This is a genomic window from Vibrio sp. B1FIG11, assembly GCF_905175335.1.
Taxonomy (GTDB): Bacteria; Pseudomonadota; Gammaproteobacteria; order Enterobacterales; family Vibrionaceae; genus Vibrio; species Vibrio campbellii.
In genome coordinates, this window is record NZ_HG992751.1 from 1 (window position 1) to 57,671 (window position 57,671).

The 57,671-nt window shown below is 47.2% G+C and carries 51 protein-coding genes, 4 tRNA genes, 3 rRNA genes and 1 pseudogene; 36 read left to right on the plus strand and 23 right to left on the minus strand.

Translation table 11 applies throughout. The features are described 5' to 3' along the window. The first annotated feature begins 468 nt into the window (after positions 1 to 468). The 14 genes and pseudogenes from mnmG (at position 469) to glmU (ending at position 13,345) form a co-directional block, all read left to right on the plus strand. Positions 469 to 2,364, plus strand: coding sequence for a tRNA uridine-5-carboxymethylaminomethyl(34) synthesis enzyme MnmG (mnmG, locus tag KHO06_RS00005; RefSeq protein ID WP_050920116.1), 1,896 nt, complete (start codon positions 469 to 471; stop codon positions 2,362 to 2,364). Continuing rightward, positions 2,364 to 2,999, plus strand: coding sequence for a 16S rRNA (guanine(527)-N(7))-methyltransferase RsmG (gene rsmG, locus KHO06_RS00010; RefSeq protein WP_038892419.1), 636 nt, complete (start codon positions 2,364 to 2,366; stop codon positions 2,997 to 2,999). The genes mnmG and rsmG overlap by 1 nt, the downstream gene beginning before the upstream one ends. A 10-nt stretch (positions 3,000 to 3,009) precedes the next feature. Then, positions 3,010 to 3,783 carry a ParA family protein gene (locus tag KHO06_RS00015; protein ID WP_005440815.1) on the plus strand — a complete coding sequence of 258 codons (774 nt, stop codon included), beginning with the start codon at positions 3,010 to 3,012 and terminating at the stop codon, positions 3,781 to 3,783. A 23-nt stretch (positions 3,784 to 3,806) separates the two neighbouring features. Further along, positions 3,807 to 4,688 (plus strand): ParB/RepB/Spo0J family partition protein, encoded by an 882-nt coding sequence (locus KHO06_RS00020; protein WP_012126658.1) that lies wholly within the window; start codon positions 3,807 to 3,809, stop codon positions 4,686 to 4,688. A gap of 189 nt (positions 4,689 to 4,877) precedes the next feature. Then, the gene (locus tag KHO06_RS00025) at positions 4,878 to 5,267 is read left to right on the plus strand and encodes a F0F1 ATP synthase subunit I (RefSeq protein WP_005532841.1); all 390 of its coding nucleotides are present in this window, start codon (positions 4,878 to 4,880) and stop codon (positions 5,265 to 5,267) included. Between the two features lie 8 nt (positions 5,268 to 5,275). Beyond that, positions 5,276 to 6,088, plus strand: a complete 813-nt coding sequence (atpB, locus tag KHO06_RS00030; RefSeq protein WP_005429781.1) for a F0F1 ATP synthase subunit A — start codon at positions 5,276 to 5,278, stop codon at positions 6,086 to 6,088. 56 nt (positions 6,089 to 6,144) lie between these two features. Further along, positions 6,145 to 6,399 (plus strand): F0F1 ATP synthase subunit C, encoded by a 255-nt coding sequence (atpE, locus tag KHO06_RS00035; RefSeq protein WP_002540812.1) that lies wholly within the window; start codon positions 6,145 to 6,147, stop codon positions 6,397 to 6,399. A 71-nt stretch (positions 6,400 to 6,470) separates the two neighbouring features. After that, entirely contained in the window at positions 6,471 to 6,941 is a 471-nt protein-coding gene (atpF, locus tag KHO06_RS00040; protein WP_005429802.1) for a F0F1 ATP synthase subunit B, read from the plus strand. Positions 6,942 to 6,955: 14 nt separating this feature from the next. Further along, a complete protein-coding gene (gene atpH, locus KHO06_RS00045) occupies positions 6,956 to 7,489 on the plus strand; it encodes a F0F1 ATP synthase subunit delta (RefSeq protein WP_005429777.1) in 534 nt (177 codons plus the stop codon). Positions 7,490 to 7,502: 13 nt separating this feature from the next. Then, the gene (gene atpA / locus KHO06_RS00050) at positions 7,503 to 9,044 is read left to right on the plus strand and encodes a F0F1 ATP synthase subunit alpha (protein WP_005429813.1); all 1,542 of its coding nucleotides are present in this window, start codon (positions 7,503 to 7,505) and stop codon (positions 9,042 to 9,044) included. Positions 9,045 to 9,088: 44 nt separating this feature from the next. Further along, entirely contained in the window at positions 9,089 to 9,955 is an 867-nt protein-coding gene (atpG, locus tag KHO06_RS00055) for a F0F1 ATP synthase subunit gamma (RefSeq protein ID WP_038892413.1), read from the plus strand. A 35-nt stretch (positions 9,956 to 9,990) separates the two neighbouring features. Beyond that, complete coding sequence (gene atpD / locus KHO06_RS00060; RefSeq protein WP_005532839.1) at positions 9,991 to 11,394, plus strand: F0F1 ATP synthase subunit beta; 1,404 nt, start codon at positions 9,991 to 9,993, stop codon at positions 11,392 to 11,394. 18 nt (positions 11,395 to 11,412) lie between these two features. Then, entirely contained in the window at positions 11,413 to 11,835 is a 423-nt protein-coding gene (locus KHO06_RS00065; protein ID WP_005429758.1) for a F0F1 ATP synthase subunit epsilon, read from the plus strand. A 149-nt stretch (positions 11,836 to 11,984) separates the two neighbouring features. Beyond that, positions 11,985 to 13,345: pseudogene (gene glmU / locus KHO06_RS00070) on the plus strand (bifunctional UDP-N-acetylglucosamine diphosphorylase/glucosamine-1-phosphate N-acetyltransferase GlmU). Between the two features lie 83 nt (positions 13,346 to 13,428). Here glmU and KHO06_RS00075 read toward each other — a convergent pair. After that, the gene (locus KHO06_RS00075) at positions 13,429 to 14,169 is read right to left on the minus strand and encodes an amino acid ABC transporter permease (RefSeq protein WP_212581903.1); all 741 of its coding nucleotides are present in this window, start codon (positions 14,167 to 14,169) and stop codon (positions 13,429 to 13,431) included. Between the two features lie 164 nt (positions 14,170 to 14,333). On the opposite strand from KHO06_RS00075, the gene KHO06_RS00080 reads away from it, so the two are divergent. Next, positions 14,334 to 15,068, plus strand: a complete 735-nt coding sequence (locus KHO06_RS00080) for a transporter substrate-binding domain-containing protein (protein WP_244858369.1) — start codon at positions 14,334 to 14,336, stop codon at positions 15,066 to 15,068. Positions 15,069 to 15,159: 91 nt separating this feature from the next. On the opposite strand, the gene punC is transcribed toward KHO06_RS00080, so the two are convergent. Next, positions 15,160 to 16,365 (minus strand): purine nucleoside transporter PunC, encoded by a 1,206-nt coding sequence (gene punC / locus KHO06_RS00085; protein WP_005429760.1) that lies wholly within the window; start codon positions 16,363 to 16,365, stop codon positions 15,160 to 15,162. A gap of 153 nt (positions 16,366 to 16,518) precedes the next feature. Between punC and punR the strand changes: the two genes are divergently transcribed. Then, the gene (gene punR / locus KHO06_RS00090) at positions 16,519 to 17,424 is read left to right on the plus strand and encodes a DNA-binding transcriptional activator PunR (RefSeq protein ID WP_045371927.1); all 906 of its coding nucleotides are present in this window, start codon (positions 16,519 to 16,521) and stop codon (positions 17,422 to 17,424) included. A gap of 88 nt (positions 17,425 to 17,512) precedes the next feature. After that, positions 17,513 to 19,192, plus strand: a complete 1,680-nt coding sequence (locus KHO06_RS00095; protein WP_045421089.1) for a sensor domain-containing diguanylate cyclase — start codon at positions 17,513 to 17,515, stop codon at positions 19,190 to 19,192. 48 nt (positions 19,193 to 19,240) lie between these two features. On the opposite strand, the gene ilvA is transcribed toward KHO06_RS00095, so the two are convergent. Genes ilvA through ilvG form a run of 5 tightly spaced genes read right to left on the minus strand, consistent with a single transcriptional unit; the run spans position 19,241 to position 25,541 of the window. Beyond that, positions 19,241 to 20,788 carry a threonine ammonia-lyase, biosynthetic gene (gene ilvA, locus KHO06_RS00100; RefSeq protein WP_012126650.1) on the minus strand — a complete coding sequence of 516 codons (1,548 nt, stop codon included), beginning with the start codon at positions 20,786 to 20,788 and terminating at the stop codon, positions 19,241 to 19,243. A 4-nt stretch (positions 20,789 to 20,792) separates the two neighbouring features. Next, positions 20,793 to 22,634, minus strand: a complete 1,842-nt coding sequence (ilvD, locus tag KHO06_RS00105) for a dihydroxy-acid dehydratase (RefSeq protein ID WP_045421087.1) — start codon at positions 22,632 to 22,634, stop codon at positions 20,793 to 20,795. Positions 22,635 to 22,647: 13 nt separating this feature from the next. Continuing rightward, entirely contained in the window at positions 22,648 to 23,586 is a 939-nt protein-coding gene (ilvE, locus tag KHO06_RS00110; RefSeq protein WP_005429790.1) for a branched-chain-amino-acid transaminase, read from the minus strand. A gap of 12 nt (positions 23,587 to 23,598) precedes the next feature. Then, positions 23,599 to 23,883 (minus strand): acetolactate synthase 2 small subunit, encoded by a 285-nt coding sequence (ilvM, locus tag KHO06_RS00115; protein WP_005429819.1) that lies wholly within the window; start codon positions 23,881 to 23,883, stop codon positions 23,599 to 23,601. Between the two features lie 11 nt (positions 23,884 to 23,894). Further along, positions 23,895 to 25,541 (minus strand): acetolactate synthase 2 catalytic subunit, encoded by a 1,647-nt coding sequence (ilvG, locus tag KHO06_RS00120; protein WP_045451523.1) that lies wholly within the window; start codon positions 25,539 to 25,541, stop codon positions 23,895 to 23,897. Positions 25,542 to 26,003: 462 nt separating this feature from the next. Between ilvG and KHO06_RS00125 the strand changes: the two genes are divergently transcribed. After that, positions 26,004 to 27,527 (plus strand): YifB family Mg chelatase-like AAA ATPase, encoded by a 1,524-nt coding sequence (locus KHO06_RS00125; protein ID WP_212581905.1) that lies wholly within the window; start codon positions 26,004 to 26,006, stop codon positions 27,525 to 27,527. A 12-nt stretch (positions 27,528 to 27,539) separates the two neighbouring features. On the opposite strand, the gene KHO06_RS00130 is transcribed toward KHO06_RS00125, so the two are convergent. Further along, positions 27,540 to 28,373, minus strand: a complete 834-nt coding sequence (locus tag KHO06_RS00130; RefSeq protein WP_212581906.1) for a GGDEF domain-containing protein — start codon at positions 28,371 to 28,373, stop codon at positions 27,540 to 27,542. Between the two features lie 145 nt (positions 28,374 to 28,518). Further along, on the minus strand, positions 28,519 to 29,475 hold the full coding sequence (locus KHO06_RS00135; protein WP_212581907.1) for a DUF2860 domain-containing protein: 957 nt from the start codon (positions 29,473 to 29,475) through the stop codon (positions 28,519 to 28,521). 169 nt (positions 29,476 to 29,644) lie between these two features. On the opposite strand from KHO06_RS00135, the gene KHO06_RS00140 reads away from it, so the two are divergent. Then, complete coding sequence (locus KHO06_RS00140; protein WP_005429796.1) at positions 29,645 to 30,523, plus strand: acyltransferase; 879 nt, start codon at positions 29,645 to 29,647, stop codon at positions 30,521 to 30,523. 68 nt (positions 30,524 to 30,591) lie between these two features. Here KHO06_RS00140 and KHO06_RS00145 read toward each other — a convergent pair whose 3' ends face one another. The 5 genes from KHO06_RS00145 to KHO06_RS00165 form a co-directional block, all read right to left on the minus strand. After that, a complete protein-coding gene (locus KHO06_RS00145) occupies positions 30,592 to 31,194 on the minus strand; it encodes a thiol:disulfide interchange protein DsbA/DsbL (RefSeq protein ID WP_005429765.1) in 603 nt (200 codons plus the stop codon). Positions 31,195 to 31,228: 34 nt separating this feature from the next. Further along, on the minus strand, positions 31,229 to 32,215 hold the full coding sequence (locus KHO06_RS00150; protein ID WP_045371983.1) for a serine/threonine protein kinase: 987 nt from the start codon (positions 32,213 to 32,215) through the stop codon (positions 31,229 to 31,231). Positions 32,216 to 32,263: 48 nt separating this feature from the next. After that, positions 32,264 to 33,685, minus strand: a complete 1,422-nt coding sequence (gene ccoG, locus KHO06_RS00155; RefSeq protein WP_005429824.1) for a cytochrome c oxidase accessory protein CcoG — start codon at positions 33,683 to 33,685, stop codon at positions 32,264 to 32,266. Between the two features lie 311 nt (positions 33,686 to 33,996). Beyond that, positions 33,997 to 34,263: a YihD family protein gene (locus KHO06_RS00160; RefSeq protein WP_005429763.1), complete on the minus strand. Its 267-nt coding sequence runs from the start codon at positions 34,261 to 34,263 to the stop codon at positions 33,997 to 33,999. A 123-nt stretch (positions 34,264 to 34,386) separates the two neighbouring features. After that, the gene (locus KHO06_RS00165) at positions 34,387 to 34,554 is read right to left on the minus strand and encodes a hypothetical protein (RefSeq protein ID WP_005536917.1); all 168 of its coding nucleotides are present in this window, start codon (positions 34,552 to 34,554) and stop codon (positions 34,387 to 34,389) included. A 295-nt stretch (positions 34,555 to 34,849) separates the two neighbouring features. On the opposite strand from KHO06_RS00165, the gene KHO06_RS00170 reads away from it, so the two are divergent. Both KHO06_RS00170 and KHO06_RS00175 read left to right on the plus strand, forming a co-directional pair. After that, positions 34,850 to 35,656 (plus strand): sporulation protein, encoded by an 807-nt coding sequence (locus tag KHO06_RS00170; RefSeq protein WP_212581908.1) that lies wholly within the window; start codon positions 34,850 to 34,852, stop codon positions 35,654 to 35,656. A gap of 72 nt (positions 35,657 to 35,728) precedes the next feature. Continuing rightward, entirely contained in the window at positions 35,729 to 36,382 is a 654-nt protein-coding gene (locus KHO06_RS00175; RefSeq protein ID WP_038892396.1) for a hemolysin III family protein, read from the plus strand. A 38-nt stretch (positions 36,383 to 36,420) separates the two neighbouring features. On the opposite strand, the gene KHO06_RS00180 is transcribed toward KHO06_RS00175, so the two are convergent. The 6 genes from KHO06_RS00180 to def form a co-directional block, all read right to left on the minus strand. Further along, positions 36,421 to 37,056, minus strand: a complete 636-nt coding sequence (locus KHO06_RS00180) for a DUF3157 family protein (protein ID WP_047482487.1) — start codon at positions 37,054 to 37,056, stop codon at positions 36,421 to 36,423. Positions 37,057 to 37,081: 25 nt separating this feature from the next. Further along, complete coding sequence (locus KHO06_RS00185; protein ID WP_212581909.1) at positions 37,082 to 38,527, minus strand: TrkH family potassium uptake protein; 1,446 nt, start codon at positions 38,525 to 38,527, stop codon at positions 37,082 to 37,084. Positions 38,528 to 38,536: 9 nt separating this feature from the next. After that, the gene (gene trkA / locus KHO06_RS00190) at positions 38,537 to 39,913 is read right to left on the minus strand and encodes a Trk system potassium transporter TrkA (protein WP_005429806.1); all 1,377 of its coding nucleotides are present in this window, start codon (positions 39,911 to 39,913) and stop codon (positions 38,537 to 38,539) included. A gap of 53 nt (positions 39,914 to 39,966) precedes the next feature. Further along, on the minus strand, positions 39,967 to 41,262 hold the full coding sequence (gene rsmB / locus KHO06_RS00195; RefSeq protein ID WP_212581910.1) for a 16S rRNA (cytosine(967)-C(5))-methyltransferase RsmB: 1,296 nt from the start codon (positions 41,260 to 41,262) through the stop codon (positions 39,967 to 39,969). 80 nt (positions 41,263 to 41,342) lie between these two features. Then, a complete protein-coding gene (gene fmt, locus KHO06_RS00200; protein WP_047482485.1) occupies positions 41,343 to 42,290 on the minus strand; it encodes a methionyl-tRNA formyltransferase in 948 nt (315 codons plus the stop codon). 33 nt (positions 42,291 to 42,323) lie between these two features. Then, positions 42,324 to 42,842, minus strand: coding sequence for a peptide deformylase (gene def / locus KHO06_RS00205; RefSeq protein WP_005450979.1), 519 nt, complete (start codon positions 42,840 to 42,842; stop codon positions 42,324 to 42,326). 138 nt (positions 42,843 to 42,980) lie between these two features. Here def and KHO06_RS00210 point away from each other — a divergent pair, with 138 nt between their 5' ends. From KHO06_RS00210 to KHO06_RS00225, 4 genes are read left to right on the plus strand one after another with little or no spacing between them, the layout of a single operon-like run. After that, a complete protein-coding gene (locus tag KHO06_RS00210; RefSeq protein WP_077262046.1) occupies positions 42,981 to 44,075 on the plus strand; it encodes a LysM peptidoglycan-binding domain-containing protein in 1,095 nt (364 codons plus the stop codon). Continuing rightward, a complete protein-coding gene (gene dprA / locus KHO06_RS00215) occupies positions 44,059 to 45,168 on the plus strand; it encodes a DNA-processing protein DprA (protein WP_077262045.1) in 1,110 nt (369 codons plus the stop codon). Before KHO06_RS00210 ends, dprA begins: the two co-directional genes overlap by 17 nt. Positions 45,169 to 45,170: 2 nt before the next feature. Further along, positions 45,171 to 45,650 carry a DUF494 family protein gene (locus tag KHO06_RS00220; RefSeq protein ID WP_005429833.1) on the plus strand — a complete coding sequence of 160 codons (480 nt, stop codon included), beginning with the start codon at positions 45,171 to 45,173 and terminating at the stop codon, positions 45,648 to 45,650. A 23-nt stretch (positions 45,651 to 45,673) separates the two neighbouring features. Next, entirely contained in the window at positions 45,674 to 46,243 is a 570-nt protein-coding gene (locus KHO06_RS00225; RefSeq protein ID WP_009708006.1) for a topoisomerase DNA-binding C4 zinc finger domain-containing protein, read from the plus strand. Between the two features lie 64 nt (positions 46,244 to 46,307). Here KHO06_RS00225 and KHO06_RS00230 read toward each other — a convergent pair whose 3' ends face one another. Together KHO06_RS00230 and purE are read right to left on the minus strand one after the other, a co-directional pair. After that, on the minus strand, positions 46,308 to 47,441 hold the full coding sequence (locus tag KHO06_RS00230) for a 5-(carboxyamino)imidazole ribonucleotide synthase (protein WP_012126633.1): 1,134 nt from the start codon (positions 47,439 to 47,441) through the stop codon (positions 46,308 to 46,310). Between the two features lie 4 nt (positions 47,442 to 47,445). Next, positions 47,446 to 47,931 carry a 5-(carboxyamino)imidazole ribonucleotide mutase gene (purE, locus tag KHO06_RS00235; RefSeq protein WP_045371955.1) on the minus strand — a complete coding sequence of 162 codons (486 nt, stop codon included), beginning with the start codon at positions 47,929 to 47,931 and terminating at the stop codon, positions 47,446 to 47,448. A gap of 200 nt (positions 47,932 to 48,131) precedes the next feature. Here purE and KHO06_RS00240 point away from each other — a divergent pair, with 200 nt between their 5' ends. The 4 genes from KHO06_RS00240 to KHO06_RS00255 all read left to right on the plus strand — a co-directional run bounded on the left by KHO06_RS00240 (position 48,132) and on the right by KHO06_RS00255 (position 50,840). After that, complete coding sequence (locus tag KHO06_RS00240; protein WP_045371958.1) at positions 48,132 to 48,689, plus strand: L-threonylcarbamoyladenylate synthase; 558 nt, start codon at positions 48,132 to 48,134, stop codon at positions 48,687 to 48,689. A 34-nt stretch (positions 48,690 to 48,723) separates the two neighbouring features. Beyond that, entirely contained in the window at positions 48,724 to 49,641 is a 918-nt protein-coding gene (hemF, locus tag KHO06_RS00245; protein WP_045371961.1) for an oxygen-dependent coproporphyrinogen oxidase, read from the plus strand. 98 nt (positions 49,642 to 49,739) lie between these two features. Further along, positions 49,740 to 50,573: a shikimate dehydrogenase gene (gene aroE, locus KHO06_RS00250; RefSeq protein ID WP_212581911.1), complete on the plus strand. Its 834-nt coding sequence runs from the start codon at positions 49,740 to 49,742 to the stop codon at positions 50,571 to 50,573. Positions 50,574 to 50,576: 3 nt separating this feature from the next. Further along, positions 50,577 to 50,840: a DUF1488 domain-containing protein gene (locus tag KHO06_RS00255; RefSeq protein ID WP_005429835.1), complete on the plus strand. Its 264-nt coding sequence runs from the start codon at positions 50,577 to 50,579 to the stop codon at positions 50,838 to 50,840. Between the two features lie 14 nt (positions 50,841 to 50,854). On the opposite strand, the gene KHO06_RS00260 is transcribed toward KHO06_RS00255, so the two are convergent. Then, positions 50,855 to 51,406 carry a gamma carbonic anhydrase family protein gene (locus tag KHO06_RS00260; protein ID WP_005535485.1) on the minus strand — a complete coding sequence of 184 codons (552 nt, stop codon included), beginning with the start codon at positions 51,404 to 51,406 and terminating at the stop codon, positions 50,855 to 50,857. 491 nt (positions 51,407 to 51,897) lie between these two features. Between KHO06_RS00260 and KHO06_RS00265 the strand changes: the two genes are divergently transcribed. The 7 genes from KHO06_RS00265 (at position 51,898) to KHO06_RS00295 (ending at position 57,341) form a co-directional block, all read left to right on the plus strand. Next, positions 51,898 to 53,453 (plus strand): 16S ribosomal RNA (locus KHO06_RS00265). Positions 53,454 to 53,543: 90 nt separating this feature from the next. Next, a tRNA-Glu gene (locus tag KHO06_RS00270) sits at positions 53,544 to 53,619 on the plus strand. 2 nt (positions 53,620 to 53,621) lie between these two features. Continuing rightward, positions 53,622 to 53,697, plus strand: a tRNA-Lys gene (locus KHO06_RS00275). A 30-nt stretch (positions 53,698 to 53,727) separates the two neighbouring features. Beyond that, positions 53,728 to 53,803 (plus strand) — tRNA-Val (locus KHO06_RS00280). Positions 53,804 to 54,138: 335 nt separating this feature from the next. Further along, positions 54,139 to 57,029 (plus strand): 23S ribosomal RNA (locus KHO06_RS00285). 87 nt (positions 57,030 to 57,116) lie between these two features. After that, a 5S ribosomal RNA gene (rrf, locus tag KHO06_RS00290) occupies positions 57,117 to 57,233 on the plus strand. Together the 16S, 23S and 5S rRNA genes with 4 tRNA genes alongside form the textbook arrangement of a ribosomal RNA operon. A gap of 31 nt (positions 57,234 to 57,264) precedes the next feature. Next, a tRNA-Asp gene (locus KHO06_RS00295) sits at positions 57,265 to 57,341 on the plus strand. Positions 57,342 to 57,671: the final 330 nt, after the last annotated feature.

The following is a 57,671-nucleotide window of genomic DNA, read 5'->3' on the forward strand; positions in this document are numbered from 1 at the left end:
TCCTCTATCACAGAGTCGCATTGCGGCTCTGTTTCTCCCCATTGTGAATAACTCCCCTCAAAAAATCTTATTCAATCGCTCAAAAAACACCCAAACCATCTGTGGATAAGTCAGGTAAGATCCAGTGATTTTCCTTTAGTTATCCAAAGAACAAGTTAGATCCTTTTTTACCCCTGTGCATAACCCCGCATTTTGATCTCAGGAAATCCTCGATCTGATCAAGCCATGATCACAAGATATGATCCAAAGAAGATCCATGATCTTGTTGATCATTTTCTAGTTATCCACAGAAACGTGCGATCCTAATAATAGATCCAATAAAAGATCATATATATAGATCTTATATATATAGTCTTAGGGACTAAAATTTGAAAAGCGAGAAAACGATTCTCTCTCACACAGAAAAAAGGTAAAATACCGCTCTTTTTTATCTGTTCATTAAATCCTTTGAATACCTGAGGTCAGTTCATGCTTTATCACGAAAACTTTGACGTCATTGTTGTCGGTGGCGGACACGCAGGAACGGAAGCCGCGCTCGCATCTGCACGCACAGGACAAAAAACACTCCTCCTTACCCATAACATCGATACATTAGGCCAGATGTCTTGTAATCCGGCGATTGGTGGTATCGGTAAAGGTCACTTAGTAAAAGAAGTGGATGCTATGGGCGGTCTGATGGCTGAAGCCATTGACCATGCAGGTATTCAATTCCGAACACTGAACGCCTCTAAAGGTCCAGCGGTTCGAGCAACACGTGCTCAAGCTGACCGTGCATTGTACAAAGCGTACGTACGCAACGCGCTAGAAAACGCACCAAACCTAACTCTGTTCCAACAATCGGTTGATGATCTGATTGTGGACCAAGATCGTGTTGTTGGCGTCGTAACGCAAATGGGCCTGAAATTCCAAGCGAAAGCGGTGGTATTAACCGTAGGTACTTTCCTTGGTGGAAAGATCCATATCGGTATGGAAAGCTCTTCAGGTGGTCGCGCTGGAGATCCACCATCGATCGCACTGGCGGATCGACTACGTGAATTGCCATTCCGTGTCGATCGTTTGAAAACAGGTACACCACCACGTATCGATGCACGCAGCGTGGATTTCTCAGTGTTGGAAGCACAACACGGTGATAACCCAACACCTGTATTCTCATTTATGGGCAAACGTGAACATCAACCGCGTCAAATCCCATGTTTTATTACTCACACCAATGAGCAAACTCATGATGTGATCCGCAACAACCTTGATCGTAGCCCAATGTACGCAGGCGTGATCGAAGGTATTGGCCCGCGTTACTGTCCTTCTATCGAAGACAAAGTGATGCGCTTTGCGGACAAGAACAGTCACCAAATCTTCATTGAGCCAGAAGGCCTAACCACGCACGAGTTATACCCTAACGGTATTTCCACCAGCTTGCCGTTTGACGTGCAAGTGCAAATCGTTCGTTCAATGAAAGGTTTTGAGAACGCACACATCGTTCGTCCAGGTTACGCGATCGAGTACGATTTCTTCGACCCACGTGATTTGAAGCAAACCTACGAGACCAAGTTCATCAGTGGTCTGTTCTTTGCTGGTCAAATCAACGGTACGACGGGCTACGAAGAAGCTGCAGCACAAGGTTTGATGGCAGGCTTGAACGCAAGTTTGCACAGTCAAGGCAAAGAAGGCTGGAGCCCACGCCGTGACCAAGCTTACATGGGTGTATTGATTGACGACTTGTCGACCATGGGTACCAAAGAACCGTACCGCATGTTCACATCTCGTGCGGAATACCGTTTGTTGCTGCGTGAAGATAACGCCGATCTACGTTTGACGGAAAAAGCGCGTGAACTTGGTTTGATTGATGATGTGCGTTGGGCACGTTTCAACGAGAAAATCGAGAACATGGAAACCGAGCGCCAACGTCTAAAGTCGACGTGGATGAATCCAAATTCTGCAGGCATTGATGAGCTGAACAAGCTCTTGAAAACACCAATGGCTCGTGAAGCAAGTGGTGAAGATCTTTTGCGTCGCCCTGAGATCTCATACTCAGATCTCACTCAGCTTGATGCATTTGCACCAGCTCTGGAAGATCAGCAAGCGTCAGAGCAAGTTGAGATTCAAGTGAAGTACGATGGCTACATCAAGCGCCAGCAAGAAGAGATCGAAAAATCGCTGCGTCATGAGCACACTAAGCTCCCTGCAGACTTGGATTACAAAGACGTGAAAGGTCTGTCTAACGAAGTCGTTGCTAAGCTGACAGAAGCCAAACCAGAAAGCATTGGTATTGCTTCTCGTATCTCAGGTATCACGCCGGCAGCGATCTCTATTCTGCTTGTTCACCTGAAGAAGCACGGTTTGCTGAAAAAAGGCGAGGAAGAGTAATGAGTGCTTTACGTACCAGATTAGACGAGCTGATCGCGCAAACCGATTTGGAAGTGTCTGAAAAACAACGTGAGCAGTTGGTCGGTTACGTCGAACTGCTCGACAAGTGGAACAAAGCTTACAACCTAACGTCGGTTCGTGACCCACTTGAGATGCTAGTGAAACATATCCTTGATAGCATCGTCGTTAGCACTCACTTACCAGGTGAGCGTTTTATCGATGTTGGCACAGGACCAGGTTTGCCAGGTATTCCATTGGCAATCATGAATCCAGAGAAAACCTTCTTCTTGCTCGATAGCCTTGGCAAACGCATCCGCTTTATCAAGCAAGTTGTGCACACGCTAGGGCTGAAAAATGTGACGGCAATTCAAAGTCGTGTCGAAGAATTCCAGCCAGAAGAAAAATTTGATGGCGTTTTGAGTCGAGCTTTTGCTTCAATGACGGACATGGTGGAATGGTGTCATCATCTGCCTAAACAAGATTCTGGGGTGTTCTTAGCTTTGAAAGGGCTTCACCCTAAAGATGAAATAGATCTGCTTCCTGAATGGTGTAGTGTGACAGAGATCATATCTTTAGCTGTTCCTGAGTTGGAAGGTGATCGTCATCTAGTAATCTTATCGCGCAAGGAAAATTAGCGAGGTAATCGTGGGTAAAATTGTAGCAATCGCCAACCAGAAAGGTGGGGTCGGCAAAACAACAACGTGCATTAACTTAGCAGCTTCGATGGCGGCAACAAAGCGCAAGGTTTTGGTGATCGATCTCGACCCTCAAGGCAACGCTACGATGGCCAGTGGCGTCGACAAATATATGGTCGACGCAACGGCGTATGATCTTCTGGTTGAAGATACCCCGTTTGATCAGGTGGTTTGTACCGAAACCACAGGGAAATACGATCTGATTGCAGCGAACGGAGACGTTACCGCTGCAGAAATCAAATTGATGGAAGTGTTCGCGCGTGAGGTGCGTCTGAAAAACGCCCTTGCGTCAGTTCGCGATAACTATGATTTCATCTTTATTGATTGTCCTCCTTCTCTAAACCTTCTTACAATCAATGCTATGGCCGCAGCCGACTCTGTGCTGGTGCCGATGCAATGTGAATACTTTGCGTTAGAAGGTTTAACTGCTCTTATGGATACAATCAGCAAGTTAGCGGCCGTGGTCAATGAGAACCTCAAAATCGAAGGTTTACTACGTACCATGTACGATCCACGTAACCGCCTGTCTAATGAAGTATCCGATCAACTTAAAAAACACTTTGGTAGTAAAGTTTACCGTACTGTGATCCCACGTAATGTGCGTTTGGCCGAAGCGCCGAGCCACGGTAAACCAGCCATGTACTATGACAAGTACTCTGCTGGCGCCAAAGCGTATCTTGCTTTAGCGGGCGAAATGCTCCGCCGCGAAGAAATCCCAGTTTAACTCTAACCTAAGGAATTCCTCCTATGTCTAAGCGTGGTCTAGGAAAAGGACTGGATGCGTTGTTGTCGACCAGTTCGTTAGCTCGTGAAAAACAGCACATTGCATCGCACAGCCAAGCATTGTCGGCTGACGGTGAACTGACGGATTTGGCGATTGGTCAATTGCAGCCGGGTGTTTACCAACCGCGTAAAGATATGGCGCCAGAAGCGCTAGAAGAGCTGGCAGCTTCGATTCAATCACAAGGCATCATTCAGCCGATCGTTGTTCGCCAAGTTGCGGGTGGTCAGTTTGAAATCATCGCTGGTGAACGCCGTTGGCGCGCTGCAAAACAGGCTGGTCTTAAACGTGTGCCTTGTTTAGTGAAAAAGGTCGAAGACCGCGCAGCGATAGCGATGGCACTGATCGAAAACATTCAACGTGAAGATTTGAATGTGATTGAAGAAGCGCAAGCGCTTGAGCGCCTGCAGGATGAATTCACGCTGACGCATCAGCAAGTGGCCGATGTGATTGGCAAATCAAGAACCACAGTAAGTAACCTATTACGTCTAAATCAGTTGGAAATTGATGTAAAGGGTCTGGTTGCAGATAAAAAATTAGAAATGGGTCATGCTCGAGCTCTATTAGCGCTAGAAGGCGAACAGCAAGTCGAAGTGGCTCAACAGGTGGCTAAGAAGCAAATGACAGTTCGACAAACCGAACAGTTAGTAAAAAAGTGCTTAGCCCCACAAAATGAGCAAAAAGCTCAACAAGAAGATACCGAAGCAGAGCAAATGTCGCATAAATTGAGTCAACTGCTTGATGCCAAGGTTTCTTTGGTCCGTTCTGCAAACGGCAAAGCGAAAGTGACGATAAGTCTTGATGAGCCTCACAAATTGAATCAACTGATTGCCAAGCTAGAGGCCTAGATGAGATAATTGATTTAGGTCAATTAATCAAAATAATCGAATTTTGTGTGAAAGTTGTCGGATTGTAAACAAAACTGTAAGTTTTTGATGCAATATAATTGCATTCAATTGTTCTCACCGTATAATTTTCGCCAATTTCCCTGCACAGAGAGTTTAGTGCAAAGTGGATATTACTAGAGGTACGAATACATGGTAGCTGCGTTAGCTAGACCAGGACGAGAGCTCGCAAAGCAATTGTTAATGATCCAGTCTGGCGCGGTTATTTTTGTGGCTGCAGGAATGGCGATGGCCGTGAATCCTGAATGGGGAATTTCAGCGCTGGTTGGTGGGGGCATTTTTGTTGTTGCCAATGCTGTCTTTGCGCTATGTGCTTTTATGTTTAGTGGGGCTCGTGCTGCCAAGCGCATCGCGGCGTCCTTCTACACAGGTGAAGTTCTGAAAATCCTCATCACGGTTGTGTTGTTCTACGTAGCCTACATGTATATGCAGGTGGAACTTGTTCCCCTCAAACTAACCTATTTGCTGGTACTAGGTATTAATATCTGTGCACCAGTGCTATTCATTAACAACAAAAAATAGGATGAGTTATGGCTGCGCCAGGTGAAGCGCTAACATCGTCCGGTTACATTGCCCACCACTTATCAAACCTATCTTTAGCTAAGTTAGGCTTGGTAGCGGATGAAGCAAGTTTCTGGAACGTACATATCGATAGCCTGTTTTTTTCTTGGTTTACTGGTTTAATCTTCCTCGGAATTTTTTACAAAGTAGCAAAGAGAACAACAGCGGGTGTACCGGGTAAGCTTCAGTGTGCTGTAGAAATGATCGTTGAATTTGTCGCGGAAAACGTCAAAGACACGTTCCATGGACGCAACCCACTGATCGCGCCTTTAGCACTGACTATCTTTTGTTGGGTATTTTTGATGAACGTGATGGACTTAGTTCCGATCGACTTCTTACCGTACCCAGCAGAGCATTGGCTAGGTATTCCTTATCTTAAGGTTGTACCGTCTGCTGATGTGAATATCACCATGGCTATGGCTCTAGGCGTTTTCGCATTGATGATCTACTACAGCATCAAAGTGAAAGGTCTAGGTGGATTCGCAAAAGAACTTGCACTACATCCATTCAATCACCCACTGATGATTCCGTTTAACCTACTGATTGAAGTGGTATCGCTACTAGCGAAGCCTCTATCACTTGGTATGCGTCTATTCGGTAACATGTTCGCGGGTGAGGTTGTATTCATTCTTTGTGCGGCAATGCTACCATGGTACTTGCAATGGATGGGTTCACTACCGTGGGCAATCTTCCATATCTTGGTTATTACGATTCAAGCCTTCGTATTCATGATGTTGACAATTGTTTACCTGTCAATGGCACACGAAGATTCTGATCATTAATTTTTTAAGCTTTTTATTTGGGCACATAAGCCAACAACTATAAATTGGAGATAGTAATGGAAACTTTACTGAGCTTTTCTGCAATCGCCGTAGGTATTATCGTCGGTCTTGCTTCTCTTGGTACAGCGATTGGTTTCGCACTACTAGGTGGTAAATTCCTAGAAGGTGCAGCACGTCAACCAGAAATGGCTCCTATGCTACAAGTTAAGATGTTCATCATCGCAGGTCTACTTGATGCGGTTCCAATGATCGGTATCGTAATCGCGCTACTATTCACATTCGCAAACCCATTCGTTGGTCAACTAGGTTAATCACCTTTAACTCGGGACGAGCTAAGGCTTGTCACTGATTAACACTAAGTCCAAATAGAGGGGTAGCTGTTGTGAACATAAACGCAACTCTGCTAGGTCAAGCAATCTCGTTCGCACTATTTGTGTGGTTCTGCATGAAGTATGTATGGCCACCGTTGATGCAAGCGATCGAAGAGCGTCAGAAGAAAATTGCTGATGGTCTTCAAGCAGCGGAACGTGCTGCAAAAGACTTGGATCTAGCACAAGCCAACGCTTCTGATCAGTTGAAAGAAGCGAAGCGCACAGCAACTGAGATCATCGATCAAGCGAACAAGCGTAAGTCTCAAATTATTGACGAAGCTCGCGAGGAAGCTCAGGCAGAACGCCAGAAAATCCTAGCGCAAGCAGAAGCAGAACTTGAAGCTGAACGCAATCGTGCACGCGATGAGCTGCGCAAACAAGTTGCTACTCTGGCTGTAGCTGGTGCTGAGAAAATCCTTGAGCGTTCTATCGATAAAGACGCTCAGAAAGATATTCTCGACAACATTACTGCAAAACTTTAAGTCTGGGGGCGCATATGTCTGATTTGACTACAATCGCACGCCCCTATGCTAAAGCAGCCTTCGACTTTGCTGTAGACAAAGACCAGTTGGACCAATGGGGCCAAATGTTGTCTTTTGCTGCTGAAGTCGCTAAAAACGAGCAAATGAGCGAACTTCTAACGGGTTCGGTTTCTGCTGACAAAATGGCAGAGATTTTTGTTGCAGTTTGCGGCGAACAAGTTGATACGCACGGCCAAAACCTGATTAAGGTAATGGCTGAGAATGGTCGTCTAACGGCCCTTCCTGATGTTTGTGAACAATTCTTCCTATTGAAGAAAGAGCATGAGAAAGAAATTGATGTTGAAGTGATTTCAGCAAGCGAACTTTCTGATGAACAACTTGCAAACATTGGCAGCAAACTTGAAGTGCGTCTAGAACGCAAAGTGAAGCTGAATTGCAGTGTAGATGAGACCCTACTTGGTGGGGTTATTATTCGAGCCGGAGACCTAGTCATCGATGACTCAGCGCGTGGTCGTTTGAACCGCCTGAGCGATGCATTGCAGTCTTAATGGGGATTGGAGCATGCAACTTAATTCCACGGAAATTAGCGATCTGATCAAACAACGTATCGAATCTTTCGAAGTTGTTAGTGAAGCTCGCAACGAGGGTACTATCGTATCGGTAAGCGATGGTATCATCCGCATCCACGGCCTAGCGGACGTGATGCAAGGTGAAATGATTGAATTACCGGGTGGCCGTTATGCACTAGCACTTAACCTTGAGCGTGACTCGGTTGGTGCGGTAGTAATGGGCCCATATGCTGACCTTAAGGAAGGCATGAAAGTTACAGGTACTGGCCGCATTCTTGAAGTGCCAGTTGGTCCAGAACTTCTAGGTCGCGTAGTGAACACACTAGGTGAGCCTATCGATGGTAAAGGTCCAATCGAAGCTAAATTGACTTCGCCTGTAGAAGTAATCGCACCAGGTGTAATCGACCGTAAATCGGTAGACCAACCTGTGCAAACTGGTTACAAATCAGTTGACTCAATGATCCCAATCGGTCGTGGTCAGCGTGAGCTTGTAATCGGTGACCGTCAAACTGGTAAAACAGCAATGGCGATCGATGCGATTATCAACCAGAAAGACTCTGGTATTTTCTCAATCTACGTAGCAATCGGTCAGAAAGCATCGACTATCGCTAACGTAGTTCGCAAACTAGAAGAGCACGGCGCGCTAGCTAACACTATCGTTGTTGTTGCATCTGCTTCTGAATCTGCAGCGCTACAATACCTAGCGCCATACGCAGGTTGTGCGATGGGTGAATACTTCCGCGATCGCGGTGAAGACGCACTGATTGTTTACGATGATCTATCTAAGCAAGCGGTAGCTTACCGTCAGATCTCTCTACTACTAAAACGTCCACCAGGCCGTGAGGCATTCCCAGGTGACGTATTCTACTTACACTCGCGTCTACTAGAGCGTGCAGCTCGTGTAAACGAAGAGTACGTAGAGCGTTTCACTAACGGTGAAGTGAAAGGTAAGACTGGTTCTTTGACTGCTCTTCCTATCATCGAAACTCAAGCAGGTGACGTTTCAGCATTCGTACCGACTAACGTAATCTCGATTACCGATGGTCAGATCTTCCTACAAACTGAGCTATTCAACGCAGGTGTACGCCCAGCCGTTGACCCAGGTATCTCAGTATCTCGTGTAGGTGGTTCAGCTCAGACGAAAATCATCAAGAAGCTATCTGGCGGTATCCGTACTGCACTAGCTCAGTACCGTGAACTAGCGGCATTTGCACAGTTCTCGTCTGACCTTGATGAAGCGACGAAGAAACAGCTAGACCACGGTCAAAAAGTTACAGAACTAATGAAGCAGAAGCAGTACGCTCCAATGTCTGTATTTGACCAAGCACTAGTAATCTTCGCGGCAGAGCGCGGCTATTTAGCAGATGTTGAACTAAACAAACTGCTAGATTTCGAAGCGGCTCTACTATCGTACGCTCGCGGTCAATACGCTGAATTTGCAGCTGAGATCGACAAGACGGGTGCATACAACGATGAAGTTGAAGCTCAGTTGAAGAAACTGACTGACGACTTCGTAGCAACCCAAACTTGGTAATTAGGTCGGTGGCAGTTTCTGCCACCAACTAACGGAGAGTAACGATGGCCGGCGCAAAAGAGATACGTAATAAAATCGGTAGTGTTAAAAGCACGCAGAAAATTACGAAAGCGATGGAAATGGTAGCAGCTTCAAAAATGCGTCGTTCTCAAGACGCAATGGAAGCTTCTCGTCCATACGCTGAAACAATGCGTAAAGTGATCGGTCATGTGGCTAACGCAAACCTAGAGTACCGTCATCCGTACCTAGAAGAGCGTGAAGCTAAACGTGTTGGTTACATCATCGTTTCGACAGACCGTGGTCTGTGTGGTGGTTTGAACATTAACGTGTTCAAGAAAGCCGTTACAGACATGCAATCATGGAAAGAGAAAGGTGCTGAAGTTGAGCTAGCTGTAATTGGCTCAAAAGCAACAGCTTTCTTTAGAAATGGTGGCGCAAAAGTTGCGGCACAGGTTTCTGGTTTGGGTGATAACCCAAGCCTAGAAGACCTAATCGGTTCTGTTGGCGTAATGCTTAAGAAATACGATGAAGGTGAACTGGATCGTCTATATGTGGTGTTCAACAAGTTTGTGAACACTATGATTCAGCAACCAACGATCGATCAATTGCTACCTTTGCCTAAATCGGACAGCGAAGAGATGCAGCGTGAGCACTCATGGGACTACATCTATGAGCCTGAGCCAAAACCTCTATTAGACACACTTCTAGTGCGTTACGTAGAGTCTCAGGTATACCAAGGTGTAGTAGAGAACCTTGCTTGTGAGCAAGCGGCTCGAATGATTGCGATGAAGGCTGCAACGGATAACGCAACCAACTTGATTGAAGATTTAGAACTTGTGTACAACAAAGCCCGTCAGGCTGCGATCACACAAGAACTATCAGAAATCGTTGGTGGTGCATCTGCGGTTTAAGCTTAGGTAAAACGAAATAGTTTAGAGGATTAACGATGGCTACAGGTAAGATCGTACAGATCATCGGTGCGGTAGTCGACGTAGAGTTCCCACAGAGCGAAGTACCAAGTGTATATGACGCTCTAAACGTTACGGACTCAAAAGAGCGTCTTGTTCTTGAAGTTCAACAACAGCTAGGCGGTGGCGTAGTTCGTTGTATCGTAATGGGTAGCTCTGATGGTTTACGTCGTGGCGTTGAAGTGGTTAACACTGGCGCTCCAATTTCAGTACCAGTAGGTACTAAAACTCTAGGTCGTATCATGAACGTCCTAGGTGACGCGATTGATGAGCGTGGTGAGATCGGTGCAGAAGAGGTTTACTCTATCCACCGTGAAGCACCAAGCTACGAAGAGCAATCAAACGAAACAGCACTTCTAGAAACTGGTGTTAAAGTAATCGACTTGGTTTGTCCATTCGCTAAGGGTGGTAAAATCGGTCTATTCGGTGGTGCAGGTGTAGGTAAGACCGTTAACATGATGGAACTTATCAACAACATCGCACTTCAACACTCAGGTCTATCAGTATTTGCTGGTGTTGGTGAACGTACTCGTGAAGGTAACGATTTCTACTACGAGATGCAGGAAGCGGGCGTTGTAAACGTTGAGAATCCTGAAGAATCTAAAGTAGCGATGGTTTACGGTCAGATGAACGAGCCACCAGGCAACCGTCTACGTGTTGCACTGACTGGTCTAACAATGGCAGAACGTTTCCGTGACGAAGGTCGTGACGTACTTCTGTTCGTTGATAACATCTACCGTTACACGCTTGCAGGTACTGAGGTATCAGCACTTCTAGGTCGTATGCCTTCTGCGGTAGGTTACCAGCCAACTCTTGCAGAAGAGATGGGTGTACTACAGGAGCGTATCACGTCAACTAAGCAAGGTTCTATTACGTCTGTACAGGCGGTATACGTACCTGCGGATGACTTGACTGACCCGTCTCCAGCAACAACGTTCGCGCACTTGGATGCAACGGTTGTACTTAACCGTAACATCGCAGCAATGGGTCTATACCCAGCGATCGACCCACTAGATTCGACTTCTCGTCAGCTAGACCCACTAGTAGTTGGTCAAGATCACTACGACACAGCTCGTGGCGTTCAGCAGACACTTCAGCGCTACAAAGAGCTGAAAGATATCATCGCGATTCTAGGTATGGACGAGCTATCTGAAGAAGATAAGCAAGTTGTATCTCGTGCACGTAAGATTGAGCGTTTCCTAACTCAGCCTTACCACGTAGCGGAAGTATTTACAGGTGACCCAGGCGTTTACGTACCTCTTAAAGAGACACTACGTGGCTTCAAAGGTCTACTAGCTGGTGAATACGATGACATTCCAGAGCAAGCGTTCATGTACTGCGGTACGATTGACGATGCTATCGAGAATGCGAAGAAGCTATAAGGCTAACTAGGAGGCGATATGGCACCAATAACCTTTCACCTAGACGTAGTAAGCGCTGAGAAACGTATTTTCTCTGGTCGCGTAGAAACGTTTCAGGTGACCGGTAGCGAAGGTGAGCTGGGTATTTTCCACGGCCATACTCCGCTGCTGTCCGCTATTAAGCCTGGTATGGTGCGTATTGTGAAACAGCACGGCCACGAAGAGTTCATTTATGTCTCTGGTGGTATGGTCGAGGTTCAGCCTGGTACTGCTACAGTACTGGCTGATACAGCGATTCGTGGTGAAGATCTAGACGCAGCGAAGGCAGAAGAAGCCAAGCGCCGCGCTGAGGAGCAAATCCAGAATCAGCATGGTGACATGGACTTCGCACAAGCGGCCAGTGAACTGGCTAAAGCCATTGCTCAGCTACGAGTTATCGAGCTGACCAAAAAGCGTCGCTAAGCTCAATTAGCAACGTTGCATGAAAAAAGGCGGCCATTTGGTCGCCTTTTTGATTAATTTTAGTTGGAAATTTACATCCCACCATTAACTAATCCTTCCAAGGTGTTTAAAATAACGCCCAATTAAAATAGAACGTCAATAGGTTATTAATGAAATTCAGTGCTGTGATTCTTGCTGCGGGTAAAGGTACCCGTATGTACTCGAACATGCCTAAAGTGCTGCACACTTTGGCAGGGAAGCCTATGGCAAAACATGTTATCGATACATGTACAGGTCTTGGCGCACAAAACATCCACCTAGTATATGGTCACGGTGGTGATCAAATGCAGCAGACGCTTGCTGAAGAGCCAGTTAACTGGGTACTGCAAGCGGAACAATTAGGTACTGGCCACGCGGTTGATCAAGCGTCTCCAAAGTTTGAAGACGATGAAAAAGTACTGGTGCTTTACGGTGATGTTCCACTGATTTCAGCTGAAACAATTGAAAACCTATTAGATGCACAGCCAACAGGCGGTATTGCACTACTCACAGTAATGCTGGATAACCCAATGGGCTACGGTCGTATCATTCGTAAAAACGGTCCCGTAGTGGCGATCGTTGAGCAAAAAGACGCGACAGAAGAGCAGAAGCTCATCAAAGAATGTAATACTGGTGTGCTGGTGGCGACAGGTGGTGACCTGAAACGCTGGCTTGCTGGTCTAACAACGAAAACGCACAAGGCGAATACTACCTAACAGACGTTATCGCGGCAGCGCACGATGAAGGTCGCGCGGTTGAGGCAGTGCACCCAGTAAACGCGATTGAAGTGGAAGGCGTTAACGATCGTGCTCAATTGGCTCGTCTTGAGCGTGCATTCCAATCAATGCAGGCGCAAAAGCTATTAGAGCAAGGTGTGATGCTGCGTGATCCAGCACGTTTCGACCTACGCGGTGAGCTGCAATGCGGTATGGATTGCGAAATCGATGCAAACGTGGTCATCGAAGGTAACGTATCACTGGGCGATAACGTCGTGATCGGCGCTGGCTGTGTACTGAAAGACTGTGAAATCGACGATAACACGGTTGTTCGTCCATACAGTGTAATTGAAGGCGCAACAGTTGGTGAAGAATGTACAGTTGGTCCATTCACACGCCTGCGTCCTGGCGCAGAGATGCGTAACGACTCTCACGTGGGTAACTTCGTTGAAGTAAAAAACGCGCGTATCGGTGAAGGCTCTAAAGCAAACCACCTGACTTACCTGGGTGATGCAGAGATCGGTCAACGTACTAACATTGGTGCAGGTACTATCACTTGTAACTACGACGGTGCGAACAAGTTCAAGACCGTTATCGGTAACGACGTTTTTGTTGGTTCAGATAGCCAGCTTGTTGCGCCAGTGACGATTGCTGATGGTGCAACGATTGGTGCCGGCACGACATTGACCAAAGATGTTGCGGAAGGTGAGCTTGTGATCACTCGCGTGAAAGAGCGCAAAATCACTGGTTGGCAACGCCCAGTGAAACAAAAGTAAGCCTCAACTGCTTTCTTTAACCGAAATAAACAAAGCCCTCATCATGAGCGGCTTTGTTGTATCTAGTGGTGTGAAAGGACAGTTTAGAGGCTTGGTATCGCGATGCGCTTCTCTAACCAACGCACCGCTTGGGAGACCAAAAGAATCAGCACTAAATACTCTAAGACGAGAAACGTATAGATCTCTAGTGGTAAGTACTCATTCACCACCAATTCATTAGCTCGTCTCGTTAAGTCACTTAAACCAATCACGCTGACCAACGAACTCATCTTGAGGATATAAACGAATTGATTACCCAGTGGCGGTAATATTTGGCGAAATGCTTGGGGAAGAATTACCAATCGCATTTTTTGCCAGTAGTTTAGCCCAAGCGACTCTGCTGCTTCATGTTGTCCGCGACTGATGGCTTGGATTCCTCCTCTAAACACTTCCGCCATAAAGGCACTTTCGGCAATGGTTAATGCGATCACACCTGCCCAAAAATGATTCAGGGAAACATCAAGCAGTGTCGGCATGCCGTAATACACCCACAGCAACAATACCAAAACTGGAATAGAGTGGATCACTTCCACGTAAACACGGTTGATCCACTTAAGTGCTGGAGAGTCTGACAGAGCGGGAAGGGCAACGATCAATCCGATGGTCATCGCAAACAGCATACTGAGTAGCGACACTTGGATCGTGTCATTAAAGCCTGCGACCAGAAACTTTATGTTTGTCAGGCCTTGCTCGGTTGATGGGTCAAGAACATACCAACCCCATTGATAATCGGAGCAACCAGTGAGAAGCAGCAACGAAATCAGCCATAGATGTCTATAGTTCACATTTACTCCCTGAACTGACTAAAAAACTTCCTTTGTTACTGCTATGTTATCAATGAAGTTGCATTAATAGTTAATAATTAAAGGGAATATCTCCCATCATCATTCTTTTAAGGGAATTGAAATGAAAAAAAACGTTACTTGCGCTAGGAATGTGTTTACTTGCGATGACCCAAGTCGCTCATGCTAACAGCCGTTTACAAGAAGTGTTGGATAAGGGCGTTTTGCGTGTCGGAACGACAGGGGATTGGAATCCGATGACAATGAAAGATCCCGCTACCAATAGTTATCGTGGTTTTGATATCGATGTCACCACTGAGCTCGCCAAAGATCTTGGCGTTAAGGTGGAATATGTTGCGACCGATTGGAAAACACTAGTCAATGACATTACTGCCAACAAATACGATATTACCGGTAGTGCGTCATTGAATATGTCACGCGCAAAAGTAGCAGGTTATAGCCAACCGTATTTCTACCTTGCGTTTGTGCCTGTGGTGCAAAAGAAAGACTTAGCGAAATTCTCAGATTGGGCTGACTTTGACAAGCCTGATGTAAAAGTGGCGGCTACGCTGGGCACTGTGCAAGAAAAGATGGTCAAAGACTTCTTCCCATCTGCACAGCACATTGTGATTGAAGCGCCGGCGCGTGATTTCCAAGAGCTTCTGGCTCGTCGTGCCGATGTCTCCGTGACGTCCAACGTTGAAGCGGCAACGCTGGTGGAGAAATTTAAACAGTTAGCGATTGTCCCAGTTAAAGAGCCTCGCAAGCCAACGCCTATTGCGATGCTGTTGCCTCAAGACGACCAAGTCTGGATTAACTATATTAACCACTGGGTTGAGTTGAAGAAAACTCAAGGCTTCTTTAAGCAAACTGCCGAGAAATGGGGCTTAAAGAGTATGTAAGGTTTTGCCTTATTCTTTCGCCTATAAAAGACAAAGAGCCGCATTAAGCGGCTCTTCTTTATTATGTAGTGGGATTGAGTTTGACGAAGAATTAGAGCTCGTCTTCACTCACTACGCGAGCGTTGTCCGGAGTCGTGAAGTGCTGAGACAATTCACGGTTAGATAGGATATAACCTATCCACAAACCGCCCATACAAATCACAATCGCTACACCCGTTACCATTTGAGCTTGGCTTGCCATCGCCGCAACCAGTGCGCTTGATAGGCTGCTTACGGTAATTTGTAGGCTGTTCTGTAGACCAGCTGCGGTTGCTGGACTTTGCTTTGCACTCGCTAATGCACGGTTTACTACGATTGGGTAAAGAGCACCATTTGCCACCGCAATCAAACAGAATGGCGCCAGGATTGGCCAGATAGAGGTCAGTTGCCACTGTGATGCAGCGAAGATAAGTAGCGCAGCAACACTAAACAAACCAATCAACTGACGCAGAATCTTCTCGTCACCGTATTTGCGAACGCCAACCTTACCTAAGTAACCACCAACCATGAAGGCGATAGTTTGTGGAATAAAGCTCAAACCAATGTCCTTTGCTTCATAGCCAAGTTGAGACATGATTTCTGGCATACCCGTTAGGTAAGCAAAGAAAGCCGCAGACGCTGTAGCAAACATAAACACATTACCTAGGTAAGTTTTAGAACCCAGTAGTGATTTGATGTCTGAAGACATACTGGTTTGTTTTACTTCTACTTTTTCATTTTTTTGCGCCATTGTCGCAACAACAAGCAGTACACCCATCAGTGTCAATGCAACAAAAATACTGTGCCAACCAAAGCTGTCAGCCAGTAGTACACCTAATTGAGGTGCAAGTGCTGGCGAGAGTGCAACCAAAGGCATGATAGTGGCAAAGATCTGTTGGCTCTGGCCAGAGTGACGCTTGATCACCATCGCTTGCCAAATAACGGCTGGCGCACATACACCAATCGCTTGAACGAAGCGTAGCGCGAGTAGTTGCCAAACTTGCTCACTGAATGCGAGGCCAAATGAGGCGACAGTGAACAGCGCCAAACCAGCTGCTAACGTGTTGCGATGACCGAATTTGTCTGAAGCTAAGCCCCACATCAATTGACCAAAAGCCATACCAACAAGAAAGACGGTCAGTGAAAGTGCGATCTGTTCAGGGCCTGTAGCAAAGTCGACTTCCATCGCTTTGAAGGCAGGTAAGTACATATCGGTGGCAATGAAGCCGAGCATAGACAGGGCTGCAAGGTAAACGAGTTGTAGTTTTGAGATTTTCATGATTCAACCAATCAAATTATTTAATCATTTTTTGTTCAGTATCAGTTGGCACCAACCCTGATTTATTTGCCTCGCCATTCTATTTTTCGATTTTGAGAAAATAAAACGCTAAAATTGTTGGTTATCAATCAAATTTTTTGAAAGGTAGAAATCATGTTCTCCAAATCTTCTCTGGAAATGCTCGATACCGTTGCTCGATTAGGCAGTTTTACAGCGGCTGCAGAAGTACTGCATAAAGTCCCTTCAGCGATCAGCTACGGAGTGCGTCAAGTGGAGCAGGAGTTAGATGTGGTTCTGTTTCGTCGATTACCGAGAAAGGTTGAATTGACGCCTGCAGGTGAGTTGTTTATCGAAGAGGCGCGCTTACTGCTCAGACAAATGGCGGAAGTGAAAGCGCAAACTCGTCGTGCCGCACATGGTTGGCAATCAACATTGAAGCTCACGCTGGATAATGTGGTTAAGCTGGATAAGCTCAAACCTTTGGTTGAAGACTTCTACCGTGAGTTTGAATTCGCAGAGCTGCAAATCAACATGGAAGTATTTAACGGCTCATGGGAAGCTATCGCACAGGGGCGTGCTGATATTGTCGTTGGAGCAACGTCAGCGATTCCTGTTGGTGGGGATTTTGAGGTCAAAGACATGGGCGTGCTCGATTGGGCATTCGTGATGTCGCCGGCTCATCCATGCGTACGCCAGCAAGTATTGACCGAAGAGTTTGTCAGTCAATTTCCGGCGATCTGCCTCGATGATACCTCGAACGTGCTACCAAAACGCCACACAGGACATTATGCAAAGCAGCGTCGTTTGCTCCTACCAAATTGGTATAGCGCGATTGAATGTCTGAAAAATGGAGTCGGAGTGGGCTACATGCCACGCCATATTGCGATGCCTCTTATCCATGAAGGCGTGCTGGTGGAAAAAGTTCTGCAGGATGATAAGCCATTGAGCCAATGTTGCTTGGTATGGCGTAAAGACGACAATCACAAGTTGATTCAATGGATGGTGGATTATCTTGGTTCGTCAAGTCAACTACATCGAGATTGGCTACAACATTCATAAAAATGGAAATTGCTTTAAACACCTGTTGACAACATGGTCAATTTATTAACAATCAAAACAAAGTTCGGTAAATTTAGGATGAAGGATTATGTCAAAGCTAGTGGATCGAAAATGGCAAATCTTACCGATCATTGCATTGTCTGTGTTTATGTTGGTGGGGCTTTACGGTTTTTATATGACGCTTGAGCGTTCTGTGCATGATTCAGTTCAGCGCACTACCGAGTCATTGCTCACTGACGTTATTTATGAAATTAAGGAAGACAACCCTCACTTTGCTAGTGAGTCGGATATCGACGACTACATTGGCGATCTCACGCAAGCGGATGCGGACGCTCGTATTCAAGTGATAGATCAGCAAGGGACGGTGGTAGGCGATACCGCACTTTCTGATCGTGCTCTGATTGGCTTGGAGAGTCACAGTGATCGCCCTGAGTTTATTCAGGCTTGGGAAAACGGATCTGGCTACGATGTGCGCTTTAGTGAAGTGCTGTCGGTCGACCTATTCTACGTTTCACGCAAGATTGAATTTGATGCTCAGGAATTTGTGGTCGTGTTGTCCGTACCGATGCATCACCTTAAAACCATGACTTCGGAGTTAATGGCAATCTTAGGTGTGATGGTTGTTTTGAGTATTGGTTTTCTTATCGCGACCTCGATCTTCAGTCATCGTCAAATTATCCATAAAGTCTCTGAAGAGCAAAAAAAGCAGGACGAGCGCATTCGTCAACGTACTCTAGAAATTGAGTTGATGCATCGCCTAGCGAATATGCTGGCAGCTTGTAACAACCTGGTAGAAGCGCAAATGGTGGTGGAAGACATCGTGCCGCGTATCCTCGGCAAGGTGAATGGCAGTATTTCCCTGATGCGTTCTTCGCGCAACCAGTTAGTTACTCAACTTGATTGGGGAGAGAGTTGGCCGGGCAGTCGTTCTTTCGCTCCGGATGAATGCTGGTCATTGCGCAAAGGTCGCAGTCACTTGTCGATTGAATCTTTCCATAACCTAACGTGTGAGCACATGGCATCAGTTGAGAATAACCAGACTTTGTGTATTCCTCTGACAGCGCATGGGAACACAATTGGCATTATGCATTTGTACTTTGGCCAAGGTGATATCAAAGTTGATGAGATGACCATGCAGCTTGCTTACAGTGTTGCGGAGCACCTTGGTTTGGCATTGGCTAACCTGAGCCTGCAAGAAAAACTGCGCTCGCAAGCACTGAGCGATCCGTTGACAGGTTTGTACAATCGTCGCTTCTTCGAGCAGAAGCTGACTGAACACGTGAACAACTCGGCAACCAGTACAGAAGATATGTCTCTATTGATGCTCGATCTCGACCATTTCAAGCGATTTAATGACAACTTCGGCCATGATGCAGGTGATTACGTGCTAAAAGAGATCAGTGCATTGCTGAAGCGAACTGTGTCAGAAGATGAAACGGCGTGTCGTCTCGGTGGTGAAGAGCTAGCCGTGATTCTACCGCATTGCGATATGGCTTCTGCGACCGATTATGCGCAAAACATTGTTGACCAGATTCGAGCGCTGCATCTTGAGCACAAAGGCTTGTCGTTAGGGCAGTTAAGTGTGTCGATTGGTGTTGCAACGTATCCAGAACCGGCTTCGGATATTGAGGGACTGGTGAAGATGGCGGATAAGGCGCTGTACCTTGCGAAAGACCAAGGTCGAGACCGTGTCGTCAACTATCAGCAATACAGTGAGTTCAAGGCGCCAGAGCCGGAAACGGCAGAGATTGCGTTGATTCAAAGTTGATAAAAAAATCCCTCGCCAAGCGAGGGATTTTTTATTGCGTGATACTAGTTACGATAAGAAAAACTTGTAAGACGGATTATCTGTTTCGTCTTTGCATTGATAGCCAAGTTCACGTAAATGTGCAGAAAACTGAGCTAAGTCGCTTTCATCTAACTCGAAACCACATAAAACGCGTCCGTAGTCCGCACCGTGGTTACGGTAGTTGAACAAGCTGATATTCCAATGGGTGCCGAGTGTACTTAGGAACTTAAGCAGTGCTCCTGGGTACTCCGGGAATTCAAAGCTGTAGAGGCGTTCTTTAAGCGGCTTAGACGGCTTGCCACCAATCATGTAGCGCACGTGCAGTTTCGCCATTTCATCATCAGAGAGGTCAACTACAGGGTAGCCACCATCACGTAAATCATGAATGATGTTTTCTAGTTCTTCCTGACCGCCTTGCAAACGCACACCGACAAAGATATTCGCCAGTGCGTCATCGTTGTAACGATAGTTAAACTCCGTTACGGCACGACCGCCAATGAGGTTACAGAACTCAAAGAAGGCACCTTGACGCTCAGGAATGGTGACCGCAAGCAGACCTTCACGTTTCTCACCAAGCTCGCAGCGTTCAGAAACATAACGCAAACCATGGAAGTTGGTGTTGGCGCCTGACAGTACGGTGCCTAGATTTTTGCCTTCGAGTTTGTTTTGCTCAGCAAACTTCTTTAAGCCCGCTAGAGCAAGTGCGCCGGAAGGTTCTGCGATAGCACGAGTATCTTCAAAGATGTCTTTCACAGCAGCGCAGATTTCATCACTGGAGACTGCGATATGGCCATCAATGTACTTTTGGCACAGACGAAACGTCTCTTCACCAATGCGCTTTACTGCGACGCCATCGGCAAACATGCTGACTTGGTCTAGTACCACTGGCTCACCAGCATCCAAAGCTGCTTTTAAGCATGAAGAGTCTTCTGGCTCGACCGCAATTACTTTGATTTCTGGCATCAATTGCTTCACAAGCACCGCAACACCGGCAGCCAAACCGCCACCACCAACAGGTACGAAGATGTAATCAAGGTGACCATTTTGCTGCAGCATTTCCATGCCGATAGTACCTTGACCTGCAATCACCAGTGGATGATCGAAGGGAGGGACAAAGGTATAACCGTTTAACTCGGATAGGCGCTCTGCCTCGGCTTTTGCCTCATCAAAGTTACTGCCGTGCAACACCACGTTGCCACCAAAGCCACGTACCGCATCAACTTTGATGTCAGGTGTGGTTTTTGGCATCACGATAGTGGTCTTGATGCCTAGCTTAGTGCCAGAAAGCGCCATGCCTTGAGCGTGGTTACCTGCAGATGCTGCGATGACACCTGCGGCTTTTTGCTCTTCAGACAGGCTTGCCACCATGTTGTATGCTCCGCGCAATTTGAACGAGTGCACGGGTTGGCGATCTTCACGTTTGATTTGCACATTGTTGCCAATACGAGCAGCAAGGCGAGGCATCTCTTGCAAAGGTGTGACAGTCGCGACTTCATACACAGGAGCACGCAAGATCTGGCGCAGATAATCTGCACCAGATTGGTTTTCCTGTTTTAAGGGAAAGGGTTGACTCATAAAGCTAGCCCTCGAGCTTAGATTTGTCTCGTACTGCACCTTTGTCAGCACTGGTCGCCATGCTTGCGTAAGCTTTGAGTGCAAATGAAACTTCACGTTGGCGGTCTACCGGTTTCCAGCCTAACTCGTCTTGTTTCGCACGGCGCTCAGCAAGTTCTTGTTCAGATACTTGAAGTGAAATTGAACGGTTTGGAATATCAATCGCAATAATGTCGCCTTGCTTCACCAAGCCAATTGCACCGCCGTTTGCCGCTTCAGGAGAAGCGTGGCCGATAGACAGACCTGATGTACCACCAGAGAAACGGCCGTCAGTCAGAAGTGCACACTCTTTGCCAAGGCCCATCGATTTTAGGTAAGTGGTTGGGTACAGCATTTCTTGCATGCCCGGACCACCTTTAGGACCTTCGTAGCGGATAATTACCACGTCGCCAGCTTTTACTTTACCACCCAGGATGCCTTCTACGGCGTCTTCTTGGCTTTCAAATACTACGGCTGGGCCAGTGAATTTATGAATGCTCTCATCAACACCAGCTGTCTTAACGATACAACCATCCAGTGCGATGTTGCCTGATAGAACCGCTAAGCCACCTTCTTGGCTAAAGGCATTTTCTTTGGTTCGAATACAACCTTCTGCACGGTCGTCGTCAAGGCGATCCCAGCGGCAATCTTGTGAGAAAGCTTGTGTGGTACGAATGCCTGCAGGGCCCGCTCGGAAGAACTTAAGTACGTCTTCATCTTCTGTTTGAATGATGTCGTATTTCGCCAGCTGCTCTTTCATTGAAAGGCCAAGTACGGTACGAGCTTGGTTATGCAGTAGACCTGCACGGTCTAACTCACCAAGAATCGCCATTACGCCACCAGCGCGGTGTACATCTTCCATGTGATATTTCTGGGTAGATGGTGCCACTTTACATAGGTGTGGTACTTGGCGAGATAGGCGATCGATATCTTCCATATCGAAATCCACTTCACCTTCTTGCGCTGCAGCCAGTAGATGCAGAATGGTGTTGGTTGAGCCGCCCATTGCGATGTCCAGTGCCATGGCGTTTTCGAAGGCATCAAACGTAGCGATGTTGCGTGGCAGTGCTGATTCGTCATCTTGCTCGTAGTAACGACGAGTCAGTTCAACGATACGACGACCCGCATTAAGGAACAGTTGCTCACGGTCAGCGTGCGTTGCCAACATAGAACCGTTACCCGGCTGAGAAAGACCCAGTGCTTCCGTTAGACAGTTCATTGAGTTTGCAGTGAACATGCCTGAACACGATCCACACGTTGGACATGCGCTACGTTCGATCTGTTCGCTTTGCTCATCAGACACTTTTGGATCCGCGCCTTGGATCATTGCATCAACAAGGTCTAGTTTGATGATCTGATCAGAAAGCTTGGTTTTACCCGCTTCCATCGGGCCACCAGAGACAAAGATAACAGGGATGTTAAGACGCATAGATGCCATCAACATTCCCGGAGTGATTTTGTCACAGTTAGAGATACACACCATGGCATCGGCACAGTGTGCGTTAACCATGTATTCTACTGAGTCTGCGATCAGTTCGCGTGAAGGCAGTGAGTACAGCATGCCGCCGTGACCCATTGCGATACCATCATCAACCGCGATGGTGTTGAATTCTTTTGCGATGCCGCCGGCTTTTTCGATTTCACGTGCTACAAGCTGACCCATGTCTTTTAGGTGTACGTGACCCGGAACAAATTGAGTAAACGAGTTTACGACAGCGATGATTGGCTTACCGAAGTCTTCGTCTTTTACGCCTGTTGCACGCCACAGTGCGCGAGCACCCGCCATGTTACGACCATGTGTGGTGGTAGCTGATCTATATTTTGGCATTTCCTAATCCTTCTTACTTCTGTTCTGGGTACACATAGTCTAACCAGCCCCACTTATCTTCCGTGGTGCCGTTAAATAGGCCAAAGTAGGCCGCTTGTAATTCTTTAGTGATTGGGCCGCGTTTACCGGTGCCCACTTCAATTTTGTCGATGGTTGCTACTGGCACAACTTCGGCTGCGGTACCTGTCATAAAGACTTCATCGGCAAGGTAAAGTGCTTCACGCGCAATATTCGCTTCGCGCACTTCATAACCTTTATCGCGTGCGATGGTCATGATTGAATCACGAGTGATGCCCGGCAAAATTGCACTGGTTGCTGGTGGTGTGGTAATCACGCCGTCTTTGATAACAAAGATGTTTTCACCAGCACCTTCCGATAGATAACCGTCTACGCTCAGTGCGATACCTTCGTCGTAACCGTGACGACGAGCTTCACCACCGACTAGTAGCGAAGATAGGTAGTTACCGCCTGCTTTAGCCGCAGTTGGGATAGTGTTTGGCGCTGCACGGTTCCAGCTTGAAATCATTGCATCAACGCCAGCTTCTAGCGCTTCTTCACCCAAGTAAGATCCCCAAGGGAAAGCCGCAATGATTAGGTCCATCTCTGTGCCAACGGGAGGACATACGCCCAAGCCAACATTACCGACAAAACCCAATGGGCGAATATAAGCACTATCAAGTTTGTTCTGGCGCAGGGTTTCACGCGTCGCTTCCATGATTTCTTCTACAGAAAACGGGATCGGGAAGCGGTAAATCTTGGCAGAGTCTTTTAAACGCTGTGCATGCTCGCGGTGACGGAAGACAATTGGTCCTTTCGGCGTGTTGTAGCAGCGTACGCCTTCAAATACAGAGGTGCCGTAGTGCATCGCGTGAGTCAAAACGTGAACGTTCGCCTCTGCCCATGGAACCATCTCACCATTAAACCAAATGAAATCTGCAGTTTTCGTTGCCATTTATTGCCTTCCTTATGCACTCACGTGTTGTTGTAAGTTGTGATTTGGGAGCTCATCGCTGCGGATTTTGAGTACCTCAACGGTGCGAATATCCCACAACTTCTCAATTTGATTGACCAAAAACGAGATAGGTCGATCGCTGTCGACGATGATCTCTACGCTGGCTACTTTGCTTTCGTGGTTTTGGGTAGCAGCGACTTGTTTGATCACAAAGCCTCGGTGACGAATCACACGAAGAACGCGCTCCAACAATACCGGTTTATCGTCGGCTTTGATGTCGAGTAAATATCTGTCCATGCGATTGTCTCCTAAGTGTTTTCCAACATATCACTGTTTGATGCACCAGGTGGTACAAGTGGCCACACGTTCTCTTCTTCGTCGATTAAAACGTGAAGCATGTAAGAAGTCTTACTTTCTAGCATCTCTTTGAGAGCCGGTTCGACTTCTTCTTTCTTGGTGATGGTTTTACCCGGGATATCGAACGCTTTTGCCAGCATCACGAAGTCTGGGTTGTCATCAAGAATGGTTTCGCTGTGGCGGCCGTCAAAGAACAATGACTGCCATTGGCGAACCATGCCAAGACGTTGGTTGTTAAGAAGGACAATCTTTACTGGAATCTGACGACGCTTCAGCGTGCCCAATTCCTGCACGTTCATCATAAATGAACCGTCACCTGTAATAAGGATAGACTGATCATCAGGACGTGCGACAGCGGCACCCATTGCTGCTGGCAAGCCGAAGCCCATGGTGCCAAGACCAGCAGAGGTGATGAAGTTTTGTGGATCACGCGGCTGGATGTGTTGCGCTGCCCACATCTGATGCTGGCCGACGTCAGTCGAGACAATTGAGCTATCCGGCATCATGTCAGACAGCTGTTTAAGCAATAGCGGTGCGTAGATCAATTCGCCTGGATGGTCGTAACGCCATTTGAATCCGCTACGCAGGCTCTCACTGTGATGTACCCAAGGGGTGATGTCTTGAGTCAGCTCTAATTGAGGAAGAATCTTGCTGATTTCGCCACGCAGTGGTGCATTGGCGTGGCGAAGCTTATGGATTTCAGCCGCATCGATGTCGATATGGATTACTTTCGCATGCGGTGCAAACGTGTCGAGCTTGCCTGTCACGCGGTCATCAAAACGAGCCCCAACTACAATCAAAAGGTCACATTCTTGAACCACTAGGTTTGCGGCTTTGGTGCCATGCATGCCCAGCATGCCTAAGTAGTGCGGGTCGTGGCGTTCAATGGTGCCCAAACCTTTTAGTGTGCTTACTGCAGGCATAGGGTTTAAACGTAGGAACTCGCGTACTGAGTCTGTCGCTTTGGCAATTTGCACGCCACCGCCGACGTATAAAACTGGGCGAGTTGAAGCGGCTAGTACTTCTTGAGCACGCTGGATATCGGCATCACTGACTTGTGGAGCGATTGGTGGAACAAAAGGAGGCAGCAGTTCGGTTGGCGCTTGAGCAAGCTGAACGTCTTTGGCGATATCAACAATCACCGGGCCAGGTCGACCTGCTTTTGCTACTTCGAAAGCTTCAGCTAGCGTTGGGGCAAGGTCTTCAATCTCAGTCACTAGATAACTGTGTTTGGTACAGGCTAGAGACATTCCGATCACATCCATTTCTTGGAACGCGTCGGTACCGATATGAGAGCTAGCAACCTGACCTGTGATGGCCACTAGAGGAACGGAATCGAGGAAGGCGTCGGCAAGGCCAGTAACAAGGTTGGTGGCGCCTGGTCCGGAAGTGGCCATACAAACCGCAACATCTTGCGTCGCGCGGGCCATTCCGATAGCGGCCATCGCAGCCCCTTGCTCATGACGGCATAAGATGTGCTCGACACCTCCGTCATACAACGCATCGTAGATTGGCATGATGGCTCCACCAGGATACCCAAACACCGTTTCGATGCCTTGTTGTCTTAAAGCGGCTACGACTAGTTCTGCACCGGTCATCGTAAACCTCCTTTGCTACGTTGTGGCTCGTAGCTATCGCCATGTGTTTTGCACTTCATGTGCACTCCCATTCTTCCCGTTAAGCTGTCTAAGGGTTAGACAGATGACAACTTGTAGTTGTAAAAAAACCCCCGGACTTCTCAGTGCGGGGGTTTTTTGTAATTTGTGGTTACCTTTCGCCCACAATACCCCGCGCGGTGCCAATAATGACCACGATAATCAGGGCTAGCAGTGAGTTGATGTGAGCGAATAAGTTCATCTGTCTGTCGTTCTGTTTTCGTTAATAAGTCTTGTGTAATGTTCTACGAAAATGTTTGCGTCACTAGTGGTAACACACAAATCTGCTGCATGACAAGCAAAAAGTCATTCTTTTTTCACATTAAGTACCCATCTGTACAGGCTATATAACATATCCATATAAAAAACATCTGGTTAGATAACGTACAATAATTTGAGGGAATTATGGGGCTGGCAATCATTCATAGTCGAGCAAGTGTGGGTGTGCAAGCGCCATCGGTAAGCGTGGAAGTCCACATCAGTAATGGGATGCCGGGCTTTACCTTGGTGGGGTTACCTGAGACCACAGTAAAAGAATCCAAAGATCGCGTACGAAGTGCGATCGTCAATTCTAACTTTCAGTTTCCTGCAAAACGAATCACTGTCAATTTGGCACCTGCGGATTTGCCCAAAGAAGGCGGGCGCTTCGATCTGCCGATTGCATTGGGAATTTTAGCGGCTTCAGAGCAAATCGCGACAGATAAGCTCAAAAACTACGAATTTGTCGGTGAATTAGCCCTTTCTGGTGGATTGAGAACGGTAAAAGGCGTATTGCCCGCTGCATTGGCTGCGAACAAAAAACAGCGCCGTTTAGTGGTGCCTCATACTAATGGCGATCAGGCGGCACTTGTCGGCAAGGAGCAGCACAAATCTGCCCAATCACTATTGGAAGTTTGTGCAGAGCTTTGTGGTCAACACCAATTAAATTTGTACCAAACGCCCAAGAAGAAAGAGCTCAAAGCACACGGTCGTGACTTGCAGGATATCATTGGTCAGCAGCAGGGAAAGCGCGCTTTAGAAATTGCGGCAGCTGGCAATCACAACCTGCTTTTCCTTGGCCCTCCAGGCACTGGCAAAACCATGTTGGCCTCTCGATTATGCGATTTGTTACCTGAGATGAGTGATGAAGAGGCGATGGAAACGGCTTCTGTGGCGTCACTGACTCAAAGTGAAATCAATGAACATAACTGGAAGACGCGGCCGTTTCGTGCCCCGCATCATTCCAGCTCCATGGCGGCTTTAGTTGGTGGTGGATCTGTGCCGAGACCGGGCGAAATATCTCTAGCTCACAACGGGTTATTATTTTTGGACGAGATGCCGGAGTTTGATCGTAAGGTGCTCGACTCTTTACGTGAGCCATTGGAGTCCGGTGAAATTATTATCTCTCGGGCGCAAGGTAAGACGTGTTTTCCTGCTCGGTTCCAAATTGTAGGGGCGCTTAACCCGAGTCCGACAGGGTATTACGAAGGCAACCAAGCCAGAACGAATCCGCAAGCCATCCTGCGTTACCTTGGCCGCTTATCAGGCCCACTTCTTGACCGCTTTGATATGTCATTAGAAATTCCTGCATTGCCGAAAGGAATCCTCTCTGAAGGTGGCGATAGAGGGGAACCCACGGCTATCGTCAAAGAGCGGGTGAATCAAGCACGTGACTGTATGCTGGCTCGCAGTGGTAAGGTGAATGCATTATTGGGCAGTCGTGAAATTGAAGCCTTCTGCCCGCTGCAAAAAAGTGATGCGGAGTTTTTGGAAAATGCGCTGCATCGTCTTGGATTGTCGATTCGTGCTTATCACCGCATCATTAAAGTTGCGCGTACTATTGCCGATCTGGAGGGTTCACCGCAAATTGAGCGAACGCACCTAGCAGAAGCTTTGGGCTATCGAGCAATGGATAGGTTACTTAAACAGTTAACCGCACAAGCCGTTTAAACCCGAATGTTTTTAGCCTTGCTTGCGAGCGTGCTTGTCTTGATACAGTGCTTTATCGGCGTCTTCTAGACATTGCTCTAGATTGTCATTGCAGGCCATCAGACCAAAGCTAAACGAAATGCCATGAAGGTGAATGTCGCTTTCCACCGCTTGGCGGATTTGCAATAAGGTTTCTCTAGCATCAGATATCTGCATGCAATCGAACACAATCACAAATTCATCGCCACCAACGCGATAGAGCGTGCCACTTTCTCCCAGCTGTTGCATGGTCAGTGTGGCGAAGTCTACCAGGACTTTGTCACCAATCGCGTGCCCATAGGTATCATTGACCTGTTTGAATTTATCCAGATCAAGGTACGCCACGAGGCAACAATCACAGCCTTTTTGTACCGCAGACATCAAGGCTTTTTTGTTCATGGCACCAGTGAGGTGATCAAAATGAAGGCTTTGTTTGAGGCGGTTTTGCTCCTCAATGCGGGCCGTAATATCCCATGCCATTAGTACAATGTGGCGCACACCATTCACATCAGTAAGATAGCGCATGGACTCAAAATGGTGATTCTGAAAGGTTTCGATATCGACACGCATAGGTGCGTTACCGTCGAGCAATGCCTGATCGTTGCGCTTACATTGCATCAGCAAGTCACACAAATCATCATTTTCGCAGTTTGCGATCATAGTATCTATGCTGACGCCGAGAATGTCTTCTTCGAAGAAAGCGCGATAGCGTTGGTTGAGAGCGACATGCTTGCCATTTTCCTTGCGTACAGCGATAAACCCAGGGAAGTTCTGAGAAAGAACACTCATTAAGCTTTGCTCTGAAGCGTAGTTAGGATCAATGTGCACAAATCACTCTCTTAAATAGTAAACGGGTCGCACATTATCCATATGAAAATAAGTTTGGCTATTGTTTGAGCTATGAATTGTTTTTATTGTGACGATCAGGGCATTTTATAATCAAGGGGGAGTGTCTCCCCCCGCGCTTAAGTGCTTAGAAACTGTAGTTTAAACCGGTTGATAGCAGAAATTCTTTTTCATCGTAGAAGGTGATGTTTGAACTGGTACTGCTGTAACCAGCGAGTGAAATGAATGACCAGTTTTGCCAGTCAAAGACATTTTTGTACTCGTATGCGGTGAAAAAACTCAGAGTGCCATCATTGCGAGTTTTGCCAAATGTCGCGCTGGCTGCGTCAAAGTCTTTAGCGGCATAGCCTGCTGTGAGTACGATGCGGTGTCGCTGGATAAACTTGAACCAGCTAAGGTCGAGCCCATACGAGTTATAGGATTCAGCATCGCCATCCGCATCATGGTGGATGTAGGTAAATGCTGGCTGCAGCATTGACGTGCGACTCAGTGGAATACGGTAGTCACCTTTTATGTGGTAGATCTTTGCATCACGCAGTAGTGATGAATCCGTCACGGTATCTCTCTCTACGTCTTTATTTGCGTAAGCCAAATCAAGATTAAAGTTGTTGTCTAAGAAGCGGTTGATTTGGAAACGAAACGCATTGCCGCCTTCATCGGTGGTTTTTCTCGATTGTCCAGTTAGGTATGGGTCTTGCCATGTTTCTCCTTTCAGGATGGTCGGTAGATAGGAAAAATCGAGTACAGTGCCCGAAGCGAGTTGGTACTTATAACCGAGCTGGAAGGCGAGGGTACCGATCGCGATATCGGAGCGCGTGGTACCGGCATACACTTGGTGATTGAGCTTGTTGCCAAAGGTATATGCTGCGCTGCCTAGGGGCGCAACGATAAAAGATTCATCACTTTCGGCACGTTGATTTAGTGATGGAATGGTACTATCGCCATCTGTGTTGAAGTTGGACTCTGATGAGAAGAAGCCTGCGTTTAACGAAATTTCACCGCTAAAACCTGCGGTTTCTTCAAGTTGAGCTTGTGCTGAACTGACGATAAAAGCCAAAGGCAGTAAGGTTAGCCTTGGATTCATTCGCTTTCTCCTTGTTTGTCGAATGAAAGTGGTAATTTGAGTTGAGCGTTGGTCTAGTTTTACAGTGAAACAAATCTGACCATTCTTACAAATATTCCAATGTGACAACGGATTCGTATAATTACACGCTGTTTTATTATTCACGCGATATAGTTACTGATTGATTCCCATGCTGACCTATTTGTTACTCATTTTTAACGCTTCCTTTGTGATTATAAACTCTGCGGTTTGTTCCATCGCAATTTGTATCATCGCAATTTTTAAGTTGTTGCTTCCAACAGCTAAGCTCAAAGCGAAAGGCACCGAGGCTGCCAACAAAATGATGTGGGTTTGGGCCACGGTCAACGCTGGTATTCTTGCCTTGTTCAACCGCGTTGAGTGGGATATTCAAGGTGGCGAAAATCTCAAGAAGGATGGCTGGTATCTGCTGATCAGTAACCATCTTAGTTGGACTGATATTGTTGTACTGTGTTGTGTATTTAAAGATCGCATTCCAATGCCAAAATTTTTCTTAAAACAGCAATTATTGTATGTGCCTTTTATTGGTATGGCTTGCTGGGCGCTGGATATGCCATTTATGCGTCGCTATTCTCGAGAGTATTTGATTCGCAACCCACACAAGCGCGGTCAGGATTTGCAAACTACGCGCCGTTCTTGTGCAAAGTTCAAACACACGCCAACTACGGTAGTAAATTACGTTGAAGGCACTCGTTTCACCGAGGAAAAGCAACGCAAGAGTCGTGCGGGTTATCAACATTTGCTGCAGCCAAAATCAGGTGGCATTGCTTACACATTAGCCGCTATGGGCGATCAGTTTGAAAACATCATTGATGTGACCTTAGCGTACCCAGAAAACACCAATAAGCCATTTAAAGACATGATGATGGGACGTATGACGAAGATTGTCGTGCGCGTAAATGTTTTACCAGTCGATGAACGCGTGTTGGGTGATTACTTCAATGACAAGCCATACAAGCGCCAATTCCAGCAATGGTTGGGTGATGTGTGGCAAGAGAAAGATCAGTTACTGCAAGATATCCATAAGTAACCAGACCTAAAGGTTAAAATTAAAAAGGGGAGCAAGATGCTCCCCTTTCGTTTGATGTTCGACTCGAGTTACTTAAGCGTCAGTAGGTAATCAACCAAGGCAAAGTATTCCTCAGTGGATTTAATACCTTGTGCTTGAACCAGGTACTTGTTGTTGACGATAACAGCAGGAACGCCAGTTAGGCCGCTATTTTCAAATTGCTTGTCCATACGACGAACCATTGAATCAACCGCAAAGCCTTTGAATGCTGCATCGAATTTCTTCGCGTCTACGCCTTCATCTAGGAAGATTTGACGAAGCTCTGCATCATCACGAGGTGCTTTACGCATGTTGTGAATGCGGTTAAACATCACTGGCACCATCTTGTCTTCAACTTTAAGTGCAACCATAGTCGCGTAGGCTTTGCTCATTGAAGGGCCCATGTTGCCGCCCATGAAAGAAACGTGGTTCTTTTGTAGCTTCGCGCCTTCAGGTAGCTGCTTCTTAAGTTGCTGGATAATTGGCTCAAACGTATTACAGTGTGGACAGTAGAAAGAGAAGAACTCAGTCACTACAGGCTTTTTCGACGCCTCTAGATCCAATACTTTGTAGTGCTCACCTTCTTTGAATTGCGCTGCATGTGCCGACAGGCTTAGCATCAGCATAGAAAACAGTGCGAACAGTTTTTTCATTTAATAATCTCCATTTTGAATTGTTCGGCCTGACTTACCATTGAGGCATTAAAGACAGTGGTGCTTCTTCTAAGCTGGCAATCTGCTCTTTAAATGCAAGGACCTGACCTTCCCAGTATTTTGGCTCATTGAACCATGGAAAAGCGAGCGGAAATGCCGGGTCATGCCAACGTTTTGCTAGCCATGCCATATAGTGCACCATTCGTAGACCGCGAAGAGGCTCGATTAGTTTCAATTCTGCCGAGTTAAAATCGCAAAACTCTTGGTAACCTTCTAAAACAATATCTAATTGCATCAGTTTGTCTTGGCGTTCGCCGTTGAGCAGCATCCATAAATCTTGGACCGCAGGGCCATTACGTGAGTCATCCAAATCGACAAACATTGGGCCATCACGCCATAAGATGTTACCTGGATGGCAATCGCCATGCAGACGAATGGTGTTGAAGCCTTCTTGCCAGTGGCTTTCAATGGATTTGATTAGCATATCCAAATCATTGAAGAAGCTGTTCTCCAAATGCATCGGAATCATGTTGGCGTTTTGCAGAATCTCTCTCGGTTGGTAGAGGTATTCTTGTAAGCCAATAGTTGGTCTATGTTGGAAAGCTTGTCGGCTACCTACTTTATGGATACGGCCGAGGAAACGACCTACACCTTCGAGCTGATCTAAGTTATCGACTTCGTATTGACGACCGCCGACACTTTCAAACAAAGCAAATCCATAACCCTGATAATGATGCAGTGTTTCACCGTTGATAAGTACAGGTGGTGCGACAGGGATTTCGTTGTCGATCAGTTCAAGGGTGAAGTCGTGTTCTTCTTGAATCTGCTCATTGCTCCAGCGTTCTGGACGGTAGAACTTCACCACGTAGCGCTGGCGTTCTTCGTCAGTAAACTGGTAAACGCGGTTTTCGTAGCTGTTGAGTGCTAGAAAGCCCGATTCTGCTCGAATGCCGATGCTCTCTAGCGCGTACCACATAAAGTCAGGCGTGAGGGCATCAAAGTTGAAAGTACCTTGGGACATATAAATAAAAAGGCTCATTGCTGAGCCTTTTTCCATTAGTCATCGAAGTTATAGCTTCTTGATAAATCGGCTTTCTACTTCGATAGTGAATTCGTTACTCTTATCGGTGAGTATAAACTGAATTGTCGTGATCGCAGAGTCTAGCTTGTCAGGATCTGCGCCAAGGCTCATTGGTAAGTTCAGTACTTCACCCGGTTCAACTTGAATGGTTTGTTTGCCATACCAGCTGACATCACTTAGTCCTTCTACATTCAAATCGTATTCTTGAACTTGTTGAGTTTTGTTGATGACTTTCAGTGTGTAGGTGTTTTCCACTTCGCCAGAGCTGTTCACTCGGAATAATTGGTTACGGTCACGCAGTACGCTCATGCCTGCTGGATCAACCGATGCGACTTGGAGGAAGAACAGGCCAATCATCACTAGTAGTACCGCACCATAGCCAAGCAGTTTTGGACGCATGACCTTGGTACTCTTACCTGAGAGACGATGCTCTGTGGTGTAGTTGATTAGGCCTTTCTCGTAACCCATGCGTTCCATGGTGTTGTCACACGCATCAATACATGCACCACAGTTGATACACTCATACTGCAAACCATCACGGATATCGATGCCAGTTGGGCATACTTGAACACACAAATCACAGTCGATACAGTCGCCCAAGCCAAGTTGTTTTGGATCGGCTTTGCGTGAGCGAGGGCCGCGTTTTTCACCACGTTTAGAATCGTAGCCCACGATGAAGGTGTCTTTATCGAACATCGCCGATTGGAAGCGCGCGTAAGGACACATGTGAATACACATAATAGAGCGCATCCACCCTGCGTTGCCGTAAGTACAAATGGCAAAGAACATCACCCAAAATACTGGCCAGAAGTTAGCATTAAAGGTAAAGAAGTCGATAACCAGTTGCTTCATTGGCACAAAGTAACCGACAAAGGTAAAGCCAGTGGCGAGGGCTATCGAAAACCACGCTATGTGTTTGAGGGCTTTACGCATCGCTAAGTTAGCGGTTAGCTTGTTGGAATCCTGTTTACGACGCTTATTGGCACTGCCTTCTAGTTTTTCCTCAAACCATATATACATAAAGGTCCACACGGTTTGCGGACACAGATAGCCACACCAAACCCGGCCTAAGAAGGTAGTGATGAAGAACAGTCCAAACGCGGCTATCACAAATAGCAGAGCGAGTAGGGTGAGGTCTTGTGGGTACAGCGTGGTGCCGAAAAAGTTGAACTGCTGGTTACCGATGTCCAGCAAAATGGCTTGGCGCTCGCCGTAAGGAATCCAAGGAATCAGGGCAAAAAACAGCAACAAAAACCAACCGCCGTAGCGACGCAGTTTTTGGAACGTACCTTTGCTTTCGCGAACATAGATTCGATTGCTTGGGTTGAAACGGTCCCCGTTGCCTTTGTGGGTCTTGGGGTTAAAGGTCTTTGGAGTCACATCTTTGATATCAATCTTATCCTGACTCATGCACTCATCCTTCTTTAGGCTTTCTTATAATGTACGGCGGCACTTCTAATGATGTCGCTCGATGACATTGCTGTTTGGTCCAAACCATGACACATGGTTGAACATAATTATTTTAGTAAATACTGATGAACGGCGATTATACAATCAATAACAATTCCGTTTCTTTAACGCAGTCAATGTTTAACAACAAAAGTCAGTACAGTTAACCAGACAAATGACTGAACAGTTATAACTGCCATTTGAACTGTTTGATTTAGTTATAAAAAAAGCGACTCAAATGAGTCGCTTATCAATGCTAGGTGTTGCGCGGTTTACTTGATGATACCGCGCGCGCGTAGAATCGCGGTCTTAAAGTCGTCTTCTTGGTCTTTCTTTAGACCCGGGATCATTTCGTCTTTACCGCTGTTGCGCATTTTTAGGTGGTAGATCAGCACGTCATCGGTCAGATCTTCCAATTTACCTTCATAACCTGCTTCGTTCGCCAGCTTCATGATGAATTGTAGCAAGTTCATTTCTTGGTCTTTGTGCCACTCAGGCTCTAGTAGCTCAAGCAGCTCTTCAATACGATGACACTTCATTTCTTTCTCCACATAATTTATAGGTGTTATTTGCTACTAAAGGTATCAAATTGCTCGGCGAACACCAAATAGGAAAAGGGTAGAGAGAAAAGAAAAAAGCGCGGTGGTTGCCGCGCTTTTTAATTAAGCTGCTTTGATAACTTTGTTTGGAACACTTGGCATAATCGCTGTTTTCTCAACCAGAGTCATTGCTGGCGCAACTTGTTTTGCCTTTGGCGCAGCAGTGAAACCACTGCGACGGCGCATTGCACTACGATTTGTATGTGCGAACCTGACTGTTGTTGGGCGCATTTAGATACCTAACTGCCAGGCATATCCATTGCCGATGTAATGGCCTGAGTCACTATGAGTTGAGCTTCAACTGCTTGAAGGGTGGCTCTTCTGGCTTTCGCCAATCCAAATAATGAATCAGGAATAACGATATGCATGCATATCATGTATAGGTTAGCATTCCTGCAATAATTGGTCGATAGTTGAGCAGTTGAATTGTATGGATTTTATGGTTTTTAGTGCGAAATCGAGACGAATTTTGTTTTGATCCGGTGATCAGCAGTAGTAGTATGAGATTTCTACAAAGGAGGTGCATATGTCATTTTTGAAGAAGACACTTGCGAGCTTTGGGATTGGCAGTGCGAAGGTTGACTCGATCCTGAACCAAGACGTGCTGTATCCCGGTCAAAGCGTGGATGTTTCAATCCATGTTTATGGCGGCGCAACGGAACAAGCGATCGATAACATCGATCTTAAGCTTTGCTGTCGTTACATCGCAGAAGCACCAGATGATCGTGGGGCGCGAGAAGGACACAGTATGCGTCGTGTACCGCAAACGCATGTGCTGGCCAAGTGTAACCTCCCGTACGCATTTACCATCCATCCTGGCGAAGATCGCACCTTTGAGGTCAAACTCGATGTGCCTTGGAACACCCCTGTCACCATCGGTGATGCCAAAGTTTGGTTAGAGACCGGCTTAGACGTTGCGATGGCGCTCGACCCAACTGACAAAGACATTCTTACCGTTAGACCCGATCCACTTATGGATGCCGTTTTGTCTGCTTTTGAATCACAAGGTTTACGCATTCGCCAAGTAGAGTGCGAAGAAGTCAAAGGCTTCGATCTACCATTTGTGCAAGAGTTTGAAATGGTGCCAACCGATGGCCCATATCATGGCGTATGGCGAGAGTTGGAATTTGTTGCTCATCGCGACGAGCAAAATCTCAAACTGTGGTTTGAAGTTGATCGTACTCGCACTGGTGCAAGTGGCATGCTGGCAAGTTTATTGGGAAGCGGAAAACTCAAACGTGAGCTAAGCATTCCGGTGAACACCAAACTGGACGAAGTCGGCTCGCTGATCCTCAATTACCTCGAACAAACCACGGCTGCCCACGAGTCTTAATTTAAGCTTACACGTGTACGCTTAATGTGCCATACTAGAGTGAATATTCAAAACTCTAGTATAGGCGCGTTCATGTCCTCACCACAGAAAGCACAATACAGTCAGGGCGAAGAGCTAGCCAACTCCATTACTCATGGTATTGGAATGATCTTCGGTATTGTTGGTTTGGTTCTGCTTCTTATCAAAGCTGTCGATCATCAAGCGGACACACTGACCATTACCAGTATGGCGATCTATGGTTCTAGCATGATTGTGCTGTTTCTGGCCTCTACGCTCTACCATGCTATCCCATACCCTAAAGCCAAGCGTTGGCTGAAAACCTTCGACCACTGCGCCATCTATCTTTTGATTGCGGGTAGCTACACACCATTCTTGTTAGTAAGTCTGCGCACACCGTTGGCGATTGGGTTGATGATTGTGATTTGGACCATCGCGCTGATTGGCATCATCATGAAAGTCGCGTTTGTCTATCGATTCAAAAAACTATCTTTGATGACGTATCTGGTGATGGGCTGGCTATCGTTGATAGTGATTTACCAACTGGCAATAAATCTGGATATTGGCGGTTTGACGCTTTTAGCCGCAGGTGGGTTGGTGTATTCGATAGGGGTGATTTTCTACGTTGCCAAGCGAATCCCATTTAATCACGCAATTTGGCACGGCTTTGTGTTGGCGGGTTGTGTGTGTCACTTCTTCGCGATTTATTACTTTGTCGAGCCTATCTAGCTGGTAGAGATAAACCCGACAAAGCATGTCTTATCGTATTAGCGTGTTTTGACTTCTAATACTTCTGCTGAGAACTGGTATTGCTGCGACTGTGGCACTGCCAGTTTAATCGCTTTACCTTGTTCGGCCTGTTGTGGGCGAAGGTAGGTATCTGCCATGCGTTTGATAGATTGCCAAACCGTGATGTTCTCTTTCGCCAATTGTTTGCCAGCCATATCGAATACCTGTATTTCCACTTCTACCTGAATCACCGATTGTGAGCTTTGGTTAGTGATAGAGGTAGGGAAGATCAGTTCACCATCTTCGTATCTTGCCGAGCCAATCAATACATCCACACCTGAATCAGACAGCTGCATGGTTGGCTTCTTCGTGTTTAAAACAACGGTAGTGCCGACTTTTTTGTTCACAACCGGAATCGTCGCCATCTCTGTTGTTGGGGTTGGTGTTGCCACGGCTTCAACGGCGGTAGTTGAGGCTACGACAGCCGCCGCTTCTACTGCTTCAACTTTTTCTAGCGTGGTCTCTGTGGCTTTTGGCGTGGCCTTTTTCACGACATATTCCCACGTGAAGTCGTCGTTCAGTTTTACTTCGCGTCCATCCGCCAGTTTCACAACTTCGGCTGCGTAAACCGATGAAGAGGCGAGTAGGGTCGCCAGAGTGATCCATGTTTTCATTGTTATACCTTTTATTTGAGTCTGTTTAACGGCGCCAAAACGCAGGGAAGAACAGTACAAGAATGGTCAGAATTTCCAAACGGCCCATTAACATACCAAAGCTTAGCAGCCACTTAGCAGCGTCTGGTAAAGGCGCAAAGTTACCTGTTGGGCCAATCACGCTGCCCATGCCCGGACCTACGTTCGCTACCGCGGTAATAGAACCAGAAATACTGGTCACAGGGTCTAGGCCAAGTGCACTTAAGCAGCCTGCAATAAAGATGATGGTGATAAAGAACATCAAACCAAATGCCACTACTGAGCGAACAATATCGTCATTCACTGGGCGTTGGTTGTAGCGCTGAACGAACACGCCTGATGGGTGAATCAGCTTCATGATTTGCTTGTTAAGCAGCGTCATCGCGATTTGGAAACGGAAGATTTTAATCCCGCCAGAGGTCGAGCCTGAACACGCGCCCGCCATCATTAAGAAGGCAAACAGTGTGGTTGGCAAAGCGCCCCATGCGGTGAAGTCTTCTAGACCAAAGCCCGTTGTGGTGACGACCGACACGATGTTGAACATTGAAACGCGCAAAGCATCCAAAATGGTGTAACCATCGCGGAGCACCAGCCAAGCTGATATCACTGAGCTAGAGAACAAGAATAGGTAGGCGAAGCCACGAACTTGGGCGTCTCTAATTAACACCTCGAGGCTGCGTTTACGTAATGCTGCGACAAACAGTAGGAATGGCAAACCACCAAGGAACATAAAAGTAGTAGCAACCCAATGTGCACCATTGGAGAAATGGTTCATCGAATCATCTGACGTTGAGTAACCGCCTGTTGAGAGGGTTGTGAAGGCGTGGTTGATCGCTTCAAAAAGGTTCATGCCAGTCAGCAAATAGCCGATGATACACAAGCCTGTCAGCATCAAGTACACCAATACGATGTTCTTCGCGACGGTTTTGGCTCTAGGGCTGCTTTTGTCTGACCAATCGGAGGATTCGGTTTGGAACAGCTTCATACCACCAACGTTAAGCATCGGTAGGATAGCTACTGCCATTACGATAAAGCCAATACCACCCAACCACTGCAAAATAGAGCGCCACAATAAGATGCTTGGCGCCATATTATCTAAGCCGCTTAACACGGTCGAACCCGTAGTAGTGATACCTGACATGGTTTCGAAGTAGGCGTCGGTAAAGCTAATGTGGTTGATAAACACAAATGGCAATGCAGCAAACGCACTGGCGATGGTCCATACCAAACTGGTGATAAGGAACATATCACGCACACTGAGTTTGAACTTGGCGGTTCGACCAATCGTCAAACAGATGAATGCGGCAAGGTGAGTGATCACTACGGCTTGGGCGAAATCGAGGAATCCGCCCGTACCGGTGAAAAACGCGACCAAAGTCGGCACGTACATAAAAAGGGCCAGTTTGGATAGAACCAGCCCGATAACAAATAGTACGGGACGTAAGTTGACCATAGGAAAATCCTAGAGGAAGAATGGGCTCGGCTGGAACAGCGCTTCGACGTCTGGTACGTACTTTTTGTCGACCAGGAACATCACGACGTGGTCATCTTGCTCGATGACGGTACGATCGTGTGCGATAAGTACTTCTTCGCCACGAACGATGGCACCAATGGTGGTTCCTGGTGGGAGTTTGATATCGCCAATTGCGCGACCGACCACTTTCGATGTGGTTTCGTCACCGTGCGCAACGGCTTCGATGGCTTCTGCTGCGCCACGACGCAGAGAAGAAACGTTAACGATGTCAGCACGACGAACGTGCGTGAGTAGGGCAGAAATCGTCGCTTGCTGTGGGGAGATCGCTACATCAATCACGCCGCCTTGTACAAGGTCGACATAAGCGCCGCGTTGGATCAGCACCATCACTTTCTTTGCGCCCATGCGTTTTGCCAACATCGCTGACATGATGTTGGTTTCATCTTCGTTAGTCAGCGCGATGAACACGTCTACTTGGTCGATGTTTTCTTCGGTCAGCAGTTCTTGGTCTGCCGCATCACCACAGAAGACGATGGTATTTTCTAGTTGCTCAGACAGCTTCTCTGCACGCTGATAGTTACGTTCGATCAGCTTCACACTGTAAGTTTGCTCAAGACGTTTGGCTAAGCTCGCGCCGATGTTACCACCACCAACAATCATGATGCGGCGGTAAGGTTTCTCAAGTCGCTGAAGCTCACTCATTACCGAGCGAATGTGGTTACTTGCTGCAACGAAGAACACCTCATCATCAGCTTCAATGATGGTAGTGCCTTGCGGACGAATTGGACGACCTTGACGGAAAATCGCAGCAACACGAGTATCGATGTGCGGCATGTGCTCACGCAGGGCAGACAGAGCATTACCTACTAAAGGGCCACCGTAATAGGCTTTAACGGCTACTAGGCTGACTTTTTGCTCGGCAAAGCTTACCACTTGCAGCGCGCCTGGGTATTGGATGAGGCGTTCGATGTAGCTGGTTACCAACTCTTCTGGTGCGATAAGGTGATCGACAGGAATAGCACCAGACTTAAATAGGGCTTCTTTTTCTGCCAGATATTCTGGAGAACGAATACGTGCGACACGGTTGGGGGTATTGAACAGAGTGAACGCAACCTGACAGGCTGCCATGTTGGTCTCGTCGGTGTTGGTTACTGCGACAAGCATATCAGCGTCTTGCGCTCCTGCTTCATGCAGAACGTCTGGGTGGCTTGCGTGACCGTTGACCACTCGTAGGTCGTACTTGTCTTGCAACTCACGCAGTCGGTCGCCATTTTTGTCGACGATGGTGATGTCGTTATTCTCACCAACTAGGTTTTCCGCCAGTGTGCCGCCAACCTGACCAGCACCAAGAATAATGATTTTCATACTCTTTACTCGTTATCTGAAAAAGGCGATTGAATTCACTTCAATCGCCCTATTTAGCATGCTGTTACGCGTGTTTTTTTTGTTAGCACTGCGTAGTAGAAACCATCCATATCTTCTTCACCTGGCAGAATCTGACGACCAGGTTGCTTTGGATCGGAGTCCACTAATTGCGCGTCTGCAGTGCGCGCTAAGAACGCTTTTACTTGTTCCACGTTTTCTTGTGGTGTGATTGAACAAGTTGCGTAAACCATGGTGCCGCCAGGTTTCAGTTGCGTCCACATTGCATCAAAAATTTCGCTCTGTAGTTCCGCAAGCGCGGCAATATCATCAGCACGACGTAGCCATTTGATGTCTGGGTGACGACGAATTACGCCCGTTGCAGAACATGGTGCGTCCAGCAAAATGCGATCAAATTGTTCGCCTTGCCACCATTCTTGAGGATGACGTGCATCGCCGCAAACCACTTTTGCCTGAAGGTTGAGACGTTTCAGGTTTTCGTGCACACGTTTAAGACGTGTGTCGTCGCAGTCAATGGCAACCACTTCGCTGCCAGACGTACGCTCAAGAATGTGTGCCGTCTTACCGCCCGGTGCTGCGCAGCAGTCTAGGATCAGCTCGCCATCTTTTGGTTCAAGATAGTTAATCGACAGCTGTGCTGCCGCATCTTGCACCGATACCCAACCTTTTTCAAAGCCCGGCAGTTTCATCACATCGCATGGCGCGGCCAATTTTAGGGCGTCCATTGCTTGTGTGTGTGGCGTGCTATCAATGTTTTCATTTTTGAGTAGCGTTAGGTATTCATCACGAGTGTGGTGCTGGTGGTTTACACGCAGCCACATTGGCGCTTTTTGGTTGTTGGCTTCAACAATGCTTTCCCACTGCTCTGGGTAAGCTTCTTGAAGCAGTTTAAGTAACCAGCTTGGGTGGCCATACTTGCCCGCATTGTTGCTGACCGCCATTTGGTCTAGTTCTTCTTGGTTGCGCTGGTAGTTACGCAATACCGCGTTGATAAGACCGCGCAGACGAGGGCCTTTCAGCTCTTTTGTACCTTCAACCGTTTCACCGACTGCAGCGTGCGCAGGAATACGCATGAAGCTTAGCTGATAAATGCCTACCAAAATAAGGTGATGGAAAACGCGTTGTTTGCCTTTTAGCGGCTTATCCATCAACTGATTTGCAATCATTTCTAGGCGAGGGAGGTAACGTAGAGCGCCGTAACAGATCTCTTGCAGAAGAGCGTGGTCACGTGGTCGTACGTTTTGTTGAGCCGCTGGAAGAGCGCTTGAAAGTGAGTGGCCCTTGTCGACGACAAGATACAAGACGTTGGCAGCCGCAGCGCGAACATTCATGATGAGTACCTTAAAGTAAAGGAGGGCATCTCTGCCCTCTAAAAGTTCGTATTATTGGTGTTTGACACTATGGTTGGTTTTTAAACCAGTTGAGTGCCAACTTCAAACCAAGATGCACGTGAGTTCAGAATATCTTGAACTGACATGGCTTTTTTACCCGGAACTTGCAGTTGTTCCAATACCAATACGCCATTGCCTGTCACAACATAGATACCGGTCTTATCTGCTTGCACGATGGTGCCCGCAGGTTTGTCTATGATTTGCTCTTCAACACGGCTTTGCCATACCTTGATGCTGTTTTCAGCGGCCTCAAAGTGGCTCATTGGCCATGGGTTGAATGCGCGAACGCAGCGTTCAATGTGTGCCGCGTCGTCATTCCAATCGATACGCGCTTCTTCTTTGCTCAGCTTCTTCGCGTAGTTTGCTAGCTCATCATCTTGCTTCACTGGCTCTGCTTTGCCAGCGGCGATATCCGCTAGACAGTCGATCAGTGCATCTGGGCCTAAGCCAGCCAGTTTCTCGTACATCGACGCACTGGTGTCACATGCTTCAATCGGCAATGTCGCGATTTTTAGCATGTCACCCGTGTCCAGACCGATATCCATCTGCATGATGGTCACGCCAGTTTCTGCATCACCTGCCCAAATTGAACGTTGGATAGGGGCTGCGCCGCGCCAGCGAGGAAGAATCGAACCGTGTACGTTGATACAACCTAGTTTAGGTGTGTCTAGTACAACTTGTGGAAGTAATAAGCCGTACGCAACAACTACCATGATGTCGGCGTTCAGATCGGCAAGCTCTTGCTTTGCTTCGTCTGATTTGAAGTTTTCTGGTTGGTATACCGGAATGTCGTGCTCAAGCGCGATGGTTTTTACTGGGCTTGCAGTAAGCTTCTTACCACGACCTGCTGGGCGGTCTGGTTGAGTGTAAACCGCAATTACTTCGTGCTCCGAAGACAACAACGCCGCCAAGTGACGGGCGGCGAAATCCGGAGTACCTGCAAAGACAATACGTAAAGACTGACTCAAGGTAGGCTTCCTTCTAATTAAATTGTATCGAGATTAAGCGTTTTGCTGTTTCTCGTTAAAGCGTTTGATTTTTGCTAGCTTGTCCTGAATACGCTTACGCTTCAGTGGCGATAGGTAATCAACGAACAACTTACCCATCAAATGGTCTAGTTCGTGTTGAACACAGATGGCTAGCAGATCGTCGGCTTCAAAAGTGTACTCTTTGCCATCACGATCTAGTGCTTTAACCGTAACTTCAGCAGCGCGAGGCACAAGTGCACGCGCACCTGGTACCGATAGACAGCCTTCTTCGATGCCATCTTCGCCACGCTTTTCTAGAATCTCAGGGTTGATAAGCACCATAGGCTCATCACGAGTTTCAGAAATATCAATCACTACGATACGTTTGTGGATATCAACCTGCGTTGCAGCCAAGCCAATACCTTCTTCGTCGTACATGGTTTCAATCATGTCATCGACGATTTTTTGAATCTCAGGTGTCACCTCTTCTACAGGTTTTGCAACGGTACGCAGGCGATCATCTGGGAATGTTAATACTTGTAATACAGACATATTCACTCGAAATATTGAACTGTGCCGTAACAGCACAAACCTTGTTGGCTCAATTCTAGACATTTTATGACCTAAATGACAGCATCCTGATACCAATTTCCATTCTGGTAACTGCCTAACAGACCAAGGACGAGGGTCATGAATCGAATTTTCCGCAACGTTTCTCGTATTACGTTGCCGTTACTTTTCTCTTTCAGTGCCGTAGCAAACACGGATTCCCAACCACTTACCGTTAAAGATGATGCACCCAAAACTTACGTTGTGGTCAAAGGTGACACGTTGTGGGATATTTCGGCGATGTATCTGGATAGCCCTTGGTTGTGGCCTCGTCTATGGCAGGTAAACCCAGAAATTGATAACCCACATCTGATTTACCCTGGCGATAAGTTGTCGTTAGTGTGGATTAATGGCCAGCCAGTTTTAAGCTTAAAACCGGTCAAAAAGCTCAGCCCAAAAGCCCGTATCACGGAAAAGAAAGCGGTACCGACTGTGGCGGAAGGGTTGGTGATGCCATATCTGAAGTCTGATCGTTTAGTTGATGATGAGACACTAGAGAATGCAGCGAAAGTGATGGGTAGCAGCAAAGGCAATAAGTTCCTTACTGCAGAAGACACGCTGTACATCAGTGGTGAGCAAACTTCGACTGGGTGGGCCATCTATCGACCAGTGGAGACCTTTTCACGCGAGGATGTATCACAAAAAATTACGGCTCTGCGTTTGATTGCGAAAGGGGAGCTTGTTGAAGCATCTAGTGAGTTTTCTGGTTTGAAGATCACCACGCAACTGCAAGAGATTATCCGTAATGATATTGCTTTGCCGGTACAAGCGTTAGATAACGGCGACTTCACGGCGACGTTCTATCCTCTTCCATCCCCACAAGGCACCTCCGCCAAACTATTGGGTAACATTGAAGGTATTCGTTATAGCTCGACCAACCAAGTGGTGGTGATTGATAAAGGTACATCGGATGAACTTCGCCAAGGCAGCGTGTTTGATTTAAAAGAGGACGCGCATCCAGTATTCAAGAGTGGAGACGATTTTGCTAAAGATAACGGTGTACTCGATACTGAGATTACTTTGCCGCAAAGCAAAGTGGGTGAGTTGCTTGTCATTCGTCCTTATGAATACTTTAGCCTCGCGCTGATTACTAATAGCACCAAGCCAATTAATAAAGAGGTGTCTGTGGTTTCTCCTCTGGCTGAGGAATCAACCACCAATGACACCACAAAATGATATTGATCTCGCAGCCTGGTTAAAGCTTAGTTGTTTACCGGGCATCGGTGGGGTCAAGATGAATAAGCTGCTCAGTAAAGATACGCCGAGCAATATTGTCCAATATTCCACGGAGCAGCTTCAGCTTTTAGGCTTAACGGCAAAACAGTTGCAAGCATGGTCGCAGGTCGATAAAGAAGTCGATGCTTGTCTGACTTGGGTTGCAGCATCTTCTCATCATCATATTCTTACTTTGGCGGATGCTTTGTATCCGCCACTTCTCAAACAAACCGTCGCACCGCCTCCTTTACTCTTTGTAAAAGGAGAGGCGAGCTGTTTGTCTCAACCTCAAATAGCTATGGTTGGCAGCCGTAATGCCAGTGTGGATGGGCTACAACACGCAAGAACTTTTGCATCTGACTTGGTGCAACACGATCTGATCGTCACTAGTGGCTTAGCATTGGGTATTGATGGCCATGCTCATGATGGTGCGCTGTTAGCTGGAGGTAAAACCATCGCAGTGCTTGGCTCGGGATTAGAACAAGTGTACCCAGCAAGACACCGCGGCTTGGCACAGCGAGTGGCTGAAAATGGAGCGCTTGTTTCAGAGTTTCGTCCAGATGCTAAGCCTCGCGCAGAAAACTTTCCACGTCGTAATCGAATCATCAGTGGTTTGTCACTGGGTGTTTTGGTGGTGGAAGCGGCTGAAAAAAGTGGCTCCTTGATTACGGCGCGTTATGCTTTAGAACAAGGTCGAGAAGTTTTCGCTCTGCCAGCTTCGATTAATGCACCCAACGCCAGTGGCGGTAATCAATTGATTCAGAACGGAGCTTGTCTCGTACAAAATACTCAAGAGGTGCTGAATGAAATACAGTCTTTGCTCGACTGGTCTATTAATCAGAGCTTAGATTTATTTTCTGCGCCAATTGATGAAGAAGAATTGCCATTTCCTCAGCTGTTAGCTAACGTAGGAAATGAGGCTACACCAGTTGATATTCTTGCAAGCAGGACCAATATACCTGTCCAAGAAGTCATGATGCAGCTCTTAGAGCTTGAGCTTTCAGGGCATGTTGTTGCAGTATCCGGTGGCTATATTCGAAAGGGGAGGGGCTAGCTATGATGATGGATATACTTATGTATCTATTCGAAACCTACATCCATAGCGATGCAGAGTTACAGGTCGAACAAGACGAGTTGGAAGATGAATTGCTTCGTGCAGGCTTCCAGCAAAAAGACATCTACAAAGCCCTTGTCTGGTTAGAAGAGCTGGCGGCATTGCAACAAAGCGATGAACATTCAGCCATTTCAACCTGCATTGCATCGGCATCGACACGTATCTATACCGCATCTGAGATGCAGCGACTAGACCTCGAATGTCGTGGTTTCTTGTTGTTCTTAGAACAAATCAATGTTCTGACCACAGAAACGCGTGAGATGGTTATCGATCGTGTGATGGGGCTTGAAACCAATGAGTTTGAGCTTGAGGACCTTAAATGGATCATCCTTATGGTGCTGTTTAATGTTCCAGGTAACGAAAACGCCTACACGCTGATGGAAGAGCTGCTGTACACCAAGGAACAAGGTATTCTTCATTAATATCTTCTGCTTGAGCGGTGAGTATGAGTAGTAAAATCGATCACAACCTTTTCTCGGCACACGAGCATGCGCTTGAGCGCGAACCTTGCCCTAAATGCGGTGGAGAAGTTTCGCTTAAGCACGGTAAGCACGGCCCCTTTCTAGGTTGTAGCCAATACCCAAGTTGCGATTACATTAAGCCGCTACACAGCAATGATGGCCACATCGTGAAAGAGTTGGGTGTGCCTTGTCCTGAGTGTGGCAACGAGTTGGTACTCCGCCAAGGGCGCTACGGCATGTTCGTTGGTTGTAGCCATTACCCAGCCTGTCATCATATTGAGTCGATTAACCAACCTGAGCCAGAGCAGCAAGCGAAAGAGCAACATGCTTGCCCAGAATGTGGCAAAGGGCATTTGGTTGAGCGTAAGACTCGATTTGGTAAAACATTCTACGCGTGTGATAACTATCCGAAGTGCAAGTTTGCGGTGAACTTGCCACCTGTAAGAGGCCGCTGTGAGGAATGTGGGTTTACCTTGTTGGTCGAAAAGAAACTGGCCAGCGGGGTTAAACTGCAATGCGCGAGCCGTAAGTGCCAGCATACTCAATCACAATAACTTTCAGTACGAATTAAAAAGGGTCGCATCATGCGACCCTTTTGCTATTTATTCCGATGCTTTTCTAGGCTTGCCACTGCTTGGCAAATTCATGTACAGCAGGAAAAGCCTGTTCATCCAGAACTTCTGCTAATGCACAAAGTTTGCGATTAAGTTCGCCAGTGTAGTCACCACATACGTTGATGTGGCCCATCTTGCGACCCGCACGTTTTTCTTTGCCGTACCAATGAATGTGGCAACCATTCATCGCTAGCAATGCTTCTGGTAGTGTGTCTTCACCAAGAATATTAATCATCGAGGTTTCACGAACCAGTTTCGTGCTACCCAAAGGCATGCCACACACGGCGCGTAGGTGGTTCTCAAACTGACAAGTTTCCGCACCCTGTTGAGTCCAGTGGCCAGAGTTGTGTACGCGTGGTGCGATTTCGTTAACCAGCAAAGTGCCGTCAACGTCAAAGAACTCCAAAGCTAACACGCCAACGTAATTCAAGTTGTTGGCAACAGCTGTGAACATCTGTTTTGCTTGCTCTTGCAACTCTGGCGCATCAATCGCAGTAGAAAGGCTCAATACACCATTGGTATGGACGTTCTCTGCCAGAGGGTACACTTCAACGCTGCCATCTTTACCGCGAGCACCAACCAGTGAAACTTCGCGGTTAAAAGGGACAAATTCCTCAGCAACAATCGCTTGAGTTGGTGTTGCCGCGATGCACTCTGCCATCTCTGTCCAAATGTCTTCGACTTGAGAAGCTTCTTTTAAGCGCCACTGGCCTTTACCATCGTAACCACCCAATGCACTTTTCAGAACCATTGGCATACCAACGTGCTCAATGGCGCGGTCAAAGTCTTCACGAGTTTCGATGACGTAGTATTTCGCGTTACGCACGCCAGCATCATCAAGTAATGCCTTTTCAATACGGCGATCACCACCTGCTTTGATGGCTTGCGTACTTGGTAGGAATTTGCCGCTCGCCTCGCAAACATCGAGCACATCATGTGGGATATGCTCGAACTCAGCAGTAATGACGTCGACTTGTTCAATTGCATTCTCTAAGCCGCTGCCTAGTACGTGCTGAGTCAGTGGATGAACGATATTACCGCTGCCCACGTCGTAAGCTGAGATTTGAATATTCAGTGGCGCACCAGCCAGAGACATCATACGAGCCAACTGACCCGCACCAAGAACCAGTACATGCATCTGATTAATCCTCAGCAGGGTTTGGGTTCGCCAATACGGTTTCCGTTTGTTCGTTACGGAACGCTTCGACTTTTGCCATGATCGTTTCATCATGTGTACCAAGGATTTGAGCTGCTAGGATGCCAGCGTTTGCTGCGCCTGCTTCGCCAATCGCCAATGTACCAACCGCAATACCTTTTGGCATCTGTACGATAGAAAGCAGTGAATCCATACCTTTCAGTGCACGAGACTGAACAGGGACGCCAAGTACAGGTACGCTGGTAAACGCCGCCGCCATACCTGGTAGGTGAGCAGCACCGCCAGCACCTGCGATGATGACTTTAATGCCACGTTCTTTCGCGCTGCTTGCGTAATCAGCCAACAATTGAGGAGTACGGTGAGCTGACACCACCTTTGTTTCGTAAGTCACGCCAAATTGATCCAGCATGTCCGCTGCTAGTTTCATGGTTGGCCAATCTGATTTAGAACCCATGATGATACCGACTTTCATCTCAAACTCCTTCAAGCTGCAAAATTAGGTGAGCTGATAAATTTGTGCGCATTATACGGGGATTCTCACTTCAAGCAAACGTTTGCGTGCGTTTGTAAATGGTATTGATACATTTTATAAACAAATTGCTTTAGTCTCTGAGAATGAATATTTGTACACTTAGTACAAACACAACAGATAAGACTATCAGGAAGTAATTGGTGGATAACTTTGAACAGGTGCTAAAAGCACTACAAAACGGCGAAGTGATTGCCTACCCAACAGAAGGCGTATTTGGTGTCGGCTGTGATCCAGATAACCCAGAAGCGATTCAGAAGTTGCTAGAACTAAAGCAGCGCCCAGTAGAGAAAGGTCTAATCCTAATTGCTGCGAGTTATGAGCAGCTTTTGCCTTATATTGATGAATCTCAGTTGACTCAAGATCAGTTAGATAAAGTCCATGCAACGTGGCCAGGGCCATATACGTGGATCATGCCAGCGAGTGACAAAGTCTCTCACTGGGTATCGGGTCAATTTGATTCAATCGCAGTGCGTGTGACGGATCATCCTTTAGTACAAAAGATGTGTAATGCGTTCGGAAAGCCGCTAACCTCTACCAGCGCGAATCTTACTGGTCAGCCTCCTTGTATGACGACGGAAGAAGTTGAAGAGCAGTTAGGCGATAGGCTTGTAGCGATCTTACGTGGTGAAACTAGCGGTCGTGACAAGCCGAGTGAAATTCGTGATGCTAAAACCTCGCAAATATTAAGACAGGGCTAACCCTGCTAGTCAGCAATCAATAGGTACTACACGTATGTCAGCAATCGATAAGCACGCCGTAAAGCAGTTCTTGATGTCCCTTCAAGATTCCATTTGTCAGCAGTTAGAACAAGAAGACGGAAAGGCCGTCTTTGTCGAAGATGCCTGGCAACGTGAAAAAGGAGAGCGTCTTGGTGGCGGTGGCCGTACTCGCGTATTGCGTGATGGTCATATCTTCGAGCAAGGAGGAGTGAACTTCTCTCATGTAGAAGGTAATGAAATGCCAGCATCAGCGACGGCACATCGCCCAGAGTTAGCGGGGCGTCGTTTTGAAGCAATGGGTGTTTCTTTGGTTATTCACCCTAAAAACCCTTATGTACCGACTTCACACGCCAATGTCCGCTTCTTTATTGCAGAGAAAGATGGCGAAGACCCAATCTGGTGGTTTGGTGGTGGTTTTGACCTTACGCCTTTCTACCCATTTGAAGAAGATTGCCAATCATGGCACGACACAGCAAAACAGCTTTGTGCACCATTTGGCGATGAAGTTTACCCAGAGCACAAAGCGTGGTGTGACAAATACTTCTTCCTTCCACACCGAAATGAAACTCGTGGTGTTGGTGGGCTGTTCTTTGATGACTTAAACCATTGGGAATTCGACAAGTGTTTTGACTACATCAAAGCGGTTGGTGAGGGATACTGCCAAGCGTACTTACCGATTGTTTCTCGTCGTAAAGACATCGAGTTCGGTGAGCGCGAGCGTGAATTCCAACTTTATCGTCGTGGTCGCTACGTTGAGTTCAACCTAGTGTACGATCGCGGCACGCTATTTGGTCTGCAAAGTGGCGGTCGTACAGAGTCAATTCTTATGTCGATGCCACCACTTGCACGTTGGGAATACAGCTACGAACCACAAACTGGCTCTCCAGAAGCTGAACTTTACGAGCGATACCTAACGCCACGAGAATGGTAAGCGTTGAATCTCCTTTTCTGTATAGATAGATAGTGATAGGGTCATCGGTAATCAGATGGCCCTATTTTTATATATGGGTAAGGAATAAAGGTAAGGAAATGACTCTGCAAATTGATCGTTATGCCGTGTTTGGTAATCCTATCGGACACAGCAAGTCGCCATTCATTCACACCTTGTTTGCTCGTCAAACCAATCAGTCATTGGTGTATACCGCAGAAACTGCCCCTGTTGATGGCTTTGTTGAAGCAGCAAAAGCTTTTTTCGCTGACGATGGGAAAGGGTGTAACGTGACAGTGCCTTTTAAAGAAGATGCTTATCGATTTGCCAATCGTCTTACTGAGCGAGCAGAGCTAGCCGGTGCTGTGAACACACTGAAGAAGCTAGACGACGGAGAAATAATTGGTGACAACACCGATGGAGAGGGCTTGGTACAAGACCTACTACAGCATCAAGTCTTATTGGAAGGCGCAAGAATTCTGGTCATTGGCGCTGGTGGTGCTGCTCGTGGTGTGATTAAACCACTCCTTGATCAGAAACCTGCTTCTTTAACGATTACTAACCGTACTTTTAGCAAAGCACAACAGCTTGCAGACTTATTCGTCTCACACGGTCCTATTGTAGCGAAGGAGATGACTACAATAGAAGAAGCGTACGACGTGATTATTAACTCAACCTCTGCTTCATTAAACGGCGAGTTGCCCGAGGTCTCTTCTGCTATCTTTTCCACCAATAGCACTAGCTACGACATGATGTATGGCAAGGGGTTAACAAGCTTTAACCAGTGGGCGAAAGAACACGGAGCGGCTCATGCTTATGATGGCCTTGGAATGTTGGTCGGACAGGCGGCTGAAAGCTTTATGTTGTGGCGTGGTTTGCGTCCTGGCGCGAAGCAAATACTCAGAGAATTAAGAAAGAACCTCGAAGGTCAATAAGAGATGAATCAATCCATTCTATTCCCAGACATGCAATCATGGGATGAAGCATCACAATCAATCAATTTTGCAGCCCAACAGGCTGGCGCATTGATTGAATGCTACGTAACCAAACAAAAGTTAGAAAAGTTGAGTGGCTTAATCATAGCTAATGAGCAAGCTGCCATTGAGGCTTTCGTTGATAATCGCTTTGATCTAGAAGAAATAGCAGAAGAGTTAATAGAAGATGAAGCCTTCAATGAAGAAGGCCACATCATCATCGACTAGCTGACTCTGCCAGACTACTTATTGATGTCCTCCACCTCATTAATGTAGTCGTTTTTGTTTTGTACATAATTGTTGGCAGACTTTTGTAGGAAAGCTTGCTCTTGTTCTGATAAAGGGCGAGCTTGTTTTACTGGGCTTCCCACATATAGATAGCCGCTTTCTAACCTCTTCCCTGGTGGGACTAAACTGCCTGCACCTATCATTACGTCAGATTCTACAACCACATTATCCAAAACTATCGCACCCATACCTACTAATACGCGGTCGTGTATCTCGCAGCCATGCAACATTACTTTGTGACCAATGGTGACATCATTACCTATGATGAGAGGATAGCCGAGTGGGTTATCCGCATTCTTATGTGTCACATGAAGCACGCTGCCATCTTGAACGTTGGTACGGTCACCGATATGAATGTGGTTTACATCGCCACGAGCTGCAACCAATGGCCAGATACTAGAATCATCACCAATTCGGATATCACCGACTAAAACAGAGGTTGAGTCGACGTAGACACGCTTTCCCAACTGAGGACGTATACCTTTATAACTTCTAATTGAACTCATCTTTATTCCTTATAAAGAGCTAATAACGGTGATATTTGATAAGAAGAATAGTAAAAACTCGCCTTTTAGAATAAAAAACACTCAAACGGCAAAAAAATCAAAAAAAAACGAGAAAAAGGGCTTGCCAATGTGATCGCAATCTCTATAATGCCACCTCGCTGACACGGCAACGCTTCGAAAGAAACGAGGTTGAGTTAGCAAGCCAATTAGCCAAGCGGAAACGCTTGAAAAAAGTTTGAAAAAGTGATTGACACTAAACTTTAACTCGCTAAAATGGCCGTCCGATTTGAGCAAAGCTCAATAGGAAAGCTCTTTAACAATATAGACCTATCAATCTGTGTGGGCACTCGTTGATGATAATCCAATTAGATACCTCGGTATCAAATTAGGTTTCAATGAAACGAAGTGACCATTGAATCGAAAGATTCAGCACAGTCAATTCAAACATTACTTTATGTAATGTTCAGTATTCATTGAGCCGACAAAATCTTAAATTGAAGAGTTTGATCATGGCTCAGATTGAACGCTGGCGGCAGGCCTAACACATGCAAGTCGAGCGGAAACGAGTTATCTGAACCTTCGGGGAACGATAACGGCGTCGAGCGGCGGACGGGTGAGTAATGCCTAGGAAATTGCCCTGATGTGGGGGATAACCATTGGAAACGATGGCTAATACCGCATAATGCCTACGGGCCAAAGAGGGGGACCTTCGGGCCTCTCGCGTCAGGATATGCCTAGGTGGGATTAGCTAGTTGGTGAGGTAAGGGCTCACCAAGGCGACGATCCCTAGCTGGTCTGAGAGGATGATCAGCCACACTGGAACTGAGACACGGTCCAGACTCCTACGGGAGGCAGCAGTGGGGAATATTGCACAATGGGCGCGCAAGCCTGATGCAGCCATGCCGCGTGTGTGAAGAAGGCCTTCGGGTTGTAAAGCACTTTCAGTCGTGAGGAAGGTAGTGTAGTTAATAGCTGCATTATTTGACGTTAGCGACAGAAGAAGCACCGGCTAACTCCGTGCCAGCAGCCGCGGTAATACGGAGGGTGCGAGCGTTAATCGGAATTACTGGGCGTAAAGCGCATGCAGGTGGTTTGTTAAGTCAGATGTGAAAGCCCGGGGCTCAACCTCGGAATTGCATTTGAAACTGGCAGACTAGAGTACTGTAGAGGGGGTAGAAATTTCAGGTGTAGCGGTGAAATGCGTAGAGATCTGAAGGAATACCGGTGGCGAAGGCGGCCCCCTGGACAGATACTGACACTCAGATGCGAAAGCGTGGGGAGCAAACAGGATTAGATACCCTGGTAGTCCACGCCGTAAACGATGTCTACTTGGAGGTTGTGGCCTTGAGCCGTGGCTTTCGGAGCTAACGCGTTAAGTAGACCGCCTGGGGAGTTACGGTCGCAAGATTAAAACTCAAATGAATTGACGGGGGCCCGCACAAGCGGTGGAGCATGTGGTTTAATTCGATGCAACGCGAAGAACCTTACCTACTCTTGACATCCAGAGAACTTTCCAGAGATGGATTGGTGCCTTCGGGAACTCTGAGACAGGTGCTGCATGGCTGTCGTCAGCTCGTGTTGTGAAATGTTGGGTTAAGTCCCGCAACGAGCGCAACCCTTATCCTTGTTTGCCAGCGAGTAATGTCGGGAACTCCAGGGAGACTGCCGGTGATAAACCGGAGGAAGGTGGGGACGACGTCAAGTCATCATGGCCCTTACGAGTAGGGCTACACACGTGCTACAATGGCGCATACAGAGGGCGGCCAACTTGCGAGAGTGAGCGAATCCCAAAAAGTGCGTCGTAGTCCGGATTGGAGTCTGCAACTCGACTCCATGAAGTCGGAATCGCTAGTAATCGTGGATCAGAATGCCACGGTGAATACGTTCCCGGGCCTTGTACACACCGCCCGTCACACCATGGGAGTGGGCTGCAAAAGAAGTAGGTAGTTTAACCTTCGGGAGGACGCTTACCACTTTGTGGTTCATGACTGGGGTGAAGTCGTAACAAGGTAGCGCTAGGGGAACCTGGCGCTGGATCACCTCCTTATACGATGATTACTCACGATGAGTGTCCACACAGATTGATACGGTTTATAAAGTAAAGAGATAGAGCATCTCCCAAGATGTTCAACTTAGTGTCCCGTTCGTCTAGAGGCCTAGGACACCGCCCTTTCACGGCGGTAACAGGGGTTCGACTCCCCTACGGGATACCATTGGGTCGTTAGCTCAGTTGGTAGAGCAGTTGACTTTTAATCAATTGGTCGCAGGTTCGAATCCTGCACGACCCACCATTCTTCTCCACGAAGAATTAAAACTTATGTGGGCGATTAGCTCAGTTGGGAGAGCACCTGCCTTACAAGCAGGGGGTCACTGGTTCGAGCCCGGTATCGCCCACCATTCTCTAAGTATTTTTGGATAGGAATTCCAAACCACTTCAGTAAAACGTACGTGGTTAGAATCTTCGTCTCTGAAAGTATTTAGAAAATGTACTTCCTTGTGAAGAAACATAGCTCTTTAACAATTTGGAAAGCTGACAAAACAATCTTTAAGATTGTTTGTAAAGTTCTCAAAGTATTCTTAATTGAATACTCCAAACAACACATTCAAGTGTTCTTGGGTTTTGCGAAAGCAAAACATATTTGAGTCCGGCAAAATCGAGTCTGCATCATGTATAAAAATTGCAGACAACTTTGGTGACTTGTTCATCAACTCGAAACTCCTTCGGGTTGTATGGTTAAGTGACTAAGCGTACACGGTGGATGCCTTGGCAGTCAGAGGCGATGAAGGACGTATTAACTTGCGATAAGCCCAGATTAGGTAGTAAAAACCATTTGAGTCTGGGATTTCCGAATGGGGAAACCCACTAGCATAAGCTAGTATCGTTGCGTGAATACATAGCGCAGGCGAGGCGAACCGGGGAACTGAAACATCTAAGTACCCCGAGGAAAAGAAATCAACCGAGATTCCGAAAGTAGCGGCGAGCGAAATTGGATTAGCCCTTAAGCTTTTTATGCGTCAGGTGAAACTTCTGGAAAGTTGTGCGATACAGGGTGATAGCCCCGTAACCGGCAACGCATATTAAGTGAAATCGAGTAGGGCGGGACACGTGATATCCTGTCTGAATATGGGGGACCATCCTCCAAGGCTAAATACTACTGACTGACCGATAGTGAACCAGTACCGTGAGGGAAAGGCGAAAAGAACCCCTGTGAGGGGAGTGAAATAGAACCTGAAACCGTGTACGTACAAGCAGTAGGAGCACCTTCGTGGTGTGACTGCGTACCTTTTGTATAATGGGTCAGCGACTTATATTCAGTGGCAAGGTTAACCATCTAGGGGAGCCGTAGGGAAACCGAGTCTTAACTGGGCGTTCAGTCTCTGGATATAGACCCGAAACCAGGTGATCTAGCCATGGGCAGGTTGAAGGTTGAGTAACATCAACTGGAGGACCGAACCGACTAATGTTGAAAAATTAGCGGATGACTTGTGGCTAGGGGTGAAAGGCCAATCAAACCTGGAGATAGCTGGTTCTCCCCGAAAGCTATTTAGGTAGCGCCTCGGACGAATACTACTGGGGGTAGAGCACTGTTAAGGCTAGGGGTCATCCCGACTTACCAACCCTTTGCAAACTCCGAATACCAGTAAGTACTATCCGGGAGACACACGGCGGGTGCTAACGTCCGTCGTGGAGAGGGAAACAACCCAGACCGCCAGCTAAGGTCCCAAATTACTACTAAGTGGGAAACGATGTGGGAAGGCTCAGACAGCCAGGATGTTGGCTTAGAAGCAGCCATCATTTAAAGAAAGCGTAATAGCTCACTGGTCGAGTCGGCCTGCGCGGAAGATGTAACGGGGCTAAGTAGTAAACCGAAGCTGCGGCAATGCACTTTAGTGCATTGGGTAGGGGAGGCGTTCTGTAAGCGGTTGAAGGTGTGTGGTAACGCATGCTGGACGTATCAGAAGTGCGAATGCTGACATGAGTAACGATAAAGGGGTGAAAAACCTCCTCGCCGGAAGACCAAGGGTTCCTGTCCAACGTTAATCGGGGCAGGGTAAGTCGACCCCTAAGGCGAGGCCGAAAGGCGTAGTCGATGGGAAACGGGTTAATATTCCCGTACTTCTTACAATTGCGATGGGGGACGGAGAAGGCTAGGTGGGCCTGGCGACGGTTGTCCAGGTTCAAGTGCGTAGGCTGAAGAGTTAGGTAAATCCGGCTCTTCTTAAGGCTGAGACACGACGTCGAGCTACTACGGTAGTGAAGTCATTGATGCCATGCTTCCAGGAAAAGCCTCTAAGCTTCAGATTGTAAGGAATCGTACCCCAAACCGACACAGGTGGTCGGGTAGAGAATACCAAGGCGCTTGAGAGAACTCGGGTGAAGGAACTAGGCAAAATGGTACCGTAACTTTCGGGAGAAGGTACGCTCTCGACGGTGGAGTCCCTTGCGGATGGAGCTATTGAGAGTCGCAGATACCAGGTGGCTGCAACTGTTTATTAAAAACACAGCACTGTGCAAAATCGTAAGATGACGTATACGGTGTGACGCCTGCCCGGTGCCGGAAGGTTAATTGATGGGGTTAGACTTCGGTCGAAGCTCTTGATCGAAGCCCCGGTAAACGGCGGCCGTAACTATAACGGTCCTAAGGTAGCGAAATTCCTTGTCGGGTAAGTTCCGACCTGCACGAATGGCGTAATGATGGCCACGCTGTCTCCACCCGAGACTCAGTGAAATTGAAATCGCTGTGAAGATGCAGTGTACCCGCGGCTAGACGGAAAGACCCCGTGAACCTTTACTACAGCTTGGCACTGAACATTGACCCTACATGTGTAGGATAGGTGGGAGGCTTTGAAACTAGTACGCCAGTATTAGTGGAGCCGTCCTTGAAATACCACCCTTGTAGTGTTTGATGTTCTAACGTTGACCCCTCATCGGGGTTGCGGACAGTGCCTGGTGGGTAGTTTGACTGGGGCGGTCTCCTCCCAAAGCGTAACGGAGGAGCACGAAGGTGGGCTAATCACGGTTGGACATCGTGAGGTTAGTGCAATGGCATAAGCCCGCTTGACTGCGAGAATGACAATTCGAGCAGGTGCGAAAGCAGGTCATAGTGATCCGGTGGTTCTGAATGGAAGGGCCATCGCTCAACGGATAAAAGGTACTCCGGGGATAACAGGCTGATACCGCCCAAGAGTTCATATCGACGGCGGTGTTTGGCACCTCGATGTCGGCTCATCACATCCTGGGGCTGAAGTCGGTCCCAAGGGTATGGCTGTTCGCCATTTAAAGTGGTACGCGAGCTGGGTTTAGAACGTCGTGAGACAGTTCGGTCCCTATCTGCCGTGGGCGTTGGAAGATTGAAGGGGGCTGCTCCTAGTACGAGAGGACCGGAGTGGACGAACCTCTGGGGTGTTCGGGTTGTGTCGCCAGACGCATTGCCCGGTAGCTAAGTTCGGAATCGATAACCGCTGAAAGCATCTAAGCGGGAAGCGAGCCCTGAGATGAGTCTTCCCTGATACTTTAAGTATCCTAAAGGGTTGTTCGAGACTAGAACGTTGATAGGCAGGGTGTGTAAGCGTTGTGAGGCGTTGAGCTAACCTGTACTAATTGCCCGTGAGGCTTAACCATACAACACCCAAGGGGTTTTGATGGACTCAAAGCAAGAACGAATTGAATGTGTAAGAACTGAAACAGCTTTCTGAATTAAAGAATTTGCTTGGCGACCATAGCGATTTGGACCCACCTGACTTCCATTCCGAACTCAGAAGTGAAACGAATTAGCGCCGATGGTAGTGTGGGGCTTCCCCATGTGAGAGTAGGACATCGCCAGGCTTTAAATTTAGACTTTAGGTCTAACCAGTGCGGAGCGGTAGTTCAGTTGGTTAGAATACCGGCCTGTCACGCCGGGGGTCGCGGGTTCGAGTCCCGTCCGCTCCGCCACTTATTCAGACAAAGCCCTAGCAGAAATGCTAGGGCTTTTTCGTATCTGACAATTCAAATTCACCTATTGGTGTATGAACTCCGCTTGTGTGCGAGTCCAATTGCGTGCAAGCCCAGCCGCTCTGTCACTGGTTTAGAAAAAACTTTTGTATTGGGTTGATATCTTCAGAGCCCAGTGCCAGCAGCATAGCGAACTCTGTGGGATAAAGGTCTTATTTCTCTTTTATCATTGGCTATTTTCTAAGCCTTAAAACTCCCCAAACGTAAGCGCTTACTTACTCTCATCGTTTTTTTAGTACTATCTTTGTTATATGAACAGTGACGTTGCGC

What these genes read in the sequence shown, in the direction of transcription:
- KHO06_RS00230 (WP_012126633.1), bottom strand. Translation starts at nt 47,441, where the DNA reads ATGCATGTACTGGTTCTTGGTGCGGGTCAGTTGGCTCGTATGATGTCT.
- KHO06_RS00125 (WP_212581905.1), top strand. Translation starts at nt 26,004, where the DNA reads ATGGGGCTGGCAATCATTCATAGTCGAGCAAGTGTGGGTGTGCAAGCG.
- atpG (WP_038892413.1), top strand. Translation starts at nt 9,089, where the DNA reads ATGGCCGGCGCAAAAGAGATACGTAATAAAATCGGTAGTGTTAAAAGC.
- ccoG (WP_005429824.1), bottom strand. Translation starts at nt 33,685, where the DNA reads ATGAGTCAGGATAAGATTGATATCAAAGATGTGACTCCAAAGACCTTT.
- ilvA (WP_012126650.1), bottom strand. Translation starts at nt 20,788, where the DNA reads ATGAGTCAACCCTTTCCCTTAAAACAGGAAAACCAATCTGGTGCAGAT.
- KHO06_RS00210 (WP_077262046.1), top strand. Translation starts at nt 42,981, where the DNA reads ATGAATCGAATTTTCCGCAACGTTTCTCGTATTACGTTGCCGTTACTT.
- atpH (WP_005429777.1), top strand. Translation starts at nt 6,956, where the DNA reads ATGTCTGATTTGACTACAATCGCACGCCCCTATGCTAAAGCAGCCTTC.
- KHO06_RS00020 (WP_012126658.1), top strand. Translation starts at nt 3,807, where the DNA reads ATGTCTAAGCGTGGTCTAGGAAAAGGACTGGATGCGTTGTTGTCGACC.
- def (WP_005450979.1), bottom strand. Translation starts at nt 42,842, where the DNA reads ATGTCTGTATTACAAGTATTAACATTCCCAGATGATCGCCTGCGTACC.
- KHO06_RS00220 (WP_005429833.1), top strand. Translation starts at nt 45,171, where the DNA reads ATGATGATGGATATACTTATGTATCTATTCGAAACCTACATCCATAGC.
- KHO06_RS00225 (WP_009708006.1), top strand. Translation starts at nt 45,674, where the DNA reads ATGAGTAGTAAAATCGATCACAACCTTTTCTCGGCACACGAGCATGCG.
- KHO06_RS00140 (WP_005429796.1), top strand. Translation starts at nt 29,645, where the DNA reads ATGCTGACCTATTTGTTACTCATTTTTAACGCTTCCTTTGTGATTATA.
- KHO06_RS00080 (WP_244858369.1), top strand. Translation starts at nt 14,334, where the DNA reads ATGACCCAAGTCGCTCATGCTAACAGCCGTTTACAAGAAGTGTTGGAT.
- hemF (WP_045371961.1), top strand. Translation starts at nt 48,724, where the DNA reads ATGTCAGCAATCGATAAGCACGCCGTAAAGCAGTTCTTGATGTCCCTT.
- KHO06_RS00145 (WP_005429765.1), bottom strand. Translation starts at nt 31,194, where the DNA reads ATGAAAAAACTGTTCGCACTGTTTTCTATGCTGATGCTAAGCCTGTCG.
- atpA (WP_005429813.1), top strand. Translation starts at nt 7,503, where the DNA reads ATGCAACTTAATTCCACGGAAATTAGCGATCTGATCAAACAACGTATC.
- rsmG (WP_038892419.1), top strand. Translation starts at nt 2,364, where the DNA reads ATGAGTGCTTTACGTACCAGATTAGACGAGCTGATCGCGCAAACCGAT.
- atpB (WP_005429781.1), top strand. Translation starts at nt 5,276, where the DNA reads ATGGCTGCGCCAGGTGAAGCGCTAACATCGTCCGGTTACATTGCCCAC.
- KHO06_RS00160 (WP_005429763.1), bottom strand. Translation starts at nt 34,263, where the DNA reads ATGAAGTGTCATCGTATTGAAGAGCTGCTTGAGCTACTAGAGCCTGAG.
- KHO06_RS00170 (WP_212581908.1), top strand. Translation starts at nt 34,850, where the DNA reads ATGTCATTTTTGAAGAAGACACTTGCGAGCTTTGGGATTGGCAGTGCG.
- ilvD (WP_045421087.1), bottom strand. Translation starts at nt 22,634, where the DNA reads ATGCCAAAATATAGATCAGCTACCACCACACATGGTCGTAACATGGCG.
- KHO06_RS00255 (WP_005429835.1), top strand. Translation starts at nt 50,577, where the DNA reads ATGAATCAATCCATTCTATTCCCAGACATGCAATCATGGGATGAAGCA.
- KHO06_RS00260 (WP_005535485.1), bottom strand. Translation starts at nt 51,406, where the DNA reads ATGAGTTCAATTAGAAGTTATAAAGGTATACGTCCTCAGTTGGGAAAG.
- ilvM (WP_005429819.1), bottom strand. Translation starts at nt 23,883, where the DNA reads ATGGACAGATATTTACTCGACATCAAAGCCGACGATAAACCGGTATTG.
- KHO06_RS00095 (WP_045421089.1), top strand. Translation starts at nt 17,513, where the DNA reads ATGTCAAAGCTAGTGGATCGAAAATGGCAAATCTTACCGATCATTGCA.
- atpE (WP_002540812.1), top strand. Translation starts at nt 6,145, where the DNA reads ATGGAAACTTTACTGAGCTTTTCTGCAATCGCCGTAGGTATTATCGTC.
- KHO06_RS00065 (WP_005429758.1), top strand. Translation starts at nt 11,413, where the DNA reads ATGGCACCAATAACCTTTCACCTAGACGTAGTAAGCGCTGAGAAACGT.
- aroE (WP_212581911.1), top strand. Translation starts at nt 49,740, where the DNA reads ATGACTCTGCAAATTGATCGTTATGCCGTGTTTGGTAATCCTATCGGA.
- trkA (WP_005429806.1), bottom strand. Translation starts at nt 39,913, where the DNA reads ATGAAAATCATTATTCTTGGTGCTGGTCAGGTTGGCGGCACACTGGCG.
- KHO06_RS00180 (WP_047482487.1), bottom strand. Translation starts at nt 37,056, where the DNA reads ATGAAAACATGGATCACTCTGGCGACCCTACTCGCCTCTTCATCGGTT.
- KHO06_RS00185 (WP_212581909.1), bottom strand. Translation starts at nt 38,527, where the DNA reads ATGGTCAACTTACGTCCCGTACTATTTGTTATCGGGCTGGTTCTATCC.
- KHO06_RS00025 (WP_005532841.1), top strand. Translation starts at nt 4,878, where the DNA reads ATGGTAGCTGCGTTAGCTAGACCAGGACGAGAGCTCGCAAAGCAATTG.
- KHO06_RS00135 (WP_212581907.1), bottom strand. Translation starts at nt 29,475, where the DNA reads ATGAATCCAAGGCTAACCTTACTGCCTTTGGCTTTTATCGTCAGTTCA.
- KHO06_RS00150 (WP_045371983.1), bottom strand. Translation starts at nt 32,215, where the DNA reads ATGTCCCAAGGTACTTTCAACTTTGATGCCCTCACGCCTGACTTTATG.
- rsmB (WP_212581910.1), bottom strand. Translation starts at nt 41,262, where the DNA reads ATGAATGTTCGCGCTGCGGCTGCCAACGTCTTGTATCTTGTCGTCGAC.
- punR (WP_045371927.1), top strand. Translation starts at nt 16,519, where the DNA reads ATGTTCTCCAAATCTTCTCTGGAAATGCTCGATACCGTTGCTCGATTA.
- atpD (WP_005532839.1), top strand. Translation starts at nt 9,991, where the DNA reads ATGGCTACAGGTAAGATCGTACAGATCATCGGTGCGGTAGTCGACGTA.
- ilvE (WP_005429790.1), bottom strand. Translation starts at nt 23,586, where the DNA reads ATGGCAACGAAAACTGCAGATTTCATTTGGTTTAATGGTGAGATGGTT.
- KHO06_RS00165 (WP_005536917.1), bottom strand. Translation starts at nt 34,554, where the DNA reads ATGCGCCCAACAACAGTCAGGTTCGCACATACAAATCGTAGTGCAATG.
- KHO06_RS00175 (WP_038892396.1), top strand. Translation starts at nt 35,729, where the DNA reads ATGTCCTCACCACAGAAAGCACAATACAGTCAGGGCGAAGAGCTAGCC.
- dprA (WP_077262045.1), top strand. Translation starts at nt 44,059, where the DNA reads ATGACACCACAAAATGATATTGATCTCGCAGCCTGGTTAAAGCTTAGT.
- punC (WP_005429760.1), bottom strand. Translation starts at nt 16,365, where the DNA reads ATGAAAATCTCAAAACTACAACTCGTTTACCTTGCAGCCCTGTCTATG.
- ilvG (WP_045451523.1), bottom strand. Translation starts at nt 25,541, where the DNA reads ATGACCGGTGCAGAACTAGTCGTAGCCGCTTTAAGACAACAAGGCATC.
- purE (WP_045371955.1), bottom strand. Translation starts at nt 47,931, where the DNA reads ATGAAAGTCGGTATCATCATGGGTTCTAAATCAGATTGGCCAACCATG.
- mnmG (WP_050920116.1), top strand. Translation starts at nt 469, where the DNA reads ATGCTTTATCACGAAAACTTTGACGTCATTGTTGTCGGTGGCGGACAC.